Here is a 46,935-nt window from a genome sequence, read left to right as displayed (position 1 = left end):
GTGAGGTCGTCGATCCCCGCGGAGGCGCTGGTCATGACGGCTTCGGTGCGCAGCGGGTTGATCTCGGAGACCGCGCCGACGAACGTGGTCTTGCCGACACCGAAGCCGCCCGCCACCACGATCTTCGCGGAGGTGGTGGAGCGGGGAGCCGCTCCGGCGTCAGAGCTTGCGAAGTCCACTGAGAACCCTCTCGAGCAGCGTTACGTCCGGCGTTCCGCCGGCCTCTCCATTGCCCGGCTGGTGGATGGCCACCATTCCGGCCTCGGCCAGGTCGGCCACGAGGATCCGGGCGACACCGAGCGGCATCGACAACAGTGCGGAGACCTCCGCGACCGACTTCACCTCACGGCACAGCGTGCAGATGCGCTGGTGCTCGGGCAGGAGGTTGGACAGGTGCATCGGATCGGCCGTGGTGCTGACCAGGGCCTCTATGGCGAGCTGGTAGCGCGGCCGGGTGCGGCCGCCGGTCATCGCGTACGGACGCACCAGCGGCTGATCGCCTTCCGAGTACGAGTCTCCGTACGCATCGGGATAGGCGGGGGGCGGGGTCATTGATCCTCCGGGCTGGACAGCAGTGGTCAGCGTGCCGTCTGACGGGGCGGCCGGTGGGGGGACATGACGGCCTGTCGGGGGTACTGGAATCCGGGAGTGCGGTCCCGGACCCCCGGCCGGAAGTACCGTCCGGCCGGGGGGTGGGTGTCAGATGAGCAGGCTTCCCTGAAGCTCCGCGCGCAGGTCCGGGGTCAGGACGCTGCCGGCGCGGTCCACGAGGAGGGCCATCTCGTAGCCCACGAGGCCGATGTCGCACTCGGGGTGCGCCAGGACGGCCAGCGAGGAACCGTCGGAGACGGACATGAGGAAGAGGAATCCCCGGTCCATCTCCACGACGGTCTGGTTGACGGCGCCGCCCTCGAAGATCCGGGAGGCCCCGGCGGTCAACGAGGTCAGGCCGGAGGCCACGGCCGCCAGCTGGTCGGCGCGGTCACGGGGGAATCCTTCGGACATCGCCAGAAGGAGTCCGTCGGCGGAGACCACCACGGTGTGGGACACCCCGGGGGTGTTGTCCACGAAGTTGGTGATCAACCAGTTCAGGTTCTGTGCCGCCTGGCTCATCGAACTCAACTATCGCTCCTGCTGGTAAGTGGGGTCGATGTGGTAACTGCCGGTCGCGGGGCCGGTGGTGCCGGCCTGACGGCCCTGCTGGATACCGCGTCGGAGGTTGGTGAGACGACCGCGGACGTCGTCCGGGGCGCGCGAGACCTGCGGACCGGCCTGCGCTTCGGACTGCTGCTGCGCGGTGCCGGCCACGAGGTTCGCCCGCGGTACCCGGCGCGGCAGCCCCGAGGTGGTGATCCCGCCGGCGGCGGGCTGACGCACCCGTTCGGCCTGGCGCATCAGCTCGTCGTTCGGCGACGAGCGCCAGCTGACCGTCGGCGTGCTGCCGGTGACCGCCGTGGCGGGCTCGGCCGGACGCTCCTGGCCGCGCTGCGGCAGCGCGGGCTGGGGACCGGTGGGCTGCTGCGGAGCCGGGGCCTGCGGCTGCTGGGGCACGGACGGCGCCTGCGCGGCGGGCTGCTCGCCCTGCTGCGGGTACCAGTTCGACTCCAGCGTGTCGAAGATCGGGCTGCGCAGCTCGCCACCGGACTGACGGTCCGGCGCCGGCGGCAGGGCCTCCGGCTGGTGCGCCTGCGGCAGTCGCGGAGCCTCGGCCCGCGGGGCCGGGGCGTACGAAGCCTGCGGGGGCTGCTGCGCCTGCGGGGGCTGCTGTTGACCGTAGCCCGCGCCCACACCGGGCCCGCCCGGACGGGCGAACTGGCCGGTCTGGGCGGGGTCCAGCGGACCGGCCGGCTGCGGGCGCTCGAACTGCCCGGTGGTCGACGGGTTCTGCGGGGCCTGCGGCTGCTGCGGCTGCTGCGGGCGCTCGAACTGCCCGGTCGTGCTGTTGGCGGGGTGGCCGCCGGTGTTCTGCGGGGGCGGGCCGTTGAAGTCCGGGCGGGCGAACTCCGCCGTGGACCCGGGGCCCGACAGCTCGTCGTGCCCGCGCGGGACGTCCTGGCCCTGGCCGGAGCCCCAGCTGGTGCCCTGCGGCAGCCCGGCGGGGGAGGCGCCCGTACCCGGGAGCTCCGCCAGCGGGGCGCCACCGCGCGCCGGAAGCTGCGGCCGGCGACGCTTGACCGGCTGCTGCGGACCACCCTGCGGGGACTGCCCGCCGGGACCGGCCTGCTGGCCCTGCCCGCCCTGCCCCGGCTGCTGCGGACGCTCGAAGCCGTTGCCCTGCGGGAATCCGCCGGGGCCGGACGCGCCCGGCGCGGCCGTCGGCCGGGCCTGCGGGCCACCGCCGAGGAGGCCGCCCGACTGCTGCTGCGACTGCTGCTGGCCGCGCGCCGGAAGCGGGGCACCGGAGCCGAAGCCGCCCTGACCCGCCGCGGCACCGGGGCCGCCCTGCGGACGCTGCTGCCCACCGGGTGCGCCGGGACCGCCCGGCGCACCGGGACCGCCCTGGCCCGGCAGGGCCGGACGCCCGCCGCCGGAGACCTGGCCGCGCTGCTGACCGGCGCCCACGGGGGGACGCGCGCCCGCACCGGGACCGCCCTGACCCACCTGGCCGCCGGGACCGGCCTGGCCGGCCGCGGGGCCGCCCTGACCGCCCTGGCCCGGCATCGGACCCGGCTTCTTGCCGCCCTGGGCGACGTCCACCGGCAGCATGACGAGGGCGGTCGTACCGCCCGAGTCGGAGGGGCGCAGCTGGATGCGGATGCCGTGTCGCAGGGACAGGCGGCCGACCACGAACAGACCCATGCGGCGGGAGACGGAGACGTCCACGGTCGGCGGCGACGCGAGTCGCTCGTTGATCGCGGCGAGGTCCTCGGGGGAGAGGCCGATGCCGGTGTCGTGGATCTCGACGAGCACGCGGCCGTCGGGCAGCGCGTGACCGGTGACCTTGACCTTGGTCTGCGGGGAGGAGAACGAGGTGGCGTTCTCCAGCAGCTCGGCGAGGAGGTGCACGAGGTCGTTGACGACGCGGCCGGCGACGTCGGTGCCGGGCACCGACGCGAGTTCGATGCGCTCGTACTGCTCCACCTCGGACGCCGCGGCGCGGAGCACGTCGACGAGCGGGACGGGGCGGGTCCACCGGCGACCCGGCTCCTCGCCCGCGAGGACGAGGAGGTTTTCGCCGTTACGGCGCATTCGGGTGGCGAGGTGGTCGAGCTTGAAGAGGGAGGACAGCTGGTCCGGGTCGGCCTCGCGCGACTCCAGTTCGGAGATGAGCGAGAGCTGACGCTGGATGAGGCCCTGGGAGCGGCGCGAGAGGTTGGTGAACATCGCGTTGACGTTGCCCCGCAGGAGGGCCTGCTCGGCGGCGAGGCGGACGGCCTCGCGGTGCACGTCGTCGAAGGCCGCGGCCACCTGGCCGATCTCGTCGCGGGTGTGCAGACCGACGGACTCCACGGAGGTGTCGACGTCCTGCGGGTCCGACTCCGAGAGCTGCTTGACGAGCTCGGGCAGACGGTCCTGGGCGACGCGCGTCGCGGTGTCCTGCAGGCGGCGCAGCGAGCGGATCATGGACCGGGCCATGACGAAGGCGCCGACGAGGGACACGCCGAGGACGAGGAGGATCAGGGCACCGTTGATGATGGCGTCCTGCTGCGACTCGTTCTTGAGCTCGCGGGCCTTCTGCTCCATGTCCTCGAGCAGGGTCAGCTCGATGACCTTCATCGCCTGGAGCTTGGTGTCGTCGGCGTCGTACCAGTCCATCCAGGACCGGTTCTTCTCCTTGGCGAACTGTCCCTGGGTGCTCAGCACGCGACGGGCGTAGTGGTCGGCGCTGCCGATCTCCGTGTTGCCGTCGCCGAGCGCCGCGAGGAGCTCCTCGGGCTTGCCCTGGTAGACGAGTTCGAAGGTCTTCTTCGCCTGGCTCTCGCCGCGGAGCGCGGAGAGGGCGTAGAGGCGGTCGTTCTCCTCCAGCTTGCCCGGCTTGTCGCCGCTCTCGGGGAGCGAGGCGGCGATGATCGCGCGCTGGATGGAGGCGTACTCCTTGGCGGAGGAGAACGCCGCCAGGGCACGGGTGCGCTTGATCATCTCGGGGCTGGAGGTGGCCTGGGCCATGTCCTGCGAGAGGGAGAGCAGCGAGACGATGAGGGCGTTGTACTCGGTGACGGTCTGCTGGGCGCCGTTCTGGTACGCCTTCTTGCGGATGTCCTCGATGCCGGTGAGCTGACGGCCGATCTGCAGGATGTTGTTGCGGATCGACTTGAGCGTCTCGTCCTTGTCCTCCGCGTTGTCGACCTTGTCGGTCGCGGCGGTGAAGGCGTTGGCGGCGGCGTCGGTCTGGTCGCGGACACCCTGGACGAGGCTGTTGGTCTTGCCGTCCTTGGCGATCGACATCGGACCGGCCGACTTGTCCCGCTCCTCCTGGAGCATGGCGGCCAGGTTGGTGGCCTGCCGGGTCATCGTCGTCAGCAGCTGCATGTGCTCCAGCTGCGCGATGTCGTTCATCGAGTCGTTGATACGGAAGCCACCGAGCGTGGTGGCGGCGACGACCGGCAGGGTCAGCAGCGACACGAGTCGCGTGCTGATGCGCCAGTTCTGCATGGCGAGACGGGAACCGGGCCCACTGGGGGCCTTCGGTATCGCCTGTGCCTCGTCGGTCTCGATCGGCTCGGTCTTGCCCTTGGCCCGACCCGGCTTCGCGGCCTTGCCGGACTTCCCGCGGCCCTTGCCCTTCACCGGGGGAGCGGACTGGGGTCCGGTTCCCTCGATGGCCGGCCCGCGGTTCTGGGCGTGCTGGGCCGAGGGACCACGGTCGGTCCCGCCGCGCGGGTCCTGCTCCGCCGCGGCATCCCCACGTCCCTGGCGGGCCTGGGGAGACCCCTTGCCATCCCTCTTGAATCGTCCCTGCACTAGCGTCGCAACCTCTGGACCAGGCGTTCCGCCGTTGACCGGCGAAACGGTGTCGAGTCGTGGGGCACTGACGGCCCCATGGTGGTCGTCGGTGACCGGCGCGTCTCCCTCTCTTGCCACCGCGCTCGGCGCCTTCTGGCGCCCGCTGCGCGCCGGCTGATACCCGCGGCGGTCCCGCGAATTCCAGCACAGTGGGGGATCTCCAACAAGGTGCGCGTGTCGCCCCGGCGAGCCGGTCACGTCCCGTGACGGGGACGTCACGGGACGTGGAAGCACTATCGGGATGAATCGGACTTACGTCAATCAAAGCTTGCGTCTGGCAAGGTGTCCCAGTCGAGATGATCAGGAGCGGAATGGCGCATTCAGTGGCGCAATGTCCGTTTGGTCGGGCGGAATTGACTGCCTGTTATGTCCGGAATGCCGGCTGAGTGGTGAGCAAACTCACACGGTCGTGGCCATTACTTCCCGGTTCGGTCAGGGATTCAGATGTTTAGCCTTGCCCTTTGAAGGGTTGGGCGCCCGCCGCACGCGACGCGCACCCGACAGCCCCATCCACCGACCGAGCCGAGGGCCCGAAACTCCGATGAAGACGACGATGATGTTCCGCAACATAGCCAACCCCCGTCGCACCACCCTCGCGCACCTGAAGGACGCCGAGGAACTGCAGGCGGCGCCGGCCACCCCGGAGCACTCCGTCGACCTGCCGGCCCAGACCGCGAACCCGCGCCGCACCGTCCTCATGGACGCGCCGGTCGCCGCCGCCGCGCAGTAGGTCCGCGCGCCGCGGAGCGCGAGGCGTCGCCGCCCGCCGCGTTAGCCTGGAGTCCGCAGACTCCAGCAGCGGCAACACAAGAGGGGCAGACGCAACACGTGCGCATCGCCAGGTTCTCGATCGACGGCAACGTCGCGTTCGGCGCGGTCGAGGGCAGCAGCGCCCCCGGTGACGAGTCGACGCTCGTGCTCGACATCATCAAGGGCATCCCCTTCGCGGACTTCGAGCTCTCCGGCACGAAGGTCCCGCTGAGCAAGGTCCGCCTGCTCCCGCCCGTGCTCCCGAACAAGGTCGTGGCCGTCGGCCGCAACTACACGGAGCACGCGGCGGAGCTCGGGCACGAGATCGTCGACGAGCAGGGCCGCCCCGAGCCGCCCCTCGTCTTCTTCAAGCCCTCCACCTCGGTGGTGGGCCCCGGCGACCCCATCGCGTACCCGTCCTTCTCCCAGGAACTGCACCACGAGGCGGAGCTCGCCGTGGTCATCGGGCGGATGTGCCGCGAGGTCCCGAAGGAGCGCGTCAAGGACGTCATCCTCGGCTACACCTGCGCCAACGACGTCACCGCGCGCGACATCCAGCGGCGCGAGAAGCAGTGGGCGCGGGCCAAGGGCTTCGACAGCTCCTGCCCCCTCGGCCCCTGGATCGAGACCGACCTCGACCCGAGCGACCTGACCGTCCAGTGCACCGTCAACGGCGAACAGCGCCAGCTCGGCCGCACCGGCGAGATGATCCGCTCCATCGAGGACCTGGTCGTGCACATCAGCGAGGCGATGACCCTCCTCCCGGGCGACGTCATCCTCACGGGGACCCCGGCCGGAGTCGGCCCCCTCAACGTCGGCGACGAGGTCGCCGTCACCATCGAAGGCATCGGCACTCTCACCAACAAGGTGATCAAGCGTGGTTAACGGACCTGTCCGCGTACGTTTCTGTCCCTCCCCGACCGGCAACCCCCACGTGGGCCTGGTCCGCACCGCCCTCTTCAACTGGGCGTTCGCGCGCCACCACGGCGGCACGTTCGTCTTCCGCATCGAGGACACCGACGCGGCCCGCGACTCCGAGGAGTCCTACGGCCAGCTGCTCGACTCGCTGCGCTGGCTCGGCTTCACCTGGGACGAGGGCCCCGAGGTCGGCGGCCCCCACGCCCCGTACCGCCAGTCCCAGCGCATGGACGTCTACGCGGACGTCGCGAAGAAGCTCCAGGACGGCGGCTACGCCTACCACTGCTACTGCACCACCGAGGAGCTCGACCAGCGCCGCGAGGCCGCCCGCGCGGCCGGCAGGCCCTCCGGCTACGACGGCCAGTGCCGCGACCTCACCGACGCGCAGAAGGCCGCGTACGAGGAGGAGGGTCGCCCCTCCATCGTCCGCTTCCGGATGCCCGACGAGGCCATCACCTTCACCGACCTCGTCCGCGGCGAGCTGACCTTCACCCCGGAGAACGTGCCGGACTTCGGCATCCTGCGGGCCAACGGCGCCCCCCTCTACACGCTCGTCAACCCGGTCGACGACGCGCTGATGGAGATCACGCACGTGCTGCGCGGCGAGGACCTGCTGTCCTCCACCCCGCGCCAGATCGCCCTGTACAAGGCGCTCATCGAGCTGGGCGTGGCCAAGGGCATCCCCGAGTTCGGCCACCTGCCGTACGTGATGGGCGAGGGCAACAAGAAGCTCTCCAAGCGCGACCCCGAGTCCTCGCTCAACCTCTACCGCGAGCGCGGCTTCCTGCCCGAGGGCCTGCTGAACTACCTCTCGCTCCTCGGCTGGTCCTTCTCCAAGGACCAGGACATCTTCTCGATCGAGGAGATGGTGGCGAAGTTCGACATCCCGGACGTCAACGCCAACCCGGCCCGCTTCGACCTGAAGAAGTGCGAGGCGATCAACGCCGACCACATCCGACGCCTCGACCCCAAGGCCTTCGCGGACGCCTGCGCCCCCTGGCTGCGCGCCCCGCACGCCAACTGGGCGCCCGAGGACTTCGACGCCGACGCCTGGGACCGGATCGCCCCGCACGCCCAGACCCGCGTGACCGTCCTGTCGGACATCACCGCGAACGTCGACTTCCTCTTCCTCAAGAGCCCCGTCGAGGACCAGGCGTCCTGGGACAAGGCCATGAAGGGCGAGCCCGCGGCCCTGCTGACCACCGCCCGCGAGAAGCTCGACGCCGCCGACTGGTCGGACCCCGAGTCCCTCAAGCAGGCCGTCCTGACCGCCGGCGAGGCCCACGGCCTCAAGCTCGGCAAGGCCCAGGCCCCCGTCCGTGTCGCCGTCACCGGCCGCACGGTGGGTCTGCCGCTGTTCGAGTCCCTGGAGATCCTGGGCAAGGAGCGCTCGCTGGAGCGCATCGACGCGGCCCTGGCGAAGCTCTCCGCCTGACGACCCGCATCCCCCGAAGGGGCGGCCGCCGACCCGGCGGCCGCCCCTTCGGCGTTGTCGGCCCGACCCCCTAGGGTGCGTGCTGTCGATCAACCGTCCCCCCTGCCCGTGGAAGGCCCCCGCATGCCCATGACCGCCCCCGACTACGCCCGCTACTTCACCCCGGGGCACTCCTTCACCTACGAGAGCGGCCAGCGCGGCACGCTCCACGTGGCCGTCGCCGGCGAGCTGTGGCTCCCCAGCGGCCAGGTCACCGCCTGCGACCCCTTCATCGGCCTCGGGTCGGGCGAGGCCGAACCCTTCACCGCCCGGGTGGCCCCGGGCCGCTACCGCGTCGAGACGGCCATAGCCACCCTGGTCACCCCGGGCGAACCGGCCTCCGACACCCCGCACCTGCGCACGGCCGCGGCCCGTCTGGTGATCTCCGACACGGAGACGGTGAGCTGGGAGCAGGCGCTCCTGGCCGGCCAGGACGCGGCGGCCCTCGGGGAGGACGAGTACTACGGCTACGGCGTCGACGCGGGCGCGGGCTGCTTCTACGACGTGACCGCCGACGAGTCCTTCCCGCTGTGCGAGGGCGACGAGGGCCCCCTGTGGGACGCCTTCGAGGAGAACGACCACGGCCCCGGCCCCTACCTCGTCGCGGGTGAGCAAGGACACAACCTCGCCGCCTTCTCCTCCGGCTGGGGCGACGGCTCCTACCCGACCTGGGTCGGCCGCGACCGCGCCGGCGCCGTCACCTGCTTCGTGACGGACTTCTTCGTCGTGCCCACCGAGGAGGACGGCGCGGCGTAGGCTCGGCCCCATGCCGATCCGCGCCGTGCTGTGGGACATCGACGACACCCTCTTCGACTACACGGGTGCCGACACGGCCGGACTCGCCCGCCACCTCGTCGACGAGGGCCTCGCGGAGCGCTACGGCTCCCCCGACGAGGCCCTCGCCCTGTGGCGCCGGCTCACCGAGCGCCACTGGGAGCGCTTCTCCGCCGGCGAGGTCACCTTCCCCGGTCAACGCCGCGACCGCGTACGGGAGTTCCTCGCGCTCCCCGACATGGCGGACCCGGACGTCGACGCCTGGTTCACCCGCTACGTCGCCCACTACGAGGCCGCCTGGACCCTCTTCCCGGACGTCCTGCCGGCCCTCGACGCCCTCGCCGGGCTCTACCGCCACGGGGTGCTCTCCAACTCCTCCGTCGCCAACCAGGACCCCAAGCTGCGCCGCCTCGGCGTGCGCGAACGCTTCGAGGTGCTGGTGTGCGCCGCGGAGCTCGGGGTGAGCAAACCGGAAGCCGGCGCCTTCCTGGCCGCGTGCGAGGCGCTGGGCCTGCCGCCGCACGAGGTGGCCTACGTGGGCGACCAGCCGGAGATCGACGCGCGCGGGGCCCGGGACGCGGGCCTGACGGCCGTCTGGCTGGACCGGGACGGCCGGCGCGGCCCCGCCCCGACCGGGGTACACCGCCTCACGGGCCTTGACGGACTGCCGGAGCTGCTGGCCGCCGATACCCGTTTTGGAGCACGGTCAGGCATCCGGTAATGTTCTTTCTGCGCCGCCGAGCGGGCCGAAAGGCCGAAACGGAGGCGCTAACCAAACGAAAGCCCCCCAGGGGGTTGAAGTTCGGTGGGCTATAGTGTAATTGGCAACACGAGGGTTTCTGGTTCCCTTATTCTAGGTTCGAGTCCTGGTAGCCCAGCGCAGTGCAGCAGTAACGCAGTGCTTTGCCCCCGTTGTGTAGCGGCCTAGCACGCCGCCCTCTCAAGGCGGTAGCGCCGGTTCGAATCCGGTCGGGGGTACAGATCCTTCCCGCGAGATCTCCAGGGTCGCACCCGGACGTCTTGATGCAGGATCGCTAGGGCCCCCGTTGTGTAGCGGCCTAGCACGCCGCCCTCTCAAGGCGGTAGCGCCGGTTCGAATCCGGTCGGGGGTACTGTGTCTAGCAGGTCTAGACCTTTGGGCTATAGTGTAATTGGCAACACGAGGGTTTCTGGTTCCCTTATTCTAGGTTCGAGTCCTGGTAGCCCAGCGCAGTACCGCAGTAAAGCTAGCCCCCGTTGTGTAGCGGCCTAGCACGCCGCCCTCTCAAGGCGGTAGCGCCGGTTCGAATCCGGTCGGGGGTACGTAACAGGAGAGGCCCTCCGCGATCATCGCGGAGGGCCTCTTCCGTGTGTCCGGGCGCGGTCGACCGTCCGGGCACGGAGGCGGGCGGTGGAGACAAGTACGGGCCCGGCGGCGCGAGTTCGGACGTGTGCGGCGTCGTACGCGCCCCCGGGCCCGGGGGTGGGTGGGGATCGAAGACCTGGGGCGCGGCTCAGCCGGAGCGGCGCAGCGCCTCCGTCAGTCGGGCGGCCGCGTCGATGACGGCCTGGGCGTGCATGCGCCCCGGGTGGCGCGTCAGGCGCTCGATCGGCCCGGAGACCGACACGGAGGCCACGACACGGTTCGAGGGGCCGCGTACGGGCGCGGAGACGGATGCCACGCCGGGCTCCCGCTCGCCGATCGACTGGGCCCAGCCGCGGCGTCGTACGCCGGACAGGGCCGTGGCCGTGAAGCGCGCGCCCTGCAGACCGCGGTGGAGCCGCTCGGGCTCCTCCCAGGCCATCAGGATCTGCGCCGCCGAACCCGCCTTCATCGGGAGCGTGGAGCCCACGGGGACGGTGTCCCGCAGGCCCGACAGCCGCTCGGCGGCCGCCACGCAGATGCGCATGTCGCCCTGACGCCGGTAGAGCTGCGCACTCTCGCCGGTCACGTCACGGAGGTGCGTGAGCACCGGTCCGGCCGTTGCCAGCAGGCGGTCCTCGCCGGCCGCGGCGGCAAGCTCTGCCAACCGCGGGCCGAGGATGAACCGGCCCTGCATGTCCCTCGCCACCATCCGGTGGTGTTCCAGTGCCACGGCAAGGCGATGTGCCGTGGGTCGTGCGAGCCCTGTCGCCGCGACCAGCCCGGCGAGGGTGGCCGGACCGGACTCCAGTGCGCTCAATACCAGAGCTGCCTTGTCGAGAACGCCGACGCCGCTAGAGTTGTCCATGAAACGATATTCACGTCTCACACTGTGAAACGCAAGTTCAAATTTTCCAAGAACGAGCGAGTCTGTATGTGCGGGTCCACGAACCAATGGGTCCGAGCCGTCGTTTCGCAGGTGGGGTAGCGGGCGATCAGGCGCAACAGATCTCTAGGAAGCGCCGGTCCCACGGGCCGGCCGGAGGGAAAGCGATGGGTAGGACACTCGCGGAGAAGGTCTGGGACGACCATGTCGTCCGGCGCGCCGAGGGCGAGCCCGATCTCCTCTTCATTGATCTCCACCTGCTGCACGAGGTGACCAGCCCGCAGGCCTTCGACGGGCTGCGGCAGGCCGGCCGCAAGGTCCGGCGGCTGGACCTCACCATCGCGACCGAGGACCACAACACCCCCACCCTCGACATCGACAAGCCGATCGCGGACCCGGTCTCCCGGGCCCAGCTGGAGACGCTGCGCAAGAACTGCGCCGAGTTCGGTGTCCGCCTGCACTCCCTGGGCGACGTCGAGCAGGGTGTCGTCCACGTCGTGGGCCCCCAGCTGGGGCTGACCCAGCCGGGCACCACCGTGGTCTGCGGCGACTCGCACACCTCCACGCACGGCGCCTTCGGCGCGCTGGCGTTCGGCATCGGCACCAGCCAGGTCGAGCACGTGCTGGCCACCCAGACGCTGCCGCTGGCCCGCCCGAAGACGATGGCCATCACCGTCACCGGAGAGCTGGCCGAGGGCGTCACCGCCAAGGACCTGATCCTGGCGATCATCGCCCGGATCGGTACCGGCGGCGGTCAGGGCTACATCCTGGAGTACCGCGGCGAGGCCGTCGAGAAGCTCTCGATGGAAGCCCGCATGACCATCTGCAACATGTCGATCGAGGCCGGCGCCCGCGCGGGCATGATCGCCCCCGACCGGACCACCTTCGACTACCTCCAGGGCCGCGACCACGCCCCCGAGGGCGAGGACTGGGACGCGGCGGTCGCGTACTGGAAGACGCTGCGCACCGACGACGACGCGGTCTTCGACGCCGAGGTCGTCATCGACGGCTCCGAGCTGTCCCCGTTCGTCACCTGGGGCACCAACCCGGGCCAGGGCGCGCCCCTGTCGGCGAACGTCCCCGACCCCGCTTCGTACGAGGACGCTTCGGAGCGCCTGGCCGCCGAAAAGGCCCTGGAGTACATGGGGTTGACCGCCGGGCAGCCGCTGCGCGAGATCAGGGTGGACACGGTCTTCGTAGGTTCCTGCACCAACGGCCGCATCGAGGACCTGCGCGCCGTCGCCGGGATCATCGAGGGCCGCAAAGTCGCCGACGGCGTACGGATGCTGGTGGTCCCCGGCTCGGTCCGCGTCGCGCTCCAGGCCGTGGAGGAGGGCCTGGACAAGGTCTTCAAGGAGGCCGGCGCCGAATGGCGGCACGCGGGCTGCTCGATGTGCCTGGGCATGAACCCGGACCAGTTGGCCCCCGGTGAGCGCTCCGCGTCCACCTCCAACCGCAACTTCGAGGGCCGCCAGGGCAAGGGCGGGCGCACCCACCTGGTCTCGCCGCAGGTGGCCGCCGCCACCGCGGTCCTGGGCCACCTGGCCTCGCCCGCCGACCTGTCCGACGCCCACGCGACCGCCGGAGTCTGATCACCCATGGAAGCCTTCACCACCCACACCGGCCGGGCCGTCCCGCTGCGCCGCAGCAACGTCGACACCGACCAGATCATCCCGGCCCACTGGCTGAAGAAGATCACCCGCGACGGGTTCGAGGACGGCCTGTTCGAGGCCTGGCGCAAGGACCCGGACTTCGTCACGAACCGCCCGGAGCGCGCCGGGGCGACCGTCCTGGTCGCGGGCCCCGACTTCGGTACGGGTTCCTCGCGCGAACACGCCGTATGGGCCCTTCAGAACTTCGGGTTCAAGACGGTCATCTCCGCCCGCTTCGCCGACATCTTCCGCGGCAACTCGCTGAAGAACGGCCTGCTGACCGTCGTCCTGCCCCAGGAGACCGTCGATCGGCTGTGGGAACTGACCGAGGCCGACCCGACCGCCGAGATCACCGTCGACCTGGTCGACCGGAAGGTCCGAGCGGAAGGTGTCGAGGCGGAGTTCGAACTCGACGACAACGCCCGGTGGCGTCTGCTGGAGGGGCTGGACGACATCTCGCTCACCCTTCAGAACGAAGCCGACATCGACGCCTACGAAAGCACCCGCCCGGCCTTCAAGCCGCGAACGATTCGGGCTTGATTCCGGCCTGATCAGCGCTTATTCGCCTTCGGGTGATCACATCGGCAAGACTGTGCCCCCCGCCTTCCGGCGGGGGGCACAGCCGTATGTTGAGGCCCCGTGAGGCGACAACTCGCCCCAGATGGCACAATCTGTGCATGGAACGCGACAGTCAACTCGAGCTCTACGAACTCGTCGCGGACCGGTTGAAAGAAGCACACACAAGGGTGCGCACACTGCAAGTCCCGGAGGGCGTAAGGATGGCGCTGTCCCGGAAGCTGTTGGTCGTCACCGCCGCGGCGAAGCATGATCTCGCCGACGCGGCAAGGCGCCTGGACAGGTTGATGAAGGACCTCGACGAGGGTCGATTCCCTGAAGGCGACTGATGCGAAGGAACTCCGTAACGGCCTACATCGTTGCGGCACTAGGGTGATTAGCCCGTTTCGTGTTTGATTTGCGGTATATATCCGCCTAACGTGCGAAATAAGCTTGAACACATTCGTTCTGGCGATGTCTCCGAAGGGGAAGACGTGAACAAGGCGCAGCTCGTAGAAGCGATTGCCGACAAGCTCGGCGGCCGTCAGCAGGCCGCGGACGCTGTCGACGCGGTACTGGACGCCATGGTCCGCGCGGTCGTCGCGGGCGACCGGGTCTCGGTCACCGGCTTCGGCTCGTTCGAGAAGGTCGACCGGCCGGCACGGTACGCCCGCAACCCGCAGACGGGTGAGCGCGTCCGGGTCAAGAAGACCTCCGTCCCCCGCTTCCGCGCGGGTCAGGGCTTCAAGGACCTGGTCAGCGGCACCAAGAAGCTCCCCAAGGGTGACGAGGTCGCCGTCAAGAAGGCCCCCAAGGGCAGCCTGACCGGCGGGGCTTCCGCCACCGTCAAGAAGGCCGCCGCGAAGAAGGCCACCACGGCCAAGAAGGCCGCCGCGAAGACCGCCGTGGCCAAGAAGGCCGCGGCCACCGCGAAGAAGACCACGGCGCGCAAGGCCGCCACGACGACCGTCAAGAAGACGGCCGCGAAGACCACCGTCGCGAAGAAGGCCGCGACGACGGCCAAGAAGGCGGCCCCGGCCAAGAAGGCCGCCACGGCGGCCAAGAAGACCACCGCCACCGCGAAGAAGACCGCCCCGGCGGCCAAGAAGGCCACCGCGACGAAGGCGCCCGCCAAGAAGACGGCGACGCGCAAGGCCACCGCGAAGAAGACCACCGCCCGCAAGAAGTAACCACCAGGGGCACGAGTCACACACGCCGGGCCGGCTTCCCCCGTGGGGAAGCCGGCCCGCGGTGCGTTCTTCGCAGGTCAGAGCCCCTGTCGGCGCCCGCCCGTCGGGGGATCAGAAGGTCTGCAGGGTCACCAGGGTGATGCGCAGGGCCGCGCCCTCGCCGTCCGTCTCGACGCGCACCCGCTGCCCCGGGCGCAGCAGGCGCAGACCGCCCGCGTCGAAGGCCGCCGCCTCGAAGGGCACCGGGGTGCCGTCGTCGAGCAGCACACTGCCGCTGCGGGTCTGGGAGTCGTACGTGTACGCGGTCGCCTGCATACGCGCACTGTATCGGGCGGTGTGCCGCCCCACCCCGAGGGACAGCGCCCTGCGCAGGTCCGCTCCGGTGTCCACGTCCCGGCGTACGCTCTCCACGTCCGACAGGGCGATTTCCACCGCTCCCGAGGCCGAATGGCGGGCGCGGGAGGGGCCTCCGAACGAGGGATCCAATTCCGTACCCGGGCCCGCGGAAAGCAGGGTCGTCCCGATTCCGGCCGCATCCGCCAGAAATGCCCGAGGAAATGTCGAGGCGTTTTCGAGCACGCGTAGCAATTCCGACGGACGCAGCGCGGGCAGGTCCGCGTTCAGCGCGGCCACCGCCGCGCGGGGCCGCCCCGCCCGCACCGCCCGCGCACCGTGCTCCAGCGCGGCGTTCAACCCGGCGCCCGGGGTGTCGGCGAGGACCCGCGCCCCGAGCCTCGACAGCTCCGCCCCGGCCGCCGCGTCGTCCGTGACGACCACCACATCCGCGACCGAAGCGCAGGCCAGAGCCCCTGCGACGGTGTCCTGGGCGAACGCCAGGGCCAGGGCGGGACGGGAGGCGCCCACCGCCGCCGCCAGCCGGCTCTTGGCCACGCCCAGCGGCTTCAGGGGGACCACCAGACTCCAGACGGCGTTCGTGACGGACCCCTTCCCTCCGGTGCGCTCGCGCACCCGCCCGGACCAACGACAGGTCATGGCCCGGTCATCAGTCGGCCCATTGTCGCCCCCCGCCGGCTTCCGGGGGGACCGCCGGGGCGAGCGGGGCGTACGGTGTCCTCGACAGAGACCGGACCTGGGGCGACACTTGTCCGGCCGTAGACGGTGCCCAATGCCGCGCACCGGTCCTTAGAGGAAGGTGTCCGAGTGTCCCGCCGCAGAATCGGCTTCTGGTACCGCCTGGCGGCGGTCATCGCGAAACCGCCGCTGGTAGTGCTCTTCAAGCGGGACTGGCGGGGAATGGAGCACATTCCGGCCGACGGGGGATTTATCACCGCCGTCAATCACAACTCGTATCTGGACCCGCTGTCCTACGCGCACTTCCAGTACAACACCGGCCGGGTGCCCCGATTGCTCGCGAAGGCCGGCCTCTTCAAGGTGCCTTTCGTCGGCATGATCCTGCGCGGCTCCGGGCAGATCCCCGTCTACCGCGAGACCACGAACGCCCTGGACGCATTCCGGGCCGCCGTGGACGCCATCGAGCGCGGTGAATGCGTGGCCTTTTACCCGGAGGGCACCCTCACGCGCGATCCCGACATGTGGCCGATGGCCGGCAAGAGCGGCGCGGCCCGCGTGGCATTGATCACCAAGGCCCCCGTCATTCCGGTGGCCCAGTGGGGCGCGAACCTCGCGATGCCGCCCTACGCCAAGGAGAACAAGGTCCGCCTGTTCCCCCGCAAGACCCTCCAGGTGCTCGCGGGACCGCCCGTGGACCTCTCGGCGTACTACGACCGGGAACCCACGCCGGAGGTCCTCAAGGGCGCCACCGAGGCCATCATGGCCGACATCACCAAACTCCTGGAGGAGCTGCGCGGCGAGAGCGCTCCCGCGCAGCCGTACGACCACCGCAAGGCCAGGGCACAGCAGCGGCGCGACGCCGCGGGGGAGGGCAAGAAGTGACGCGTCCCGTGAAGGCGGCCGTCTTCGGAACCGGCTCGTGGGGCACGGCGTTCGGCATGGTCCTCGCCGACGCCGGCTGCGAGGTGACCCTCTGGGGCCGGCGCCCCGAGGTGGCCGACGCCATCAACACCGGTCGGACCAACCCGGACTACTTCCCCGGCGTCGAACTGCCCGCGAACATGCGGGCCACCACGGACGCGGCCGAGGCCGCCCGGGACGCCGATTTCGCGGTCCTCGCCATCCCCTCCCAGACGCTGCGCGCCAACCTCGCCGCGTGGGCGCCGCTGCTGCCCGACCACGCCGTGCTGGTCTCCCTCATGAAGGGCATCGAACTCGGCACCGCCAAGCGGATGAGCGAGGTCATCGAGGAGGTGGCCAAGGTCCCCGCCGAGCGCGTCGCCGTCGTCACCGGCCCCAACCTGGCCCGCGAGATCGTCGCCCGCCAGCCCGCCGCCTCCGTCGTGGCCTGCGTGGACGAGTCCGTGGCCCAGCGCCTCCAGGCCGCCTGCCACACCCCGTACTTCCGCCCGTACACCAGCACCGACGTCATCGGCTGCGAGCTCGGCGGCGCCGTCAAGAACGTCATCGGCCTCGCCGTCGGCATCGCGGACGGCATGGGCCTGGGCGACAACACCAAGGGCTCCCTCATCACCCGGGGCCTGGCCGAAGCCACCCGCCTGGGCCTCGCGATGGGGGCGGACCCCCTCACCTTCTCCGGCCTCGCGGGCCTCGGCGACCTCGTCGCGACCTGCTCCTCGCCGCTCTCCCGCAACCACACCTTCGGCACCAACCTGGGCCGCGGGATGACCCTGGAGGAGACCATCGCGGTGACCCGGCAGACCGCCGAGGGCGTCAAGTCCTGCGAGTCGGTGGCGGATCTGGCACGGCGCCACGGGGTGGACATGCCCATCACGGACACCGTGGTCGACATCGTGCACCACGGCAAGCCGCCGCTGGTCGCCCTGAAGGAACTCATGGGGCGCAGTGCCAAACCGGAACGTCGCTGAGTCCTTTCCGGACGCTTGAGCGGGTACCCTCGTGGCGATATGAGCAGCGAGAACCTCCCCCAGACCCCTGAGCAGCAGGGCCGCAAGCCCCGCGTGGCCGTCGTGTTCGGCGGCCGCAGCTCGGAACACGCCATCTCGGTCGTCACGGCGGGCGCGGTCCTGCGCTCCATCGACCGCGCCAAGTACGAGGTGCTGCCCATCGGCATCACCACGGACGGCCGGTGGGCCCTGACGGCCGACGAACCCGAGCGCATGGCCATCGCCGACCGCGCCCTCCCGAACGTGGAGGCGCTCGCAGAGTCCCCGGACGGCACCGTCGTGCTGTCCGTGGACCCCGCCAGCCGCGAGGTCGTCTACACCGAGCCGGGCGCCGTCCCCAAGGCCCTGGGCGAGGTCGACGTCGTCTTCCCCGTGCTCCACGGCCCCTACGGCGAGGACGGCACCCTCCAGGGCCTCCTGGAGCTCTCCGGGATCCCCTACGTGGGCTCCGGCGTCCTGTCCTCGGCCGTCGGCCAGGACAAGGACTACATGAAGCGGGTGTTCACCTCCTTCGGCCTGAAGGTGGGCCCCTACCTCACCGTCCGCCCCCGCGAGTGGGACGCCGACCGTGAGGGCGCCCGCGGCCGGATCCTGGACTTCGCCGCCGAGCACGGCTGGCCGCTGTTCATCAAGCCCGCCCGCGCCGGCTCCTCCATCGGCATCACCAAGGTCGACGACGCCTCCGGCCTGGACGAGGCCATCCGCGAGGCCCGCCGCCACGACCCGAAGATCATCGTGGAGGCGCTGCTGCGCGGCCGCGAGATCGAGTGCGGCGTCCTGGAGTTCGAGGACGGGCCGCGCGCCAGCGTCCCCGCCGAGATCCCCCCGGTCTCCAGCCACGACTTCTACGACTTCGAGGCGAAGTACATCGACTCCGCCTCCGGGATCGTGCCCGCCCCGCTCACCGAGGAGCAGACGGCCGAGGTGCGCCGGCTCGCGATCGAGGCCTTCGAGGCGGCCTCCTGCGAGGGTCTGGTGCGCGCCGACTTCTTCCTCACCGAGGACGGCGAGTTCGTGATCAACGAGATCAACACCATGCCGGGGTTCACCCCGATCTCCATGTACCCGCGCATGTGGCAGGAGTCGGGCATCGAGTACCCGGAGCTGGTCGACCTCCTGATCCAGGCCGCCCTGCGCCGCCCGACCGGACTGCGCTAGACGGCCCGGCCCGGGTCCGCCCCGTACAGCCGACCGCCCGCCGACCCCGCCCACGAGGGCGGCGCCGGCGGGCGGCGGTGTGAGCGGACGCGGTGCGCGCCGGCGCCCGGCGGGACTCAGTACGAGGAGATGCCGACGGGGACGGCCTTCGCCACGGCGGCGGACAGGTCGACGAGCAGGCCCGCGTCCGTGGCATGCTCCTTGTCGACCCGGACCTCCGTGTACGCCAGCCGCGAGCCGGTGACGAACCGGAAGCCGCCGTCCGGCGCCTTCTGCAACAGCCAGCCGACGCCGTTCACCTCCACGCCCTCCTGCTTGGGATCCGCCATCTCGGGGGGCTTGGGGATACCGCACCGCAGTACGATCGCCGAGCCGCCCCACGCGGCGGTCAGGTCGGACGCCGGTTCGGTGGTGGTCCGCGCCAGCCCCGCCACCGACCGCGGGAGCTCCTCGTGCAGTGCGGCACAGAGCTTCGCGACCTCGGCGGGCGGAGCGGGCGGCGGTTCCACCCGGGCTTCGGAATCCCCCGGGGCGCAGCCCGCGAGGGCCACGAGGGCCGGAGCGGCGGACAGGACCAGGAGACGGAAGGGCCGGCGGTGCGAAGACATCACCGGCCAAGAGTAGACGGGGGCTACAGATGGACCACGGGGCAGGTCAAGGTGCGGGTGATGCCCTCCACCTGCTGGACCTTCGCCACGACCATGCGGCCGAGCTCGTCCACGGTGTCGGCCTGGGCGCGCACGATCACGTCGTACGGGCCCGTCACGTCCTCGGCCTGGATCACCCCCGGGATCTTGCTGATGGACTCGGCGACGAACGACGCCTTGCCCACCTCGGTCTGGATGAGGATGTACGCCTGTACCACGGAACCTCCAGGGCGGCCACGAGGATCATTTCCCCTAATCTTCGGGTGGGCCCGGGGACAGCGGGTGGGCCCGGGGAAGAAGGGACGCCACGGTACCGCGTCGTCGTGCGCCACGGGGAGACCCACGGGCCCGGCGCCACGCACAGCGGGGCGTACGCAGAGCAGAAGTTGACGTATCTGTTGACGGTACCCAGAGCTGTGACGGCTCGCGACCGCAAGCGGACTTGCCAAGAAGGGGCACAGCGATGAAGGGCACTGTGGGCGAGCTGGGGGAGTTCGGGCTCATTCGAGAGCTCACCTCACGGCTCACCACCACCCCGGCGGTCCGGCTCGGACCCGGTGACGACGCCGCCGTGGTCTCGGCCCCCGACCGGCGGGTCGTGGCGAGCACGGACATCCTCCTGGAGGGCCGGCACTTCCGCCGCGACTGGTCGACGGCCTACGACGTCGGCCGCAAGGCCGCCGCGCAGAACCTGGCGGACATCGCCGCCATGGGCGCGGTGCCCACCGCGCTCCTGCTCGGCCTGGTCGTACCGGCCGAACTGCCGGTGACCTGGCCCACCGAACTGATGGACGGCATCCGCGACGAGTGCCAGGTCGCCGGGGCCGCCGTGGTCGGCGGGGACGTGGTGCGCGGGGACGCCATCACCGTCGCCATCACCGCGCTCGGGGACCTGCGCAACCACGAACCCGTCCTGCGCTCCGGCGCCCGCCCCGGGGACGTCGTCGCGGTCACCGGATGGCTCGGCTGGTCCGCGGCCGGCTTCGCGGTGCTCTCGCGCGGCTTCCGCTCGCCGCGGGCGTTCGTCGAGGCGCACCGCCGCCCCGAGCCGCCCTACCACGCGGGCCCGGCGGCGGCCGGCCTCGGCGCCACCGCCATGACCGACGTCAGCGACGGACTGATCGCCGACCTCGGACACATCGCCGAGGCCAGCAAGGTCCGGATCGACGTGCGTTCGGGTGCCGTGGACATCCCGACGCAGATGCACGACATCGGGCAGGCCGTCGGCGTGGACCCGCTCCAGTGGGTGCTCACCGGGGGAGAGGACCACGCCATCGTGGCGACCTTCCCGCCCGACGTGAAGCTCCCGGCCCGCTGGAAGGTCATTGGCGAGGTCCAGCACCGCTCCGCGCTGCCCCAGGTGACCGTGGACGGCGCCCCGTGGACCAGCACCGGCGGCTGGGACCACTTCGGCGCCGACCCGGCCGTCGAGGAGACCACCCGGTGAACGCGCCGGTGAACGGGTCGGCGAGCGAGCCCGTCAGCGAGCCGGTGAGCGCGCCCGCGCACGACGCGCAGCGGCCCCCGGCGGCCCGGCCGCCGCTGTGCCTGACCGTCGCCGGATCCGACTCCGGCGGCGGCGCGGGCATCCAGGCCGACCTCAAGACGATGCTCGCCCTCGGCGTGCACGGCATGAGCGTGATCACGGCGGTGACCGCCCAGAACTCCCTCGGTGTCCGGGGGGCCTGGGAGCTCCCCGCCGAGGCCGTCACCGCCCAGTACCGGGCCGTGGTGGACGACATCGGGGTCGACGCCGTCAAGACCGGCATGCTCTCCTCCACCCCTCTGGTGGAGACGGTGGCCGCCTTGCTGGCCGACACCGCGGCCCCCGTGGTCGTGGACCCCGTCGGCGTCTCCAAGCACGGGGACGCGCTGCTGGCCGCCTCCGCGCTGGACGCCGTCCGCAAGGAACTGCTGCCCCGGGCGACGGTGGCCACGCCCAACCTCGACGAGGTGACGCAGCTGACGGGCCTCGTCGTGGAGAGCGAGGACGACATGCGGCGGGCCGCCGACGCGATCATGGGCTACGGAGCGCGCTGGGCCCTCGTCAAGGGCGGACACCTCGACGCCGGCGGGCCCGAGGCCGTCGACCTGCTCACCGACGGCGCCACCGAACTGTGGCTGCGCGCCCCCCGCCACGACAACCGCCACACCCACGGCACCGGCTGCACCCTCGCCAGCGCCGTCGCGGCCGGACTCGCCAGGGGCCTGCCCGTACCGGAGGCCGTCACCGAGGCCAAGGCGTACGTCACCGGCGCCATCGCCGCCGGCTTCGCGCTCGGCGGCGGCATCGGCCCCGTGGACCACGCCTGGCGCACGCGCTGACGACACGGGCCGCCCCCTCGGGGGCGGCCCGTGTCGGATCCCGACCTCACGCGGACCTCACGCGCTCCCGGCTCCGGGAAAGGCAAAAGGCCGGTTCACCAGAGGTGAACCGGCCTTCTTGGCAACCGGAAAGGGCTGCGCTACGACGACGAGAGGCGTCAGCGCGAGACCTTGCCGGCCTTGATGCACGAGGTGCAGGCGTTGAGGCGCTTCGGCGTCCCATTGACCACGGCACGGACGCGCTGGATGTTCGGGTTCCAGCGACGCGAGGTGCGGCGGTGCGAGTGGGAGATGTTGTTGCCGAAGCTCGGCCCCTTGGCGCAAACGTCGCAGTTGGCAGCCACAGGTCACTCCAAAGACTTCAGATGCAATTACAGTGAAATCCGGCGCACCGGAATCAGAGATCTGAAGTGGCTTGCCGGATGAATGTCCCGACTCTCGACGGGCAACCTGAGCAGCATACAACGACTGCTTCGGTCCAAGAAAACTACCATGTCCGGACCGGGCTCCGCCCCGGGGGCCCGGTCCGGCCGGAGTCCTTCGTTACCCTGCGGTGAACCCTGGCCCGCACAAGGAGGAACGCCCGGTGGCGCACGAGTCCGAGCCGCACACCCTCGACGCCGAAGCCGTGCGCACCTGGAGCTCGCTGGCCCTGGCCGCGCTGGGCCGGGCCCGCGAGGACATCGACGCCATCAACGTCTACCCCGTCGCGGACTCCGACACCGGCACCAACCTCTACCTGACCGCCGAGGCCGCCGACCGCGCCCTGGCCGGCGCCTGCCGGGCCGCCGGGAGCGCCCCCCGGGCGACGGACTCCGTGACCGAGGACACAGCCTCGCCCCTCTCCCTCGCCGAGGCCGTACGGGCCTACGCGCACGGCGCGCTCATAGGCGCCCGGGGCAACTCCGGGACGATCCTCGCCCAGCTGCTGCGCGGCGTCGCCGACGTCCTCGGCTCCGCCCCCGGCGACCGCGCCCCCGGCCCGCTGCTCGCGCGGGCCCTGGAACGCGCCGCCGAGGAGGCCTACCGGGCCGTCGCACACCCCGTCGAGGGGACCATGCTCACCGTCGCCGGAGCCGCCGCCCGCGCCGCCGGGACGGCGGAGAAGGCCGCCGCCGGCGTCGCCGAGGTCGCCCACGCCGCCTACGAGGGGGCCCGCACGGCCCTCGCCGAGACCCCCGGACAGCTGGCCGCGCTGGGCCGGGCCGGCGTGGTCGACGCCGGCGGCTGCGGGCTGGTCGCCGTACTCGGGGCCCTGTGGCAGGCGCTGTCCGGCCGGGAGCCCGACGCGCGGGCCGTCCCCGGCCGCCTGGTGCCCGTACCGGGCGGGGGCCCGGCGTGCGCCGAGGACGAGGGCGGACCGGCGTACGAGGTCGTCTACCTGCTGGAGGCCCCCGAGGCCGCCGTCGACACCCTGCGCGAGGCGCTCGACGGGCTCGGCGACTCCCTGGTGGTGGTCGGCGGCGACGGCCTGTGGAACGTCCACGTGCACGTGGACGACCCCGGCGCGGCCGTCGAGGCCGGGGTCGTCGCCGGGCGCCCCCACCGCATCCGCATCACCCACTTCGGCGACGAACGCCGCCGGGCCGTGGCCCCGCGCGCCCAGCGGGCCGTCGTCGCCGTCGTCCCCGGCGAGGGACTGGCCGCGCTGTGCGGCGAGGCCGGCGCCACCACCGTCCTCGCCCGCCCCGGCGAGCCGCCCGCCGTCGCCGAACTGGTCGACGCCATCCACCGGGCGCACGCCCGCGAGGTGGCCCTGCTGCCCGGCTCCGCCGACCTGCGCGCCGCCGCCTCCGCCGCCGCCGAGAAGGCCCGCGCCGACGGCGTACGGGTCGCCGTGATCCCCACCCGCTCCGCCGTCCAGGGCCTCGCCGCGCTCGCCGTCCACGACCCCGACGCCAGCTTTGACGAGGACGTCGTCGCCATGACCGCCGCCGCCGGCGCCACCCGCTACGGGGAACTGGCCGTCGCCGAACGGCAGTCCTTCACCTCCGCCGGCATCTGCCAGGCTGGCGACGTCCTCGGCCTCATCGACGGCGACGTCGCCGTCATCGGATCCGGCCTCCCCGAGACCGCCGAGGCCGTCCTGCGGCGCATGCTCGGCTCCGGCGGCGAACTGGTCACCCTCGTCCTCGGACCCGAGGTCCCCGACACCCTCGCCGGGCGCCTGGAGGCCTACGTCCAGCACGGCCACCTCGCCGTCGACACCGTCACCTACCGCGGCGGGCGCTACTCGGCCCCCCTGCTCATCGGGGTGGAATAGCGGGCTTGTCGGCGCCATGGTGTGCAATGGAACACGTGCCCGCGCTCGACGAAGACCTCAAGAAGACCCTCGGCCCCGCCACCGCCAAGGTGCTGGCCGAACAGCTCGGCCTGCACACGGCCCTGGACCTGCTCCACCACTACCCGCGGCGGTACGCGGAGCGCGGCGAACTGACGCCGCTCGTCGAGCTCTCCGACCAGCTCGACGAGCACGTGACGGTCGTCGCCCAGGTCGCCGACGCCCGGATCCTGACCTTCAACGGCGGGCGCGGCAAACGCCTGGAGGTCACCATCACCGACGGCAACGGCCGCCTCCAGCTGGTCTTCTTCGGAGCCGGCGTCCACAAGCCGCACAAGGACCTGCTGCCCGGCACCCGCGCGATGTTCGCGGGCAAGGTGGGCATGTTCAACCGCAAGCTCCAGCTCTCGCACCCCGCCTACGAACTCCTCGGCGCGGACGCCTCCGACCGGGACGCGGCGGCGGCCTTCGCGAGCCAACTCATCCCGATCTACCCGGCCTGCGCCAAGCTGGAGTCCTGGAAGATCTCCAAGGCGGTCGACGCCGTACTGCCCTCCGCCCGGGAGACCGTGGACCCCCTGCCCCCCGCCCTGCGCGAGGGCCGGGGCCTGATCCCCCTCACCGAGGCCCTCCTCAAGATCCACCGCCCGGCCACGAAGGCCGACATCGAGGACGCCCGGCAACGCCTCAAGTGGGACGAGGCCTTCGTCCTCCAGGTCGCCCTCGCCCGCCGCCGCCACGCCGACTCCCAGCTGCCGGCCGTCCCCCGCCGCCCCACCCCCGGCGGCATCCTCGACGCCTTCGACGCGAAGCTGCCCTTCACCCTCACCGAGGGCCAGCGCACCGTCTCGAAGGAGATCTTCGACGACCTCGCCACCAGCCACCCCATGCACCGCCTCCTCCAGGGAGAGGTCGGTTCGGGCAAGGCGCAGCCCCTCGACTCGCTGGTGCTGACGCCCACGGGTTTCCGACCGATGGGAGACATCGGGGTGGGGGACGAGGTGGTGGTGCCGTCCGGCGAGATCGGCCTCGTGGGCGGTGTCTTTCCGCAGGGGGAACGCGAAGTGTGGCGGGTGGTGCTCTCGGACGGGAGCTCCGTCGAGTGCGATGACGAACACCTGTGGATCGTCGGGACGAGCTGTGCGTGGGTCCGTGGTCAGCAACCCAAGGTGTTGACCACGAGAGAGATCAGGGCGGACCTCCACAAGGCCAATGGTTCTTCCAAGTGGTACCTGCCGGTGGCCGTGCCCGTGGACCTCGGGAACGACGACCCCCGGCCGCTCGATCCGTACCTGATGGGCGTGCTCATCGGAGACGGTTCCTTCCGCCACAACCTGAGACTTTCCACCGCGGACGACGAGATCCTGGCCGCGGTCGAGGCGGCGGTCGCCCCGCACTGCGAGATGGCCGCCGTGCCCGGATCCACCTGCGACTACACGATCCGTATGAGCGGGCCGAGGGGCGGCACGCGACGCAATCCCGTCATCCAGGCGGTGCGGGATCTGGGGTTGTGGGGCGCGACCTCACACGACAAGTTCGTTCCGGACGTGTACAAGAACGCACCCGTCAAGGACCGCTTGGCGGTACTTCAAGGGCTCATGGACACGGATGGGACCCTGGCCGCGAACGGAATGAGCATTTCGTTCTGTTCCGCTTCACTCCGGTTGGCGCAGGACGTGGCCTGGCTCGTGCGCTCTCTCGGCGGACGTGCTCGCGTGCTGCCCAAGAAGTCGGCATACAACGTGTCCGTCGCACTGCCCGAGGAGTTCGAGCCGTTCCGGCTGCCGCGCAAGGCGGGACGCATGCGACCGAGGCCGAAGTACAACACTTTCCGGCGCGGTATCCGGGCCGTGGAACACGTGGGCCCCAAGCCGGTCCAGTGCATCAGCGTCGAGCATCCGAGCCACGCCTACGTGACCGACAACTTCACCGTGACGCACAACACCATGGTCGCGCTGCGGGCCATGCTCGCCGTCGTGGACTGCGGCGGACAGGCCGCCATGCTCGCGCCCACCGAGGTCCTCGCCCAACAGCACCACCGCTCGATCACGGAGATGATGGGCGAGCTCGCGGAGGGCGGGATGCTCGGCGGCGCCGACCGCGGCACCAAGGTGGTGCTGCTCACCGGCTCCATGGGGATGCCCGCACGCCGCCAGGCCCTGCTCGACCTGGTCACCGGCGAGGCCGGCATCGTCATCGGCACCCACGCCCTCATCGAGGACAAGGTGCGCTTCCACGACCTCGGCCTGGTCGTCGTCGACGAACAGCACCGCTTCGGCGTCGAACAGCGCGACGCCCTGCGCTCCAAGGGCAAGCAGCCCCCGCACCTGCTCGTCATGACCGCCACCCCCATCCCGCGCACCGTGGCGATGACCGTCTTCGGCGACCTGGAGACCTCCGTCCTGGACCAGCTGCCCGCCGGCCGCTCCCCGATCGCCACCCACGTGGTCCCCGCCAAGGACAAGCCGCACTTCCTCGCCCGCGCCTGGGAACGGGTCCGCGAAGAGGTGGAGAACGGCCACCAGGCGTACGTCGTCTGCCCGCGCATCGGCGACGGCGAGGACGAGCCCAAGAAGAAGCAGGCCGAGGGCGACGACGACCGCAGGCCCCCGCTCGCCGTGTTGGAGATCGCCGAGCAGCTCGTGGGCGGCCCCCTCGCCGGACTGTCCGTCGAGGTCCTGCACGGGCGGATGGACCCCTCGGACAAGGACGACGTCATGCGCCGCTTCGCCGTCGGCGAGGTCAAGGTGCTGGTGGCCACCACCGTCATCGAGGTCGGGGTGAACGTCCCCAACTCCACCGTCATGGTCATCATGGACGCCGACCGGTTCGGCGTCTCCCAGCTCCACCAGCTGCGCGGCCGCGTCGGCCGCGGCTCCGCCCCCGGCCTGTGCCTGCTGGTCAGCGAGATGCACGAGGCGAGCCCCGCCCGCGCCCGGCTCGCCGCCGTCGCCGCCACCCTCGACGGCTTCGAGCTCTCCCGCATCGACCTCGAACAGCGCCGCGAGGGCGACGTGCTCGGCCAGGCCCAGTCCGGCGTCCGCTCCTCCCTGCGCATGCTCGCCGTCATCGAGGACGAGGAGGTCATCACCCAGGCCCGCCAGGAGGCCACGCGCGTGGTCGCCGCCGATCCCGAACTGGAGCACCTGCCCGGACTGCGCACCGCCCTCGACGCGCTGCTGGACACCGAGCGGGAGCAGTACCTGGAGAAGGGCTGAGCGGGGCGGGCGACGGGAGCGGGCGGGGCCGCCCCGGACGTTCCGGGGCGCGACGACCTATCGTTGGCCCGAGACCACCTCCGCGCGCCCCCGCGCGCCCCCACCCAGCGAAGGACCCCAGATGACCCGCGTGATCGCCGGCACCGCCGGCGGGCGGCGGCTGGCCGTGCCGCCCGGCACCGGCACCCGCCCGACCTCCGACCGGATGCGCGAAGGGCTCTTCTCCACCTGGGAGTCGCTGCACGGCGTGGAGGGCTCCCGCGTGCTCGACCTCTACGGGGGTTCCGGTGCAGTCGGGCTGGAGGCCCTCTCCCGCGGCGCCGACCACACCCTGCTGGTCGAGGCCGACGCCAAGGCCGCCAAGGCGATCCGCGACAACATCAGGACGCTGGGCCTGCCGGGCGCCGAATTCCGGGCCGGCAAGGCCGAACAGGTCGTGGCCGCGACCGCCCAGGGGGACCCGTACGACATCGTCTTCCTGGACCCGCCGTACGCCGTGGAGCACGCCGAACTGGGCGAGATCCTCCTCACACTCCGCTCCAATCGCTGGATCACGGAGGACGCGCTCGTCACCGTGGAGCGCAGCACGAGGAGCGGTCCGTTCCCGTGGCCGGAGGGGTTCGAGCCGTTGCGGTCGCGCAAGTACGGCGAAGGCACCCTTTGGTACGGGCGCGCCGTCCACGGTCGCGAAGAGTCATGATGCCCGCACGGGAGATCGAGGGAGTTCAGTTGCGCCGCGCCGTCTGTCCGGGGTCTTTCGACCCCATCACCAACGGGCACCTCGACATCATCGGTCGGGCCTCCAGGCTCTACGACGTCGTCCACGTCGCCGTGATGATCAACCAGTCCAAGAAGGGGCTGTTCACCGTCGAGGAGCGGATCGAACTGATCCGCGAGGCGACCGCCGACTACGGCAACGTGGAGGTCGAGTCCTTCCACGGCCTGCTCGTCGACTTCTGCAAGCAGCGGGACATCCCGGCCATCGTCAAGGGCCTGCGCGCCGTCAGCGACTTCGACTACGAACTCCAGATGGCCCAGATGAACATGGGTCTGTCCGGCGTCGAGACGTTGTTCGTGCCGACCAACCCCACCTACAGCTTCCTGTCCTCCTCCCTGGTCAAGGAGGTCGCGGCCTGGGGCGGGGACGTCGCCCACCTGCTGCCCGCGCACGTGCACGCGGCCCTGGTCGAGCGGCTCGGCGAGAGGTGATCCGACGGCGGTCCGGGTGAGCTTCGCCCGGACCGCCCCGCCGCCCCTCCCCGCGGCCCTACAGTCGTCCCCTCAGCCGTTGCGGCCGTCCCGGGAACCCCACCCGGGGGCAGGGAGAGTGCGAGCGACCATGGACGTACAGAAGCAGCTCGACGGGATCGTCGCGGCCGTCGCCGGCGCCCGGTCCATGCCCATGTCGGCCTCCTGCGTCGTCAACCGCGCGGAGCTCCTCGAACGTCTCGAAGAGCTGCGCGAGGCCCTCCCGGGCTCCCTCGCCCAGGCGCGCGAGGTGATCGGCGGGCGGGAACGGATGGTCGAGGAGGCCCGCCGCGAGGCGGACCGGATCATCGAGGACGCGCACGCCCGGCGCGGCTCGCTCGTCTCCGACACCGAGATCGCGCGGCGCTCGCGGGCCGAGGCGGACCGGATCCTGGAGGAGGCCCGTCGGGAGGCGGAGGGGATCCGGGCGGAGGCCGACGAGTACGTCGACAGCAAGCTCGCCAACTTCGAGGTCGTCCTCGGCAAGACCATCGGCTCCGTGGGCCGGGGCCGCGAGAAGCTCCTCGGGCGCGGCCCGGGCCTCGACGAGCAGGGCGTCCCCGACCCGCACGTCCCCGAGCGGAGCGAGGACCCGAGGGTGCTGCGGGAGCGGGCGGACGCCTACGTCGACACCAAGCTCGCGACCTTCGAGGCGGTGCTGACCAAGACCCTGGAGGCCGTCGGTCGGGGTCGGCTGAAGCTGCTGGGCCGGGTGCCCACCGACGACCTCGGCGCCGAGGCGGCCGGGAGCCGGAGGGCCCGTGCGGTCAGCGACGCGGACTTCCTGGCAGGCCTGGCCGAGCCGGATCCCGCCCCGGCGTTCCCCGCGGCCGGGGCCCCGCCGGCGTACGACCCCTACGACGCGCACGCCCCGTACGCCGGGCAGCCGCAACCGCAGCCGGTCGCCGCCGGGCAGGAGGCGTACGCCGTGCAGGAGCCGTACGCGTACGCCGCCCAGGACCCCTACGCCGCCCAGGACCCCTACGCGGGCCCGACGTACGCCGGTCAGGGCTACCCGGACCAGACCCACGCCGGGCAGAACCATGCCGGGCAGACCTACGACGGGCAGACCTACGCGGGTCAGGCCTACGGGCAGCAGCCCTACGGGGCGGGGTACCAGTCGGACCCGTACGCCGCCCCCGGGCAGCGGCCCGGGGCGGAGGAGACCGGCTTCTTCGACACGGGCATGATCGATCTGGAGCAGCTGCGCCGGTACGAGCAGGGGCGTTAGCCCGGATTGGGCGCAGGGCGCATCGCCGGGTATCCTGGCTCTTCGGTCGCGCGTATGCACCGCGATCCATGCTGCCCGTAAGCGGCCTTCGTTTGCGCGGCAGGTCTTTGATCTTCAGCGATCTGTGAAAGCAGGAACGGCCCTGAACACCCGCCTCGACCACCGCAACCCCCTCGTGTTCGACACGCACGAGCTGGGTCGGCGTCCTGGTGCCATGCAGCGGCTCTCCCGCGAGATCGACGCGCCGGCGGACCTCGGTATCGCCGGTGTCATCGGAGTGCCGGAAGGCACCCCGTTGAAGCTCAGCCTCCGCTTGGAGTCGGTCATGGAAGGGGTGCTCGTCACAGGCACCGTCCGTGGCTCGGCCGCCGGAGAGTGCGTAAGGTGTCTGGAGGCCGTCGAGCGTGAGCTCAAGGCGGACTTCCAGGAGATGTTCTCGTACCCTGACGCCGACGACCGGGGCCGCTCTCACGCGGAGCCGGCCGACGACGCCGAGGACGACGAGGACACGCTCTTCCTCGAGGACGGCTTGTTCGACCTCGAACCCGTGCTGCGCGATGTGGTGGTGCTCGCACTGCCCATGCAGCCGGTGTGCCGGGAGGACTGTCTCGGACTGTGCCCCGATTGCGGGCTCGGCCTGAACGACGACCCGGACCACCACCATGACGCCGTCGACATCCGTTGGGCGGCATTGCAAGGACTCGTCACCGATCAGGGCGTCGAGAAGGACAACATGAGCGGCACTGCGTCTGACGGAGTTCAGAGCGCCGCCGAGAAGCAGGAGAAGTAGCCGTGGCTGTTCCGAAGCGGAAGATGTCGCGCAGCAACACGCGCCACCGCCGGTCGCAGTGGAAGGCTGCGGTCCCCACCCTGGTTTCGTGTGAGCGTTGCCAGGAGCCGAAGCTCCAGCACATCGCGTGCCCGAGCTGCGGCACCTACAACAAGCGCCAGGTCCTCGAGGTCTGAGCGGCTGGTGAGAGGCGCAATGTCTGAGCTGTCCAACGCTGAGAAGCAGGCAGACAGTAACAACGCGGCCTCGTCCCACACGCTTCTGGAAGGGCGGCTCGGGTATCGACTCGAGTCCGCCCTTCTGGTGCGTGCGCTGACCCACCGTTCGTACGCGTACGAGAACGGCGGTCTGCCCACCAACGAACGCCTGGAGTTCCTCGGGGACTCCGTGCTGGGCCTGGTGGTCACGGACACGCTGTACACCACCCACCCCGACCTGCCGGAAGGCCAGCTGGCCAAACTGCGGGCCGCGGTGGTCAACTCGCGCGCGTTGGCGGAGGTCGGGCGCGGCCTCGAACTCGGCTCCTTCATCCGGCTCGGCCGGGGCGAAGAGGGCACGGGCGGCCGGGACAAGGCTTCCATCCTCGCCGACACCCTGGAAGCGGTGATCGGCGCGGTCTACCTCGACCAGGGCCTCGACGCGGCCTCGGAGCTGGTCCACCGGCTCTTCGACCCGCTCATCGAGAAGTCCTCCAACCTCGGTGCCGGCCTGGACTGGAAGACCAGTCTCCAGGAGCTCACGGCCGCCGAAGGCCTCGGTGTTCCGGAGTACCTGGTCACCGAGACCGGTCCGGACCACGAGAAGACCTTCACCGCTGCCGCCCGCGTCGGTGGTGTCTCGTACGGCACCGGCACCGGCCGCAGCAAGAAGGAAGCGGAACAGCAGGCCGCGGAGTCCGCCTGGCGCGGGATCCGCGCCGCCGCGGACGAGCGGATCGCGGCGGCCTCCGCCGCGACCGAAGCCGCTCCGGCGGAGGGAGACGGGACGCCGACGCCCGCCGACCCGACTCCGGAAGCCTGATCGCTTTCTTTTACAGTGACCCCGTCGCACCCCGGTGCGGCGGGGTCTTCTGTTCCCCGCACCGCGTCCACTGCCATCCCCCCGGAGGAACACCGTGCCCGAGCTGCCCGAGGTCGAAGTGGTGCGCCGCGGACTGGAGCGGTGGGTGGCCGGTCGCACCGTCGCCTCCGTCGAGGTGCTCCACCCCCGGGCCGTACGCCGCCACCTCGCGGGCGGGGCCGACTTCGCGGACCGCCTGGCCGGGCAGACCATCGGCGTGCCGATGCGGCGCGGCAAGTACCTGTGGCTGCCGCTGGAGGGACGCGAGCTGTCCGTCCTCGGGCACCTCGGGATGAGCGGGCAGCTGCTGGTGCAGCCGGCCGGGGCCCCCGACGAGAAGCACCTGCGGATCCGGGTGCGCTTCGACGACGCCGCCGGGACCGAGCTGCGCTTCGTCGACCAGCGGACCTTCGGCGGGCTCTCGCTGCACGAGACCGTCCCCGGCAGCGCGGAGAACCTGCCCGACGTCATCGCGCACATCGCCCGCGACCCCCTGGACCCCCTGTTCGACGAGGGGGCCTACCACCTCGCGCTGCGGGCCCGGCGCACCACCGTCAAGCGGGCCCTCCTGGACCAGTCGCTGATCAGCGGCGTCGGCAACATCTACGCCGACGAGGCGCTGTGGCGCACCCGGCTGCACTACGAGCGGCCCACCGCCTCCCTCACCCGACCCAAGAGCGCGGAGCTGCTCACCCACGTGCGCGAGGTCATGACCGCGGCGCTGGACGTCGGCGGCACCAGCTTCGACAGCCTCTACGTGAACGTCAACGGCGAATCCGGGTACTTCGACCGGTCCCTCGACGCCTACGGGCGCGAGGGCGAGCCGTGCCGGCGCTGCGGGACCCCGATGCGGCGGCGGGCCTGGATGAACCGGTCCAGCTACTTCTGCCCGCGCTGTCAGCGGGCGCCGCGCGCGGCGTCGTAGGACCGCCGGGATTCCAGGACCTCGTCCATGCTGCCCTCCAGGAAGTGGATCAGGGCGAGCAGGCGGTCCGCGACCTCGCGGCCGAGCGGGGTCAGTTCGTAGTCGACGCGCGGCGGGTTCGTCTGCTGCGCCTCGCGCAGGACGATGCCGTCGCGCTCCAGCGCGTGCAGGGTCTGCGAGAGCATCTTCTCGCTCACGCCGTCGACGCGGCGGCGCAGCTCGTTGAAGCGGCAGGGCCCTTCGCGCAGGGCGCCGACGGTGAGGCTGCCCCAGCGGCCGGTGACGTGCTCCAGGGTCTCCCGCGAGGGACAGGCGCGCGCGAAGACGTCGAACGGCAGGTCGGGCGAGGGCGCTTCGGTGCGGACAGGGGTCTCCATGACGTCAAGCGTACCTCCGGGTAGCGCTAACCGTCTGCTTGCGCTTTCTAAAAGTTAGTGCTTCTCTTGGTCTCGTCGCTGCTCGGTTCGGCGACGCCACCCCACGCCTCGCACCACCCTGAGGAGCACGACCATGTCCGCGACCACCCCCACCCCCGTCGTCTCGATCGCCTACCACTCGGGTTACGGGCACACCGCCGTCGTCGCCGAGGCCGTCCGGGCCGGCGCCGCGGCCACCGGGGCCACCGTCCACCTGATCAAGGTCGACGAGATCGACGAGGCCGGCTGGGCGCTGCTCGACGCCTCCGACGCGATCGTCTTCGGCTCCCCGACCTACATGGGCACCGCGTCCGGCGCCTTCCACGTCTTCGCCGAGGCCACCTCGAAGCGTTGGTTCGGCGACGTGTGGCAGGACAAGGTGGCCGCCGGCTTCACGAACTCGGGCTCGAAGAGCGGCGACAAGCTCCACACGCTCCAGTACTTCCAGACGCTGGCCGCGCAGCACTCCATGAGCTGGGTGAACCTGGGCCTGAAGCCGGGCTGGAACTCCAGCACCGGTTCCGAGGACGACCTCAACCGCCTGGGCTTCTTCTCCGGCGCCGCCGCCCAGACCGACTCCGACGGGGGCGTGGACGCGGTGCACGCGGCGGACGTCGCGACCGCCGAGCACCTGGGCCGCAGGGTCGCGGAGCACGCGCGCGTGCTCCTCGCCGGGCGCGCCGCGCTGTCGCTCGTCGCGGCCTGACCGGGTCGGTCTCGTCCGGGCCGCCGAAGCAGGCGGCCCGGGGGTGATCAGAAGCCGAACTCCTGGGTCCACCAGGGGCCGCCGGCGCCGAAGTGGACGCCGACGCCCATGGTGCGGAATTCGCAGTTGAGTATGTTCGCCTTGTGGCCCGGGCTGTTCATCCAGGCCCGCATCACGGAGGCGGCGTCACCCTGACCGCGGGCGATGTTCTCGCCGCCCAGGCCGCCGATGCCGGCGTTCTCGGCCCGCTTCCACGGGGTGTTCCCGTCCGGGTCGGTGTGGTCGAAGAAGCCCCGCGCGGCCATGTCCCGGCTGAAGGCCCCGGCCAGCGCGGCCAGTGGCGGGTTGGCCCGGACCGCGACGCAGCCCGCCTGGGCGCGTTCCTGGTTCACCAGGGCGAGCACGGCCGCCGCCTCGGCGGCCTGCCCGTCCGCGGGGGCGGACTCGGAGGCGGAGGGTGAGGGTGAGGCGGAGGGCTTGGGCGCAGGCGGCTTCGGGGCCGGCGGCCGGGGGGCCTGCGTCGTGGGGGGCCGCTCCGGCTCCTTGGCAGGCTCCTTGACCGGCGCCTTGGTCGGCTCTCCGGCGACGGGGGAGGCGGCCGGGGACGGTGAGGTCGCGGGGGACGACGATCCCGAGGCCGACGGGGAGGGCGAGGCCGACGGGGAGGCGGAGGCCGAGGCGGACGCGGAGGCCGACGGGGCCTTCGAGGCCGACGGGCCGACCGGATTGGGGCCGCCCGACGCCCGGCCGGAGAGGTTGGCGAGGCCGCCCTGCTCCACCGGGGCCCGGCCCGCGGCGCTCGCCGAGGGCTTCGGTCGCGCCTGCGGCTCGCTCGCCGAGTCCGTGCCGACGTAGGGGAAGGAACCGCCGACCGGGACGAAGCCGGTCGTGACGGCGGCCGTGCCGAGGGCCACGGCGACGGACACGCCGAGCAGGCCGCCCCGGACCACGGCGCGGCGCCTGCCGCCGCCCTGCGGCGGGGAGGGGAGACGGTGGCGTCCCATCGGCGGCCGCCCTTTCCTGCGAAGTCGTTCTTTGCTCACCCGAACGGGCGATGTGCTGGTGGGGGACTGTAGCCCAATACGCCAGGGGGGCGATGATCCACGAATTCGTTTGCCCGGTTAGCGTTCACGCATGAATGAAGATGTCCGCATGACCGCGTGGGTGCGCGGTCGTGTACAGGGAGTGGGCTTCCGTTGGTTCACCAGGGCCAATGCCCTGGAGATCGGCGGGATGGTCGGCTTCGCGCTCAATCTCGACGACGGTCGAGTGCAGGTGGTCGCCGAAGGTCAACGTGAGAATTGCCACCGGTTGCTGGAGTGGCTGCGCTCCGGCGACACGCCCGGGAGGGTGGACGGGGTGACGGAGATCTGGGGGACGCCGCGCGGCGGCTACGACGGCTTCGCGATCCGGTGATCAATCGACCGATCATGAACTGATCGGATCGCGGGACGGTCCGCATGCGGTCGGAACTGCGCATTCACCGACGAGGCGTTGCCGTCCCGCTCGATCCGTGGAAGGCTCGGAGACGAGGATGATCTCTGCGCCCCTTGTGCGGGCCGGGCTGCCCGCCGATACGGGGCGTGATCGTGTTGACCGTCAAACTTTTTGGTGAGACGCTGGAAGCCCCGCGCACCTGAGCTGTTTGGCAGTGTTGGCAGTACCAAGCGCAGTGACTGACAGTCGCTGTCGGACATCCGCGGGTGCGATTCCCTCACGACCCACACCGCTTCGGTCGGTCACTCAGTGTGGAGGACCATCCATCATGGCAAAGGCGCTTCTCGGTTACGTCGGCGGTTCCGACCCGCGACTCCTCGCCGAGATGCGACGGCTTCAGCAGCGCGTCCAGGACCTCGAGTCCGAGCTCGGGCGAATCCAGTCCGAGAACGACGCACTGAACGCGGCCGCCGCTCAGCACGGAGACTCGCTGCTGGACAGCATCGACCTCGACGTACCCCAGGCGGAGCCTGCGCTCACCTGATCCGCGCGCATTCGTCACCTGATTCCAGCCCCGCTTGATCTGCAAGGGACGCTCCGGCGTCCCTTCGTTCTTTCGGGCGGTCCCTTTCCTTTGGCGTTTGGTGTGCCCTGCACCTTCACGGGCGAAACCGAACGCGAGAGGTAGAGTCCGGCGGCGTGCACCTCAAGTCCCTGACCCTGCGTGGCTTCAAATCCTTCGCTTCCGCGACGACCCTTCGCTTCGAACCGGGGATCACCTGTGTCGTGGGCCCGAACGGCTCGGGCAAGTCCAACGTGGTGGACGCGCTCTCCTGGGTCATGGGGGAGCAGGGGGCCAAGACGTTGCGCGGCGGGAAGATGGAGGACGTCATCTTCGCGGGGACCACGGGCCGCCCGCCCCTGGGCCGCGCCGAGGTCTCCCTCACCATCGACAACTCCGACGGCGCGCTGCCCATCGAGTACGCCGAGGTCACCATCACGCGGATCATGTTCCGCGGCGGCAGCAGCGAGTACCAGATCAACGGGGACACCTGCCGGCTACTCGACATCCAGGAACTCCTCTCCGACTCCGGCATCGGCCGCGAGATGCACGTCATCGTCGGGCAGGGCCGGCTCGACTCCGTGCTGCACGCCGATCCGCTGGGCCGCCGCGCCTTCATCGAGGAGGCCGCGGGCGTCCTCAAGCACCGCAAGCGCAAGGAGAAGGCCCTGCGCAAGCTCGACGCGATGCAGGCCAACCTCGCGCGGGTGCAGGACCTCACCGACGAGCTGCGCCGCCAGTTGAAGCCGCTGGGGCGCCAGGCCGCGGTCGCCCGCCGCGCCGCCGTCATCCAGGCGGACCTGCGCGACGCCCGGTTGCGGCTGCTCGCCGACGACCTGGTGGCGCTGCGCACCGCCCTGGACGCGGAGATCGCCGACGAGGCGGCCCTCAAGGAGCGCAGGGAATCGGCGCAGCGCCGGCTCGCGGAGGCCGCGCGGCGCGAAGCCGAGTTGGAGGAGACCGTACGGCGGCTCGCGCCCCGGCTCCAGCGGGCCCGACAGACCTGGTACGAACTCTCGCAGCTCGCCGAACGGGTCCGGGGCACCGAGTCCCTGGCCGAGGCGCGCGTCCGCAGCGCCTCGGCGCCGGTGGAGGAGGAGCGCCGGGGTCGCGACCCCGAGGACATGGAGCGCGAGGCGGCCCGGATCCGGGAGCAGGAGGCCGAACTGACGGCGGCCCTGGAGGCGGCCGGGCGGGCGCTGGAGGACACCTCCGGGCACCGCGCCGAGCTGGAGCGGGCCCTGGCCGAGGAGGAACGGCGCCTGCGGGACGCGGCCCGGGCCCTCGCCGACCGGCGCGAGGAGCTGGCCCGACTGACGGGGCGCCTGGGCGCGGCCCGCTCGCGGGCGGGCGCCGCGCAGGCGGAGATCGAGCGGCTCGTGGCGTCCCGGGAGGAGGCCGAGGCCCGGGCGGTGGCGGCCCGCGAGGAGTACGAGGCGCTGGCCGAGGAGGTCGACGGCCTGGGCGACCCCGACGCGGAGGGGGAGCACGAGCGGGCCCGCTCGGAGCTGGTCGAGGCGGAGGCGGTCCTCGGCGCGGCCCGGGAGGCGCTGGCCGGGGCGGAGCGATCCCGCGCGGCCGTCGCGGCGCGCCGGGACGCCCTGGCGCTCGGGCTGCGGCGCAAGGACGGTACGGGGGCGGTGCTCGCCGCGCGCGAACGGCTGGTCGGGCTGCTCGGCCCGGCGGCGGAGCGGCTGACGGTGGCCCCGGGGCACGAGGTCGCCGTGGCCGCCGCGCTCGGGGCCGCCGCCGACGCGGTGGCCGTGGCCTCGCCGGGGGCGGCCGCCGCGGCGATCCGCCACCTGCGGGACACGGACGCGGGGCGGGCCGGGTTCCTGGTCGCGCCGCCCGCGGCGCTGCTCCCGGGGCAGGCCTCGCCCGGGACGGCCGGTCGGGCCCCGGTCCCGGCGGCGGCCGGCGAGCCCGAGCCCGAGGGCGCCGGGTCGCCCGCCCCGGCACCCGGCGCGGAGGCGGCGGCCGGCGCGGCGCACGCCACCGCACGCGCGTTCACCCGTACGGCGGTGGTGGGTCGGGAGGCCGCCTCGCTGGTCGGCGGGGACGCCGAGCTGTGCCGGGCCGTGGCCTGGGTGCTGCGCGACCACGTCGTGGTGGGCTCGCTGGAGGAGGCCGAGGCGCTGGTCGGCGAGGACCCCGGGCTGGTCGCGGTCACCGCCGACGGGGACGTGCTCGGCGCGCACTTCGCGCACGGCGGCTCCGCGGGCGCGCCCAGTCTCATCGAGGTCCGGGCCGCCGTCGACGAGGCCGCTGCGGAACTGGAGCGACTGGAGGCCCGCTGCGGGGAACTGGCCGGGGCCGAGGAGGCGGCGCGGGAGCACCGCGCCGCTTCGGCCGCCCGGGTCGAGGAGACGGCCGAGCGCCGCCGCGCCGGCGAGCGGGCCCGCGCGGGCGTGGCGCAGCGGCTCGGAGGGCTCTCCGGGCAGGCGAAGGGGGCCGCCGGCGAGGCCGAACGCGCGGCCCGGGCCGCGGCCTCGGCGCAGGAGACGCTGGAGCGGACGCGGATCGAGGTGGAGGAGTGCGCGGAGCGGCTCGCGGCGGTGGAGGAGATGCCCGTCGCCGAGGAGCCCGACGGCTCCGCGCGGGACCGGCTCGCGGCCGACGGGGCGAACGCCCGGCAGACGGAGATGGAGGCCCGGCTCCAACTGCGTACGCACGAGGAACGGGTCAAGGGCCTGGCCGGTCGGGCGGACGCGCTGGACCGGGGCGCGCGGGCCGAACGCGAGGCCCGGGCGCGGGCCGAGCGGCGCCGCCTGCGGCTGCGTCACGAGGCCGCGGTGGGCCGGGCCGTGGCCGACGGGGCGCGGCAGTTGCTGGCGCACCTCCAGGTGTCGCTCGGTAGGGCGGAAGGGGAGCGCGCGGCGGCGGAGTCGGCTCAGCAGGCGGGGGAGAAGGAGCTCGGCGAGGCCCGCGGGCAGGGGCGTGACCTGAAGGACGAGCTGGACAGGCTGACGGACTCGGTGCACCGGGGCGAGGTGCTGGGCGCCGAGAAGCGGCTGCGGATCGAGCAGTTGGAGACGCGGGCGCTGGAGGAGCTGGGGGTGGAGCCGGCCGCGCTCGTCGCGGAGTACGGCCCCGACCAGCCCGTTCCGCCGTCGCCGCCCGCCGAGGGGGAGGAGCTGCCGGAGGATCCGGAGCACCCGCGCAACCGGCCGGGCCCCTTCGTACGCGAACGGCAGGAGAAGCGGCTTCGGGCCGCGGAGCGCGCGTACCAGCAGCTCGGCAAGATCAATCCGCTCGCCCTGGAGGAGTTCGCGGCGCTGGAGGAGCGCCACCGCTTCCTCGGCGAGCAGCTGGACGACCTGCGCAAGACGCGGGCCGACCTCCTTCAGGTGGTGAAGGAGGTCGACCGGCGGGTGGAGGAGGTCTTCACCGAGGCCTACCGGGACACCGCCCGGGAGTTCGAGGGGGTGTTCTCGCGGCTGTTCCCCGGCGGCGAGGGCCGGCTCGTGCTCACCGACCCGGACGACATGCTGGCGACCGGGGTGGACGTCGAGGCCCGCCCGCCGGGCAAGAAGGTCAAGCGGCTGTCGCTGCTGTCGGGCGGCGAGCGCTCCCTGACGGCCGTGGCGCTGCTGGTCTCCATCTTCAAGGCGCGCCCCAGCCCCTTCTACGTGATGGACGAGGTCGAGGCCGCGCTCGACGACACCAACCTCCAGCGGCTGATCCGGCTGATGGTCGAGCTCCAGGAGAGCTCGCAGCTGATCGTCATCACGCACCAGAAGCGGACGATGGAGGTCGCGGACGCCCTGTACGGCGTCTCGATGCAGGGCGACGGGGTCTCGAAGGTCATCAGCCAGCGCCTGCGCTGACCCGCCGGGACCGGCGTCTGCGCACCTTCGAGTTCAAGAGCTGAATCCAATCACTGGAGAAGTCAGGTAACACGACCTTCTTACGAAGTATTGACTTCAGGAAATGAACGCATAGGCTCGCTCCGCTGTCTCCCGACTTCGAGTGGTGCCCGATCTTTACCTGTGCGCCACTAAGGAGAACGGACAAAACCCCCCACGGAGCTCACCTTGACCAGCAGCACAGCGCAGGTACCGCCCGGCGGCGGACGCGCGTCGCAGCCCGAACACCTCGGGCACGTCATCTTCATCACCGCTGCCGCCGCGATGGGCGGTTTCCTCTTCGGTTACGACAGCTCCGTCATCAACGGCGCCGTCGTCGCCATCCGGGACCGTTTCGACGTGGGCTCCTCCGCCCTCGCCCAGGTCATCGCCGCCGCGCTGATCGGCTGCGCCCTCGGCGCCGCCACCGCCGGCCGCCTCGCCGACCGGATCGGCCGCATCCGCTGCATGCAGATCGCCGCCGTCCTCTTCACCGCGAGCGCCATCGGCTCCGCCCTGCCCTTCGCCCTCTGGGACCTCGCCCTGTGGCGGGTCGTCGGCGGCTTCGGCATCGGCATGGCCTCCGTGATCGGCCCCGCCTACATCGCCGAGGTCTCCCCGCCCGCCTACCGCGGTCGGCTCGCCTCCTTCCAGCAGGCCGCGATCGTCATCGGCATCGCCGTGTCGCAGCTCGTCAACTGGGGCATCCTCAACCTCGCCGACGGCGACCAGCGCGGCGATCTCGCCGGCCTGGAGGCCTGGCAGTGGATGCTCGGCGTGATGGTCGTCCCCGCCGCCCTCTACGGCCTGCTGTCCTTCGCGATCCCGGAGTCACCGCGCTTCCTGATCTCCGTCGGGCGCACCGCCGAGGCCAAGAAGGTCCTCACCGAGGTCGAGGGCACCGGCATCGACGCCCGGGTCGCGGAGATCGACCACGCGATGCGCTCCGAGCACAAGTCCACCTTCAAGGACCTGCTCGGCGGCCGGTTCGGGCTGCTGCCCATCGTCTGGATCGGCATCGGCCTGTCGGTCTTCCAGCAGCTCGTCGGCATCAACGTGATCTTCTACTACAGCTCCTCGCTGTGGCAGTCGGTCGGCATCGACCCGAGCGCCTCGTTCCTGTACTCCTTCGAGACCTCCGTCGTGAACATCATCGGCACGGTGATCGCGATGGTGTTCGTGGACCGCCTCGGCCGCAAGCCGCTCGCCCTCATCGGCTCGGTGGGCATGGCCCTCTCCCTGGGCACCGCCGCGTGGGCGTTCTCCTTCACCACCGGCACCGGGGACGACGTCACCCTGCCGCACACCCAGGGCATCGTCGCCCTGGTCGCGGCCAACCTCTTCGTCCTCTTCTTCGCCCTCTCCTGGGGCGTGGTGGTCTGGGTGCTGCTCGGCGAGATGTTCCCCGGCCGCATCCGCGCCGCCGCCCTCGGCGTGGCCGCGGCGGCCCAGTGGGTGGCCAACTGGCTGATCACCGTCAGCTTCCCGACCCTGGCCGACTGGAACCTGTCCGGCGCCTACGTCATCTACACCGTCTTCGCCGTGCTCTCGATCCCCTTCATCCTCAAATGGGTGCCGGAGACCAAGGGCAAGGCGTTGGAGGAGATGGGGTAACCATCCCCCGCCACCACCCCTCTCCTCCCCGGGTGCTGCCCCCGCTCAGTCCTTGAGCCGGGGCAGCACCTGTTCGCACAGCAGCCGCAGGCTCCGCCAGCCCTCGTCGAGCGGCATGCCCCCGCACAGCGGGTGCAGCACCAGGTTCCCCGCCTCGCCCGCGCCGCGGGCGAACTCCACCGCCTGCTCCGGGGACAGGATCCGGTAGACGCCCTCCGCGCGCAGCTCCTCGACCGTGCGGGCGCCCGAACGCACCGCGCTGCGGATGTCCTTCGACTGCCAGGAGGCGTACGTCGCCGCCTCGTGCAGGAAGTGCCGCCCGTAGAGCGCCCAGGCCCGGTCCGGGTCCTCGGCGACGTGCAGCAGCGGGGTCTCGGGGGCGGGCATCATGCAGAAGCCCTCCGTCCCGTACTCCGCCAGCCGTTCGACGTAGTACGCCTCCAGCTCCGGCAGGTGCGCGCTCGGGAAGAACGGCAGGCCGAGCCTGGCCGCCCGGCGGGCCGCCGCCTCGGAGCTGCCGCCGACCAGCAGCAGCGGATGCGGCCGGGTGAAGGGGCGCGGGGTCACCCGTACGGTCCTGCCGCGGAAGGTGAACGGCTCGCCGGTCCAGGCCGCCAGGAGGGTCTCCAGCAGCTCGTCCTGGAGCCGGCCGCGCCGACCCCACTCCACACCGTGCTGCTCGTACTCCCGCGGCCGGTAGCCGATCCCCGCCACCGTGACCAGGCGCCCGCCGCTCAGCAGGTCCAGCACCGCGATGTCCTCGGCGACCTTCAGCGGGTCGTGCAGCGGGCCGATGATCGCCGAGACGGTGACCGCGATCCGGCGGGTGGCGCCGAAGACGGCGCCCGCGAAGGCGAACGGGGAGGGCATCCAGTTGTTGTCCGTCCCGTGGTGCTCCTCCGTCTGGACGGTGTCGATCCCGTGCTCGTCCGCGTAGCGCGTCATCTCCAGCGCCTCCCGGTAACGGGCCGAGAGGCTCTCGGGAGTGCCGTTCGGGTCGACGAGATTGAACCGGGCCACGGTGATGGGCATGGAGGAGTCCCCCTTCGCCGGAGGTGGTGGTGGGCGAAGGGGGACGTTAGCTGACGTGGCGTCAGTTGGACAGGGATCCGGCGGGCTCGCGGGCCGCGTCGTCCGCCGAGGCCGTCGCCGGCGGGGCGGGCGTGCGGGGGAGCACGGCGTACAGCAGGGCGGAGGTCAGGATGCCCGCGACCCAGCCCAGCCCGTTGCGCCCGATCCAGGTGGAGGCCAGCGGCCCGGTGAACCAGTCGACCTCGGTGAACAGGGTGCCCACCACCAGGGCCACGCCCCAGGCCGTCATCGCCTGCCAGGCGAAACCGCCCTTGTACCAGTAGGCACTGGTCGGGGTGGTGTCGAGCAGCGCGGGGCCGTCGTAGGTCGTGCGGCGGAGCATGTCGACGCCGAAGACGCCGATCCAGGCGGAGAAGGCCACCGCCAGCAGCGTGAGGAAGGAGATGAACGAGCCGAAGAAGCTGGTCGCCACCACCATCAGCAGGAAGCCGAAGACCAGGCTGATGACGGCGTTCACGCTGACGGCCCAGGCGCGCGGCACCTTGATGCCCAGGGTCTGCGCGGTGAAGCCGGCCGAGTACATGGACATCGAGTTGATCAGCAGCATGCCGACGAGCGCGATGAGCAGGTAGGGGACCGCGATCCAGGTCGGCAGCAGCTCGCCGATGAAGGAGACCGGGTCCTGGGCGGTGGCCAGGTCCGGGGTGCCGACGGCCATCACGGCGCCCATCAGCACCATGGGCAGGACGACCACGCCCGCGCCGCCGATCGTCGCGCCGACCATCGCCCTGGACGAGGCGGTGCGGGGCAGGTAGCGGGTGAAGTCCGGACCGGAGGGGACCCAGCTGATGCCGCCCGCCGCGATCGTGCCGATGCCGGCGATCATCATCGCCGTGGAGCCGGCCGGCTTGTCGAGGACGGCGGCCCAGTCGGTGGTGAAGACCAGGTAGCCGAGGACGAGCACGCTGAAACCGCCGAAGAGGTACGTCGACCACTTGGAGCAGACGCGCAGCGCGTTGATCCCCAGCCCGGAGACCACGAAGGTGCAGCCCACGAAGAAGAGCAGGGTGACGACGATGAGGGGGGTGTTGCTCTTGATCCCGAAGAGCAGGTCCAGCACCGTCAGCACGGCGTAGGCGCCGCTGACCGCGTTGATCGTCTCCCAGCCCCAGCGCGCCACCCAGATCAGCGCCCCGGGGAAGAGGTTGCCGCGCTGCCCGAAGACGGCCCGCGACAGCGCCATGCCCGGAGACCCGCCGCGCTTGCCCGCGATGGAGATCAGTCCGACGATCCCGTAAGAGAGCACGGGCGCCGCCAGCGCGACGACCAGCACCTGCCAGATGTTGAGCTTGTTGAAGATCACCAGACCCGCGCCCATGGTCAGCAGCAGCACGCTGATGTTCGCGGCGACCCAGGTGGGAACGAGCTCGCGGACCCGCCCGCCGCGCTCTTCGTCGGGCACGGGCTCCAGCCCGCGGGTCTCGACGGCTTTCTCGGCGGTGTGGTCCACGGCACGGTCGAGGGCGGGCGATATCGCGCCTTCGGCGGGCTCGGCAGGCATGCGCTACTCCGTGGGGGAGGAAGGGGGAGTCGCCCATCATCGTAGATTCGCCCTGAAAACCACAAATAGAGGACTAATACCCTCCTGTGCTCCTCCGAAAGGTCGGTGGGGGTGGCCGATACTGGGAGCGTTATGGAAATCCTCATCCTTGCCGTAGTCATCGCCCTGGTCGCGGTCGGCGCGATCAGCGGGCTCGTGGTCAGCAGCCGCAAGAAGAAGCAGCTGCCCCCCACGGCGCCGCCGAGCACGCCGACCATCACTGCCCCGCCCGCCGAACCGCAGGTGGGGGAGGACGCCGCACCGACGGCGGAAGAACCCCGCCGCACGATCGAGGAGGTCGTCCTCCCCGAAGCGGAGGCTGCGGCTCCCGAGGCACCCGCCGTCGCCGAACCCGAGGCCCCGGCCGCGCCCGAGATCGAGGTGCCCGAGCCCACCGCCGGCCGCCTGGTCCGGCTGCGCGCGCGCCTCGCCCGGTCCCAGAACTCGCTCGGCAAGGGGCTGCTCACGCTGCTCTCGCGCGAGCACCTCGACGAGGACACCTGGGAGGAGATCGAGGAGACCCTCCTCATCGCCGACGTCGGCGTCGCGCCGACCCAGGAACTGGTGGAGCGCCTGCGCGAGCGGGTCAAGGTGCTCGGCACCCGCACCCCCGCCGAGCTGCGCGCCCTGCTGAAGGAGGAGCTGGTCGCCCTCGTCGGCACCGACTTCGACCGCGCCGTGAAGACCGAGAGCGGCGTCGAGACTCCGGCCGTCGTGATGGTCGTCGGCGTCAACGGCACCGGCAAGACCACCACCACGGGCAAGCTGGCCCGCGTCCTGGTCGCCGACGGCCGCAGCGTGGTGCTCGGCGCCGCGGACACCTTCCGCGCCGCCGCCGCCGACCAGCTCCAGACCTGGGGCGAGCGCGTCGGCGCCCGCACCGTGCGCGGCCCGGAGGGCGGAGACCCCGCCTCCATCGCCTACGACGCGGTCAAGGAGGGCATCGCCGAGGGCGCGGACGTGGTCCTCATCGACACCGCCGGCCGCCTGCACACCAAGACCGGCCTCATGGACGAGCTCGGCAAGGTCAAGCGCGTCGTCGAGAAGCACGGCCCGCTGGACGAGGTCCTGCTCGTCCTCGACGCCACGACCGGCCAGAACGGCCTGACCCAGGCGCGCGTCTTCGCCGAGGTCGTGGACATCACCGGCATCGTGCTGACCAAGCTCGACGGCACGGCCAAGGGCGGCATCGTCGTCGCCGTCCAGCGCGAGCTCGGCGTCCCGGTCAAGCTCATCGGCCTCGGCGAGGGCCCGGACGACCTGGCCCCCTTCGAGCCGGAGGCGTTCGTCGACGCCCTCATCGGCGACTGAGCACCCCCGGGGAGACCGCCGGTACGTGTCCCCGCCCCGTCCGCTCCGACCGCCCCCGTACGCAGCCCCCGACAGCCCCCGCGCACCGACCCCCGCGCGCACCCGTGCCCCCGCCGTCCGATCCGGACGCGGGGGCACGGTGCAACACGGCGCCGTCGCGCCGCACGGGGCGGAAGTTCAGTGGCGGAACCGGTGGCAGATGTAGGCCAGGGTGCCGAGCAGCAGGCGGGCCTGCGGGGGACCGCCCGCGCGGTCCAGCGCGGGCGGGCGCAGCCAGTCGGCCGGGCCCAGGCCCGCGTGATCGCTGGGCGGGGCCGTCAGGAAGGCGCCCTGCCCCAGGGCCCGCAGGTCCAGATCGGCGTCGTCCCATCCCATGCGGTACAGCAGCCGGGGCAGTTCGGCGGCGGCTCCCGGGGCGACGAAGAACTGGGCGCGCCGGTCGGGGGTGACGGTGACCGGGCCCAGCGGCAGGCCCATCCGCTCCAGCCGGACCAGGGCCCGGCGGCCCGCCTCCGCGGAGACCTCGATGACGTCGAAGGAGCGGCCGACGGGCAACAGGATCGAGGCGCCCGGATACTCGCCCCAGATCTCCGCGACCTCGTCGAGCGTGGCGCCCGCGGGGACGGTGGGAGCGAAGTCCAGCGGATGCGCCCCCGGCGCACCGCAGTTCGTATGACCGCAGGAGCAGTCGCGGGCCGGAGCGGCGGCGCGGGCCCCGGGGACCGCGTCCCAACCCCAGAGTCCGGTGTACTCCGCCACCGCCGTGCACTCGGAGGTCCGCCCGCGGCGCCGGGCGCCGGAACGGAACTCCTTGGTGCCGCGGCTGCCGCCGATCGTGAAGCCCATGCCCATGCCCCCTCCAACGGGTCGGACGCGTCGGTGGTTACGACGTCGGCGAGACCTCCTCGGAGACCGGGTGCGGTGCGCCTTCCACCGGGGGGCGACGGCGCACTCCTCGCCGCGCGCGCCCCGGCGCACTCCCGTCCAACCGTTCCGTTTCGCCGTGGTGTCAAGTGAATCGCGCCTGGCCGGTGGCGAGTTCATTCGAAGGGGTGGCGAATGGTGGCGTTTCTGGAATCGACCTCGCCGACGGGGTGATCGTAGGATTACTTTCGGTGCACGAGCCCGAAGGGCTGGGCAGGCCGTGGGTATGCCGGAGGCAATCCGTGGAGGACCTGTGAAGGTCGCCGGCGGAGGTGGCCGTCCCGGCCAGGGTTTCGTGTGAAGACGCGATGCGGATGGGGGCGTTCCAGTGAGCGGCAGTGGCGCAAGCGGAACGAGCGGTACGAGCGGGGACCCGGCCGACCGCAACGACCAGCTGACCTCCTGGTTCGTCCGCAGCGGCTGGTCCAAGGGCGAACTCGCCCGTCAGGTGAACCGCCGGGCCCGCCAGATGGGCGCCCACCACATCAGCACCGACACCTCCCGCGTGCGCCGCTGGCTGGACGGCGAACAGCCCCGCGAACCGGTGCCCCGGATCCTGTCCGAACTGTTCTCCGAACGCTTCGGCTCCGTCGTCGCCATCGAACAGCTCGGCCTGCGCACCGCCCACCAGACGCCCTCCGTCTCCGGCGTCGACCTGCCCTGGGCCGGCCCGCAGACGGTGGAACTGCTCAGCGAGTTCTCCCGCAGCGACCTGATGCTCGCCCGCCGGGGCTTCCTCGGGACCTCGCTCGCCCTCTCCGCCGGCCCCGCCCTCATCGAACCCATGCAGCGCTGGCTCGTGCCGGTCCCCGTCGCCGACCCGGGGCTCCGCCCCGAGGGCGGGCCGACGGGCCTCGGGGGACACCGGCCGCCCCGGCTGTCCGAACCGGAACTCGACCTCCTCGAAGCCACCACCGTCATGTTCCGCCAGTGGGACGCCCAGTGCGGCGGCGGCCTGCGCCGCAAGGCCGTCGTCGGACAGCTCCACGAGGTCACCGACCTGCTCCAGGAGAACCACCCGGCGCCCGTGACCAAGCGCCTCTTCAAGGTCGCCGCCGAACTCGCCGAACTCGCCGGCTGGATGAGCTACGACATCGGCCTGCACCCCACCGCCCAGAAGTACTTCGTCCTCGCGCTGCACGCCGCCAAGGAGGCCGGGGA

The 46,935-nt window shown here is 71.8% G+C and carries 42 protein-coding genes, 5 tRNA genes and 2 pseudogenes (1 of these 49 cut by a window edge); 35 read left to right on the top strand and 14 right to left on the bottom strand.

Annotated elements, in window-relative coordinates:
* From AB0D01_RS21750 to AB0D01_RS21735, 4 genes and pseudogenes are all read right to left on the bottom strand, one after another.
* A pseudogene (locus AB0D01_RS21750) lies at nucleotides 1–179 on the bottom strand (ATP-binding protein); the annotation flags it as partial.
* Nucleotides 160–552 carry a DUF742 domain-containing protein gene (locus AB0D01_RS21745; protein ID WP_267012008.1) on the bottom strand — a complete coding sequence of 131 codons (393 nt, stop codon included), beginning with the start codon at nucleotides 550–552 and terminating at the stop codon, nucleotides 160–162. The pseudogene AB0D01_RS21750 and the gene AB0D01_RS21745, both read right to left, overlap by 20 nt.
* 147 nt (nucleotides 553–699) lie before the next feature.
* The gene (locus AB0D01_RS21740; protein ID WP_008739864.1) at nucleotides 700–1,113 is read right to left on the bottom strand and encodes a roadblock/LC7 domain-containing protein; all 414 of its coding nucleotides are present in this window, start codon (nucleotides 1,111–1,113) and stop codon (nucleotides 700–702) included.
* Between the two features lie 9 nt (nucleotides 1,114–1,122).
* Nucleotides 1,123–4,902, bottom strand: a complete 3,780-nt coding sequence (locus AB0D01_RS21735) for a nitrate- and nitrite sensing domain-containing protein (RefSeq protein ID WP_363057600.1) — start codon at nucleotides 4,900–4,902, stop codon at nucleotides 1,123–1,125.
* A 583-nt stretch (nucleotides 4,903–5,485) separates the two neighbouring features.
* Between AB0D01_RS21735 and AB0D01_RS21730 the strand changes: the two genes are divergently transcribed.
* The 10 genes from AB0D01_RS21730 (at nucleotide 5,486) to AB0D01_RS21685 (ending at nucleotide 10,162) form a co-directional block, all read left to right on the top strand.
* Nucleotides 5,486–5,674, top strand: coding sequence for a hypothetical protein (locus AB0D01_RS21730; RefSeq protein WP_363057598.1), 189 nt, complete (start codon nucleotides 5,486–5,488; stop codon nucleotides 5,672–5,674).
* A gap of 98 nt (nucleotides 5,675–5,772) precedes the next feature.
* Nucleotides 5,773–6,579 carry a fumarylacetoacetate hydrolase family protein gene (locus tag AB0D01_RS21725; RefSeq protein WP_363057596.1) on the top strand — a complete coding sequence of 269 codons (807 nt, stop codon included), beginning with the start codon at nucleotides 5,773–5,775 and terminating at the stop codon, nucleotides 6,577–6,579.
* The gene (gene gltX / locus AB0D01_RS21720) at nucleotides 6,572–8,047 is read left to right on the top strand and encodes a glutamate--tRNA ligase (protein WP_363057594.1); all 1,476 of its coding nucleotides are present in this window, start codon (nucleotides 6,572–6,574) and stop codon (nucleotides 8,045–8,047) included. Before AB0D01_RS21725 ends, gltX begins: the two co-directional genes overlap by 8 nt.
* 123 nt (nucleotides 8,048–8,170) lie before the next feature.
* Entirely contained in the window at nucleotides 8,171–8,842 is a 672-nt protein-coding gene (locus AB0D01_RS21715) for a DUF4241 domain-containing protein (protein WP_363057592.1), read from the top strand.
* 10 nt (nucleotides 8,843–8,852) lie between these two features.
* The gene (locus AB0D01_RS21710; protein WP_363057590.1) at nucleotides 8,853–9,581 is read left to right on the top strand and encodes an HAD family hydrolase; all 729 of its coding nucleotides are present in this window, start codon (nucleotides 8,853–8,855) and stop codon (nucleotides 9,579–9,581) included.
* Between the two features lie 85 nt (nucleotides 9,582–9,666).
* Nucleotides 9,667–9,738, top strand: a tRNA-Gln gene (locus tag AB0D01_RS21705).
* A gap of 27 nt (nucleotides 9,739–9,765) precedes the next feature.
* A tRNA-Glu gene (locus AB0D01_RS21700) sits at nucleotides 9,766–9,838 on the top strand.
* Between the two features lie 61 nt (nucleotides 9,839–9,899).
* Nucleotides 9,900–9,972 (top strand) — tRNA-Glu (locus AB0D01_RS21695).
* 24 nt (nucleotides 9,973–9,996) lie between these two features.
* Nucleotides 9,997–10,068: transfer RNA gene (locus tag AB0D01_RS21690), tRNA-Gln, on the top strand.
* Between the two features lie 21 nt (nucleotides 10,069–10,089).
* Nucleotides 10,090–10,162, top strand: a tRNA-Glu gene (locus AB0D01_RS21685).
* Between the two features lie 191 nt (nucleotides 10,163–10,353).
* Here AB0D01_RS21685 and ndgR read toward each other — a convergent pair.
* Nucleotides 10,354–11,070 (bottom strand): IclR family transcriptional regulator NdgR, encoded by a 717-nt coding sequence (gene ndgR / locus AB0D01_RS21680; protein ID WP_007266782.1) that lies wholly within the window; start codon nucleotides 11,068–11,070, stop codon nucleotides 10,354–10,356.
* A gap of 185 nt (nucleotides 11,071–11,255) precedes the next feature.
* Between ndgR and leuC the strand changes: the two genes are divergently transcribed.
* The 4 genes from leuC to AB0D01_RS21660 all read left to right on the top strand — a co-directional run bounded on the left by leuC (nucleotide 11,256) and on the right by AB0D01_RS21660 (nucleotide 14,485).
* Nucleotides 11,256–12,680, top strand: coding sequence for a 3-isopropylmalate dehydratase large subunit (leuC, locus tag AB0D01_RS21675; RefSeq protein ID WP_363057588.1), 1,425 nt, complete (start codon nucleotides 11,256–11,258; stop codon nucleotides 12,678–12,680).
* Between the two features lie 6 nt (nucleotides 12,681–12,686).
* Entirely contained in the window at nucleotides 12,687–13,280 is a 594-nt protein-coding gene (leuD, locus tag AB0D01_RS21670) for a 3-isopropylmalate dehydratase small subunit (RefSeq protein ID WP_363057586.1), read from the top strand.
* A 137-nt stretch (nucleotides 13,281–13,417) separates the two neighbouring features.
* Nucleotides 13,418–13,645 (top strand): hypothetical protein, encoded by a 228-nt coding sequence (locus tag AB0D01_RS21665; RefSeq protein ID WP_008739877.1) that lies wholly within the window; start codon nucleotides 13,418–13,420, stop codon nucleotides 13,643–13,645.
* A gap of 144 nt (nucleotides 13,646–13,789) precedes the next feature.
* Nucleotides 13,790–14,485, top strand: a complete 696-nt coding sequence (locus tag AB0D01_RS21660) for an HU family DNA-binding protein (RefSeq protein WP_363057584.1) — start codon at nucleotides 13,790–13,792, stop codon at nucleotides 14,483–14,485.
* A gap of 321 nt (nucleotides 14,486–14,806) precedes the next feature.
* Here the strand turns inward: AB0D01_RS21660 and cofC are convergent.
* A pseudogene (cofC, locus tag AB0D01_RS21655) lies at nucleotides 14,807–15,454 on the bottom strand (2-phospho-L-lactate guanylyltransferase); the annotation flags it as partial.
* Nucleotides 15,455–15,646: 192 nt separating this feature from the next.
* On the opposite strand from cofC, the gene AB0D01_RS21650 reads away from it, so the two are divergent.
* The 3 genes from AB0D01_RS21650 to AB0D01_RS21640 are packed head-to-tail and all read left to right on the top strand — an operon-like array spanning nucleotide 15,647 to nucleotide 18,603.
* Nucleotides 15,647–16,399, top strand: coding sequence for a lysophospholipid acyltransferase family protein (locus AB0D01_RS21650; protein ID WP_363057582.1), 753 nt, complete (start codon nucleotides 15,647–15,649; stop codon nucleotides 16,397–16,399).
* Nucleotides 16,396–17,406: an NAD(P)H-dependent glycerol-3-phosphate dehydrogenase gene (locus AB0D01_RS21645; RefSeq protein WP_363057580.1), complete on the top strand. Its 1,011-nt coding sequence runs from the start codon at nucleotides 16,396–16,398 to the stop codon at nucleotides 17,404–17,406. The genes AB0D01_RS21650 and AB0D01_RS21645 overlap by 4 nt, the downstream gene beginning before the upstream one ends.
* A gap of 39 nt (nucleotides 17,407–17,445) precedes the next feature.
* Nucleotides 17,446–18,603, top strand: coding sequence for a D-alanine--D-alanine ligase family protein (locus tag AB0D01_RS21640; protein ID WP_363057578.1), 1,158 nt, complete (start codon nucleotides 17,446–17,448; stop codon nucleotides 18,601–18,603).
* 116 nt (nucleotides 18,604–18,719) lie between these two features.
* Here the strand turns inward: AB0D01_RS21640 and AB0D01_RS21635 are convergent, their stop codons facing one another.
* Nucleotides 18,720–19,211 carry a DUF3515 domain-containing protein gene (locus AB0D01_RS21635; protein ID WP_363057576.1) on the bottom strand — a complete coding sequence of 164 codons (492 nt, stop codon included), beginning with the start codon at nucleotides 19,209–19,211 and terminating at the stop codon, nucleotides 18,720–18,722.
* Between the two features lie 23 nt (nucleotides 19,212–19,234).
* Nucleotides 19,235–19,468 (bottom strand): Lrp/AsnC ligand binding domain-containing protein, encoded by a 234-nt coding sequence (locus tag AB0D01_RS21630; protein WP_363057574.1) that lies wholly within the window; start codon nucleotides 19,466–19,468, stop codon nucleotides 19,235–19,237.
* A 245-nt stretch (nucleotides 19,469–19,713) separates the two neighbouring features.
* Between AB0D01_RS21630 and AB0D01_RS21625 the strand changes: the two genes are divergently transcribed.
* Nucleotides 19,714–20,697 carry a thiamine-phosphate kinase gene (locus AB0D01_RS21625; RefSeq protein ID WP_363057572.1) on the top strand — a complete coding sequence of 328 codons (984 nt, stop codon included), beginning with the start codon at nucleotides 19,714–19,716 and terminating at the stop codon, nucleotides 20,695–20,697.
* 44 nt (nucleotides 20,698–20,741) lie between these two features.
* The gene (gene thiD / locus AB0D01_RS21620; protein WP_363057620.1) at nucleotides 20,742–21,575 is read left to right on the top strand and encodes a bifunctional hydroxymethylpyrimidine kinase/phosphomethylpyrimidine kinase; all 834 of its coding nucleotides are present in this window, start codon (nucleotides 20,742–20,744) and stop codon (nucleotides 21,573–21,575) included.
* 158 nt (nucleotides 21,576–21,733) lie between these two features.
* Here the strand turns inward: thiD and rpmB are convergent, their stop codons facing one another.
* Nucleotides 21,734–21,919: a 50S ribosomal protein L28 gene (gene rpmB, locus AB0D01_RS21615; RefSeq protein WP_007266795.1), complete on the bottom strand. Its 186-nt coding sequence runs from the start codon at nucleotides 21,917–21,919 to the stop codon at nucleotides 21,734–21,736.
* A gap of 242 nt (nucleotides 21,920–22,161) precedes the next feature.
* Between rpmB and AB0D01_RS21610 the strand changes: the two genes are divergently transcribed.
* From AB0D01_RS21610 to mutM, 9 genes are all read left to right on the top strand, one after another.
* The gene (locus AB0D01_RS21610) at nucleotides 22,162–23,838 is read left to right on the top strand and encodes a DAK2 domain-containing protein (protein ID WP_363057570.1); all 1,677 of its coding nucleotides are present in this window, start codon (nucleotides 22,162–22,164) and stop codon (nucleotides 23,836–23,838) included.
* Nucleotides 23,839–23,864: 26 nt separating this feature from the next.
* The gene (locus AB0D01_RS21605; protein WP_363057568.1) at nucleotides 23,865–27,074 is read left to right on the top strand and encodes a helicase-related protein; all 3,210 of its coding nucleotides are present in this window, start codon (nucleotides 23,865–23,867) and stop codon (nucleotides 27,072–27,074) included.
* Between the two features lie 121 nt (nucleotides 27,075–27,195).
* Nucleotides 27,196–27,774, top strand: coding sequence for a 16S rRNA (guanine(966)-N(2))-methyltransferase RsmD (rsmD, locus tag AB0D01_RS21600; protein ID WP_363057566.1), 579 nt, complete (start codon nucleotides 27,196–27,198; stop codon nucleotides 27,772–27,774).
* Between the two features lie 29 nt (nucleotides 27,775–27,803).
* Nucleotides 27,804–28,283 carry a pantetheine-phosphate adenylyltransferase gene (gene coaD / locus AB0D01_RS21595; protein WP_363057618.1) on the top strand — a complete coding sequence of 160 codons (480 nt, stop codon included), beginning with the start codon at nucleotides 27,804–27,806 and terminating at the stop codon, nucleotides 28,281–28,283.
* A 130-nt stretch (nucleotides 28,284–28,413) separates the two neighbouring features.
* Nucleotides 28,414–29,553 carry an ATP synthase F0 subunit B gene (locus AB0D01_RS21590; protein WP_363057564.1) on the top strand — a complete coding sequence of 380 codons (1,140 nt, stop codon included), beginning with the start codon at nucleotides 28,414–28,416 and terminating at the stop codon, nucleotides 29,551–29,553.
* A 142-nt stretch (nucleotides 29,554–29,695) separates the two neighbouring features.
* Nucleotides 29,696–30,343, top strand: a complete 648-nt coding sequence (locus tag AB0D01_RS21585; protein ID WP_363057616.1) for a DUF177 domain-containing protein — start codon at nucleotides 29,696–29,698, stop codon at nucleotides 30,341–30,343.
* 2 nt (nucleotides 30,344–30,345) lie between these two features.
* Nucleotides 30,346–30,519: a 50S ribosomal protein L32 gene (gene rpmF, locus AB0D01_RS21580; RefSeq protein WP_003965982.1), complete on the top strand. Its 174-nt coding sequence runs from the start codon at nucleotides 30,346–30,348 to the stop codon at nucleotides 30,517–30,519.
* Between the two features lie 19 nt (nucleotides 30,520–30,538).
* A complete protein-coding gene (gene rnc / locus AB0D01_RS21575; protein WP_363057562.1) occupies nucleotides 30,539–31,363 on the top strand; it encodes a ribonuclease III in 825 nt (274 codons plus the stop codon).
* A gap of 94 nt (nucleotides 31,364–31,457) precedes the next feature.
* On the top strand, nucleotides 31,458–32,327 hold the full coding sequence (gene mutM / locus AB0D01_RS21570; protein WP_363057560.1) for a bifunctional DNA-formamidopyrimidine glycosylase/DNA-(apurinic or apyrimidinic site) lyase: 870 nt from the start codon (nucleotides 31,458–31,460) through the stop codon (nucleotides 32,325–32,327).
* On the opposite strand, the gene AB0D01_RS21565 is transcribed toward mutM, so the two are convergent.
* The gene (locus tag AB0D01_RS21565; RefSeq protein WP_363057558.1) at nucleotides 32,300–32,704 is read right to left on the bottom strand and encodes a helix-turn-helix domain-containing protein; all 405 of its coding nucleotides are present in this window, start codon (nucleotides 32,702–32,704) and stop codon (nucleotides 32,300–32,302) included. The two genes, mutM and AB0D01_RS21565, sit on opposite strands and share 28 nt — an antisense overlap.
* Before the next feature lie 133 nt (nucleotides 32,705–32,837).
* On the opposite strand from AB0D01_RS21565, the gene AB0D01_RS21560 reads away from it, so the two are divergent.
* Nucleotides 32,838–33,449 (top strand): flavodoxin family protein, encoded by a 612-nt coding sequence (locus AB0D01_RS21560; protein WP_363057556.1) that lies wholly within the window; start codon nucleotides 32,838–32,840, stop codon nucleotides 33,447–33,449.
* Nucleotides 33,450–33,496: 47 nt separating this feature from the next.
* Here the strand turns inward: AB0D01_RS21560 and AB0D01_RS21555 are convergent, their stop codons facing one another.
* Complete coding sequence (locus tag AB0D01_RS21555; RefSeq protein ID WP_363057554.1) at nucleotides 33,497–34,453, bottom strand: CAP domain-containing protein; 957 nt, start codon at nucleotides 34,451–34,453, stop codon at nucleotides 33,497–33,499.
* Nucleotides 34,454–34,583: 130 nt separating this feature from the next.
* Here AB0D01_RS21555 and AB0D01_RS21550 point away from each other — a divergent pair, with 130 nt between their 5' ends.
* The 4 genes from AB0D01_RS21550 to AB0D01_RS21535 all read left to right on the top strand — a co-directional run bounded on the left by AB0D01_RS21550 (nucleotide 34,584) and on the right by AB0D01_RS21535 (nucleotide 40,907).
* Nucleotides 34,584–34,865, top strand: coding sequence for an acylphosphatase (locus tag AB0D01_RS21550; RefSeq protein ID WP_363057552.1), 282 nt, complete (start codon nucleotides 34,584–34,586; stop codon nucleotides 34,863–34,865).
* Nucleotides 34,866–35,214: 349 nt separating this feature from the next.
* On the top strand, nucleotides 35,215–35,430 hold the full coding sequence (locus AB0D01_RS21545) for a hypothetical protein (protein WP_030227372.1): 216 nt from the start codon (nucleotides 35,215–35,217) through the stop codon (nucleotides 35,428–35,430).
* Between the two features lie 155 nt (nucleotides 35,431–35,585).
* Nucleotides 35,586–39,275, top strand: a complete 3,690-nt coding sequence (locus AB0D01_RS21540) for an AAA family ATPase (RefSeq protein WP_363057550.1) — start codon at nucleotides 35,586–35,588, stop codon at nucleotides 39,273–39,275.
* 207 nt (nucleotides 39,276–39,482) lie between these two features.
* On the top strand, nucleotides 39,483–40,907 hold the full coding sequence (locus tag AB0D01_RS21535; protein ID WP_363057548.1) for a sugar porter family MFS transporter: 1,425 nt from the start codon (nucleotides 39,483–39,485) through the stop codon (nucleotides 40,905–40,907).
* 45 nt (nucleotides 40,908–40,952) lie between these two features.
* Here the strand turns inward: AB0D01_RS21535 and AB0D01_RS21530 are convergent, their stop codons facing one another.
* Complete coding sequence (locus AB0D01_RS21530) at nucleotides 40,953–41,939, bottom strand: LLM class flavin-dependent oxidoreductase (RefSeq protein ID WP_363057546.1); 987 nt, start codon at nucleotides 41,937–41,939, stop codon at nucleotides 40,953–40,955.
* Nucleotides 41,940–42,000: 61 nt separating this feature from the next.
* Nucleotides 42,001–43,500, bottom strand: coding sequence for a cytosine permease (locus AB0D01_RS21525; protein WP_363057544.1), 1,500 nt, complete (start codon nucleotides 43,498–43,500; stop codon nucleotides 42,001–42,003).
* A gap of 132 nt (nucleotides 43,501–43,632) precedes the next feature.
* Between AB0D01_RS21525 and ftsY the strand changes: the two genes are divergently transcribed.
* Nucleotides 43,633–44,850: a signal recognition particle-docking protein FtsY gene (ftsY, locus tag AB0D01_RS21520; protein WP_363057542.1), complete on the top strand. Its 1,218-nt coding sequence runs from the start codon at nucleotides 43,633–43,635 to the stop codon at nucleotides 44,848–44,850.
* A gap of 177 nt (nucleotides 44,851–45,027) precedes the next feature.
* Here the strand turns inward: ftsY and AB0D01_RS21515 are convergent, their stop codons facing one another.
* Nucleotides 45,028–45,696, bottom strand: coding sequence for a bifunctional DNA primase/polymerase (locus AB0D01_RS21515; protein WP_363057540.1), 669 nt, complete (start codon nucleotides 45,694–45,696; stop codon nucleotides 45,028–45,030).
* A 406-nt stretch (nucleotides 45,697–46,102) separates the two neighbouring features.
* Between AB0D01_RS21515 and AB0D01_RS21510 the strand changes: the two genes are divergently transcribed.
* Nucleotides 46,103–46,935, top strand: partial view of a hypothetical protein gene (locus AB0D01_RS21510; protein ID WP_363057538.1) — the 5' portion only. Its footprint extends 667 nt past the window's final position; the window shows 833 of its 1,500 coding nt (coding positions 1–833); the start codon lies at nucleotides 46,103–46,105; its stop codon lies beyond the right edge, outside the window.

The organism is Streptomyces sp. NPDC048606 (assembly GCF_040650855.1).
Lineage (GTDB): Bacteria > Actinomycetota > Actinomycetes > Streptomycetales > Streptomycetaceae > Streptomyces.
The sequence above is the reverse complement of the archived record's forward strand: the minus strand, read 5'-3'. Positions and strand labels throughout refer to the sequence as shown.

Bases quoted from the DNA above. Each gene is read 5' to 3' on its own strand.
- AB0D01_RS21745 (WP_267012008.1), bottom strand. From the start codon at position 552: ATGACCCCGCCCCCCGCCTATCCCGATGCGTACGGAGACTCGTACTCG.
- AB0D01_RS21740 (WP_008739864.1), bottom strand. From the start codon at position 1,113: ATGAGCCAGGCGGCACAGAACCTGAACTGGTTGATCACCAACTTCGTG.
- AB0D01_RS21730 (WP_363057598.1), top strand. From the start codon at position 5,486: ATGAAGACGACGATGATGTTCCGCAACATAGCCAACCCCCGTCGCACC.
- AB0D01_RS21715 (WP_363057592.1), top strand. From the start codon at position 8,171: ATGCCCATGACCGCCCCCGACTACGCCCGCTACTTCACCCCGGGGCAC.
- AB0D01_RS21710 (WP_363057590.1), top strand. From the start codon at position 8,853: ATGCCGATCCGCGCCGTGCTGTGGGACATCGACGACACCCTCTTCGAC.
- ndgR (WP_007266782.1), bottom strand. From the start codon at position 11,070: ATGGACAACTCTAGCGGCGTCGGCGTTCTCGACAAGGCAGCTCTGGTA.
- leuC (WP_363057588.1), top strand. From the start codon at position 11,256: ATGGGTAGGACACTCGCGGAGAAGGTCTGGGACGACCATGTCGTCCGG.
- leuD (WP_363057586.1), top strand. From the start codon at position 12,687: ATGGAAGCCTTCACCACCCACACCGGCCGGGCCGTCCCGCTGCGCCGC.
- AB0D01_RS21665 (WP_008739877.1), top strand. From the start codon at position 13,418: ATGGAACGCGACAGTCAACTCGAGCTCTACGAACTCGTCGCGGACCGG.
- AB0D01_RS21640 (WP_363057578.1), top strand. From the start codon at position 17,446: ATGAGCAGCGAGAACCTCCCCCAGACCCCTGAGCAGCAGGGCCGCAAG.
- AB0D01_RS21635 (WP_363057576.1), bottom strand. From the start codon at position 19,211: ATGTCTTCGCACCGCCGGCCCTTCCGTCTCCTGGTCCTGTCCGCCGCT.
- AB0D01_RS21625 (WP_363057572.1), top strand. From the start codon at position 19,714: ATGAAGGGCACTGTGGGCGAGCTGGGGGAGTTCGGGCTCATTCGAGAG.
- AB0D01_RS21605 (WP_363057568.1), top strand. From the start codon at position 23,865: ATGGAACACGTGCCCGCGCTCGACGAAGACCTCAAGAAGACCCTCGGC.
- rsmD (WP_363057566.1), top strand. From the start codon at position 27,196: ATGACCCGCGTGATCGCCGGCACCGCCGGCGGGCGGCGGCTGGCCGTG.
- AB0D01_RS21590 (WP_363057564.1), top strand. From the start codon at position 28,414: ATGGACGTACAGAAGCAGCTCGACGGGATCGTCGCGGCCGTCGCCGGC.
- rnc (WP_363057562.1), top strand. From the start codon at position 30,539: ATGTCTGAGCTGTCCAACGCTGAGAAGCAGGCAGACAGTAACAACGCG.
- AB0D01_RS21565 (WP_363057558.1), bottom strand. From the start codon at position 32,704: ATGGAGACCCCTGTCCGCACCGAAGCGCCCTCGCCCGACCTGCCGTTC.
- AB0D01_RS21560 (WP_363057556.1), top strand. From the start codon at position 32,838: ATGTCCGCGACCACCCCCACCCCCGTCGTCTCGATCGCCTACCACTCG.
- AB0D01_RS21555 (WP_363057554.1), bottom strand. From the start codon at position 34,453: ATGGGACGCCACCGTCTCCCCTCCCCGCCGCAGGGCGGCGGCAGGCGC.
- AB0D01_RS21550 (WP_363057552.1), top strand. From the start codon at position 34,584: ATGAATGAAGATGTCCGCATGACCGCGTGGGTGCGCGGTCGTGTACAG.
- AB0D01_RS21545 (WP_030227372.1), top strand. From the start codon at position 35,215: ATGGCAAAGGCGCTTCTCGGTTACGTCGGCGGTTCCGACCCGCGACTC.
- AB0D01_RS21530 (WP_363057546.1), bottom strand. From the start codon at position 41,939: ATGCCCATCACCGTGGCCCGGTTCAATCTCGTCGACCCGAACGGCACT.
- AB0D01_RS21525 (WP_363057544.1), bottom strand. From the start codon at position 43,500: ATGCCTGCCGAGCCCGCCGAAGGCGCGATATCGCCCGCCCTCGACCGT.
- ftsY (WP_363057542.1), top strand. From the start codon at position 43,633: ATGGAAATCCTCATCCTTGCCGTAGTCATCGCCCTGGTCGCGGTCGGC.
- AB0D01_RS21515 (WP_363057540.1), bottom strand. From the start codon at position 45,696: ATGGGCTTCACGATCGGCGGCAGCCGCGGCACCAAGGAGTTCCGTTCC.